The organism is Mesorhizobium sp. MC2-1-1, from assembly GCF_057597255.1.
On the sequence record NZ_CP195205.1, the window covers coordinates 5,415,328 to 5,472,998 of the forward strand.

46 protein-coding genes and 2 pseudogenes (2 of these 48 only partly in view) are annotated in these 57,671 nt (G+C 64.7%); 25 read left to right on the forward strand and 23 right to left on the reverse strand.

Features of this window, described 5'->3' with window-relative positions; translation table 11 throughout:
* Positions 1-824 carry the 3' portion of a gamma-glutamyltransferase gene (gene ggt, locus ACR64R_RS26665; RefSeq protein ID WP_487359217.1) on the forward strand. Its footprint begins 916 nt before the window's first position, so 824 of the gene's 1,740 nt are visible here — the last part of the coding sequence; its start codon lies off the left edge, out of view; its stop codon occupies positions 822-824.
* Positions 825-828: 4 nt separating this feature from the next.
* Here ggt and ACR64R_RS26670 read toward each other — a convergent pair whose 3' ends face one another.
* The 3 genes from ACR64R_RS26670 to ACR64R_RS26680 form a co-directional block, all read right to left on the reverse strand.
* Positions 829-1,176: a hypothetical protein gene (locus ACR64R_RS26670; protein WP_487359218.1), complete on the reverse strand. Its 348-nt coding sequence runs from the start codon at positions 1,174-1,176 to the stop codon at positions 829-831.
* Between the two features lie 224 nt (positions 1,177-1,400).
* Positions 1,401-2,753: a sigma-54-dependent transcriptional regulator gene (locus ACR64R_RS26675; protein WP_487359219.1), complete on the reverse strand. Its 1,353-nt coding sequence runs from the start codon at positions 2,751-2,753 to the stop codon at positions 1,401-1,403.
* Complete coding sequence (locus tag ACR64R_RS26680) at positions 2,750-4,615, reverse strand: ATP-binding protein (protein WP_487359220.1); 1,866 nt, start codon at positions 4,613-4,615, stop codon at positions 2,750-2,752. Before ACR64R_RS26680 ends, ACR64R_RS26675 begins: the two co-directional genes overlap by 4 nt.
* Positions 4,616-4,851: 236 nt before the next feature.
* On the opposite strand from ACR64R_RS26680, the gene ACR64R_RS26685 reads away from it, so the two are divergent.
* Together ACR64R_RS26685 and ACR64R_RS26690 are read left to right on the forward strand one after the other, a co-directional pair.
* The gene (locus ACR64R_RS26685) at positions 4,852-6,186 is read left to right on the forward strand and encodes a dicarboxylate/amino acid:cation symporter (RefSeq protein ID WP_487359221.1); all 1,335 of its coding nucleotides are present in this window, start codon (positions 4,852-4,854) and stop codon (positions 6,184-6,186) included.
* A 122-nt stretch (positions 6,187-6,308) separates the two neighbouring features.
* A complete protein-coding gene (locus ACR64R_RS26690) occupies positions 6,309-6,890 on the forward strand; it encodes a histidine phosphatase family protein (RefSeq protein ID WP_487359222.1) in 582 nt (193 codons plus the stop codon).
* Between the two features lie 13 nt (positions 6,891-6,903).
* Here ACR64R_RS26690 and ACR64R_RS26695 read toward each other — a convergent pair whose 3' ends face one another.
* From ACR64R_RS26695 to ACR64R_RS26705, 3 genes are all read right to left on the reverse strand, one after another.
* Positions 6,904-7,650, reverse strand: a complete 747-nt coding sequence (locus tag ACR64R_RS26695; protein ID WP_487359223.1) for a pseudouridine synthase — start codon at positions 7,648-7,650, stop codon at positions 6,904-6,906.
* Between the two features lie 99 nt (positions 7,651-7,749).
* A complete protein-coding gene (locus tag ACR64R_RS26700; RefSeq protein ID WP_487359224.1) occupies positions 7,750-8,169 on the reverse strand; it encodes a hypothetical protein in 420 nt (139 codons plus the stop codon).
* Positions 8,170-8,352: 183 nt separating this feature from the next.
* Positions 8,353-8,790 (reverse strand): hypothetical protein, encoded by a 438-nt coding sequence (locus ACR64R_RS26705; RefSeq protein WP_487359225.1) that lies wholly within the window; start codon positions 8,788-8,790, stop codon positions 8,353-8,355.
* A gap of 483 nt (positions 8,791-9,273) precedes the next feature.
* Here ACR64R_RS26705 and ACR64R_RS26710 point away from each other — a divergent pair, with 483 nt between their 5' ends.
* Complete coding sequence (locus tag ACR64R_RS26710; protein ID WP_487359226.1) at positions 9,274-10,293, forward strand: NAD-dependent epimerase; 1,020 nt, start codon at positions 9,274-9,276, stop codon at positions 10,291-10,293.
* Positions 10,294-10,350: 57 nt separating this feature from the next.
* Here ACR64R_RS26710 and ACR64R_RS26715 read toward each other — a convergent pair whose 3' ends face one another.
* The gene (locus ACR64R_RS26715; RefSeq protein WP_487359227.1) at positions 10,351-11,658 is read right to left on the reverse strand and encodes an MFS transporter; all 1,308 of its coding nucleotides are present in this window, start codon (positions 11,656-11,658) and stop codon (positions 10,351-10,353) included.
* 213 nt (positions 11,659-11,871) lie between these two features.
* On the opposite strand from ACR64R_RS26715, the gene cyoA reads away from it, so the two are divergent.
* The 15 genes and pseudogenes from cyoA (at position 11,872) to ACR64R_RS26790 (ending at position 27,283) form a co-directional block, all read left to right on the forward strand.
* Entirely contained in the window at positions 11,872-13,053 is a 1,182-nt protein-coding gene (gene cyoA / locus ACR64R_RS26720; RefSeq protein ID WP_487359228.1) for a ubiquinol oxidase subunit II, read from the forward strand.
* Positions 13,054-13,063: 10 nt separating this feature from the next.
* Positions 13,064-15,070 carry a cytochrome o ubiquinol oxidase subunit I gene (cyoB, locus tag ACR64R_RS26725; RefSeq protein ID WP_487359229.1) on the forward strand — a complete coding sequence of 669 codons (2,007 nt, stop codon included), beginning with the start codon at positions 13,064-13,066 and terminating at the stop codon, positions 15,068-15,070.
* 2 nt (positions 15,071-15,072) lie between these two features.
* Complete coding sequence (gene cyoC / locus ACR64R_RS26730; protein ID WP_487362556.1) at positions 15,073-15,699, forward strand: cytochrome o ubiquinol oxidase subunit III; 627 nt, start codon at positions 15,073-15,075, stop codon at positions 15,697-15,699.
* Positions 15,696-16,070: a cytochrome o ubiquinol oxidase subunit IV gene (gene cyoD, locus ACR64R_RS26735; protein ID WP_487359230.1), complete on the forward strand. Its 375-nt coding sequence runs from the start codon at positions 15,696-15,698 to the stop codon at positions 16,068-16,070. The genes cyoC and cyoD overlap by 4 nt, the downstream gene beginning before the upstream one ends.
* Positions 16,067-16,894, forward strand: coding sequence for an SURF1 family protein (locus tag ACR64R_RS26740; RefSeq protein WP_487359231.1), 828 nt, complete (start codon positions 16,067-16,069; stop codon positions 16,892-16,894). Before cyoD ends, ACR64R_RS26740 begins: the two co-directional genes overlap by 4 nt.
* Positions 16,891-18,240 (forward strand): ATP-binding protein, encoded by a 1,350-nt coding sequence (locus ACR64R_RS26745; RefSeq protein WP_487359232.1) that lies wholly within the window; start codon positions 16,891-16,893, stop codon positions 18,238-18,240. Before ACR64R_RS26740 ends, ACR64R_RS26745 begins: the two co-directional genes overlap by 4 nt.
* The gene (locus ACR64R_RS26750) at positions 18,230-18,763 is read left to right on the forward strand and encodes a response regulator transcription factor (protein ID WP_487359233.1); all 534 of its coding nucleotides are present in this window, start codon (positions 18,230-18,232) and stop codon (positions 18,761-18,763) included. The genes ACR64R_RS26745 and ACR64R_RS26750 overlap by 11 nt, the downstream gene beginning before the upstream one ends.
* 42 nt (positions 18,764-18,805) lie before the next feature.
* A pseudogene (locus ACR64R_RS26755) lies at positions 18,806-19,180 on the forward strand (acyl-CoA dehydrogenase family protein); the annotation flags it as partial.
* Positions 19,181-19,299: 119 nt separating this feature from the next.
* Positions 19,300-19,448, forward strand: a pseudogene (locus tag ACR64R_RS26760) (Cro/Cl family transcriptional regulator); the annotation flags it as partial.
* A gap of 140 nt (positions 19,449-19,588) precedes the next feature.
* Positions 19,589-22,018 carry an ATP-binding protein gene (locus ACR64R_RS26765; protein ID WP_487359234.1) on the forward strand — a complete coding sequence of 810 codons (2,430 nt, stop codon included), beginning with the start codon at positions 19,589-19,591 and terminating at the stop codon, positions 22,016-22,018.
* Positions 22,019-22,023: 5 nt separating this feature from the next.
* Positions 22,024-22,416 (forward strand): response regulator, encoded by a 393-nt coding sequence (locus ACR64R_RS26770; protein ID WP_487359235.1) that lies wholly within the window; start codon positions 22,024-22,026, stop codon positions 22,414-22,416.
* A 256-nt stretch (positions 22,417-22,672) separates the two neighbouring features.
* A complete protein-coding gene (locus tag ACR64R_RS26775; RefSeq protein WP_487359236.1) occupies positions 22,673-23,065 on the forward strand; it encodes a response regulator transcription factor in 393 nt (130 codons plus the stop codon).
* On the forward strand, positions 23,065-24,816 hold the full coding sequence (locus ACR64R_RS26780; RefSeq protein ID WP_487359237.1) for a YaiO family outer membrane beta-barrel protein: 1,752 nt from the start codon (positions 23,065-23,067) through the stop codon (positions 24,814-24,816). The genes ACR64R_RS26775 and ACR64R_RS26780 overlap by 1 nt, the downstream gene beginning before the upstream one ends.
* A 2-nt stretch (positions 24,817-24,818) precedes the next feature.
* Positions 24,819-25,856, forward strand: a complete 1,038-nt coding sequence (locus ACR64R_RS26785; protein ID WP_487359238.1) for a HEAT repeat domain-containing protein — start codon at positions 24,819-24,821, stop codon at positions 25,854-25,856.
* Complete coding sequence (locus ACR64R_RS26790) at positions 25,853-27,283, forward strand: glycosyltransferase family 2 protein (RefSeq protein WP_487359239.1); 1,431 nt, start codon at positions 25,853-25,855, stop codon at positions 27,281-27,283. The genes ACR64R_RS26785 and ACR64R_RS26790 overlap by 4 nt, the downstream gene beginning before the upstream one ends.
* Before the next feature lie 15 nt (positions 27,284-27,298).
* On the opposite strand, the gene ACR64R_RS26795 is transcribed toward ACR64R_RS26790, so the two are convergent.
* The 8 genes from ACR64R_RS26795 to ACR64R_RS26830 form a co-directional block, all read right to left on the reverse strand.
* Positions 27,299-27,601 carry an Hpt domain-containing protein gene (locus ACR64R_RS26795; RefSeq protein WP_487359240.1) on the reverse strand — a complete coding sequence of 101 codons (303 nt, stop codon included), beginning with the start codon at positions 27,599-27,601 and terminating at the stop codon, positions 27,299-27,301.
* A 48-nt stretch (positions 27,602-27,649) separates the two neighbouring features.
* Entirely contained in the window at positions 27,650-28,624 is a 975-nt protein-coding gene (locus tag ACR64R_RS26800; RefSeq protein WP_487359241.1) for a branched-chain amino acid ABC transporter permease, read from the reverse strand.
* The gene (locus ACR64R_RS26805) at positions 28,621-29,499 is read right to left on the reverse strand and encodes a branched-chain amino acid ABC transporter permease (protein WP_487359242.1); all 879 of its coding nucleotides are present in this window, start codon (positions 29,497-29,499) and stop codon (positions 28,621-28,623) included. The genes ACR64R_RS26800 and ACR64R_RS26805 overlap by 4 nt, the downstream gene beginning before the upstream one ends.
* Before the next feature lie 3 nt (positions 29,500-29,502).
* The gene (locus ACR64R_RS26810) at positions 29,503-30,213 is read right to left on the reverse strand and encodes an ABC transporter ATP-binding protein (RefSeq protein ID WP_487359243.1); all 711 of its coding nucleotides are present in this window, start codon (positions 30,211-30,213) and stop codon (positions 29,503-29,505) included.
* Complete coding sequence (locus ACR64R_RS26815) at positions 30,206-31,006, reverse strand: ABC transporter ATP-binding protein (protein WP_487359244.1); 801 nt, start codon at positions 31,004-31,006, stop codon at positions 30,206-30,208. Before ACR64R_RS26815 ends, ACR64R_RS26810 begins: the two co-directional genes overlap by 8 nt.
* Before the next feature lie 4 nt (positions 31,007-31,010).
* Positions 31,011-32,360 (reverse strand): ABC transporter substrate-binding protein, encoded by a 1,350-nt coding sequence (locus ACR64R_RS26820; RefSeq protein WP_487359245.1) that lies wholly within the window; start codon positions 32,358-32,360, stop codon positions 31,011-31,013.
* A gap of 25 nt (positions 32,361-32,385) precedes the next feature.
* Positions 32,386-33,486: a class II histone deacetylase gene (locus tag ACR64R_RS26825; protein ID WP_487359246.1), complete on the reverse strand. Its 1,101-nt coding sequence runs from the start codon at positions 33,484-33,486 to the stop codon at positions 32,386-32,388.
* Between the two features lie 107 nt (positions 33,487-33,593).
* On the reverse strand, positions 33,594-36,272 hold the full coding sequence (locus ACR64R_RS26830; protein WP_487359247.1) for a winged helix-turn-helix domain-containing protein: 2,679 nt from the start codon (positions 36,270-36,272) through the stop codon (positions 33,594-33,596).
* Between the two features lie 358 nt (positions 36,273-36,630).
* Here ACR64R_RS26830 and ACR64R_RS26835 point away from each other — a divergent pair, with 358 nt between their 5' ends.
* The 4 genes from ACR64R_RS26835 (at position 36,631) to ACR64R_RS26850 (ending at position 41,960) form a co-directional block, all read left to right on the forward strand.
* Positions 36,631-39,180, forward strand: a complete 2,550-nt coding sequence (locus ACR64R_RS26835) for a caspase family protein (protein WP_487359248.1) — start codon at positions 36,631-36,633, stop codon at positions 39,178-39,180.
* Positions 39,181-39,323: 143 nt separating this feature from the next.
* Complete coding sequence (locus ACR64R_RS26840) at positions 39,324-39,467, forward strand: hypothetical protein (protein WP_487359249.1); 144 nt, start codon at positions 39,324-39,326, stop codon at positions 39,465-39,467.
* Between the two features lie 146 nt (positions 39,468-39,613).
* A complete protein-coding gene (locus ACR64R_RS26845; protein ID WP_487359250.1) occupies positions 39,614-40,714 on the forward strand; it encodes an OmpA family protein in 1,101 nt (366 codons plus the stop codon).
* 85 nt (positions 40,715-40,799) lie between these two features.
* Positions 40,800-41,960, forward strand: a complete 1,161-nt coding sequence (locus tag ACR64R_RS26850) for a caspase family protein (RefSeq protein WP_487362557.1) — start codon at positions 40,800-40,802, stop codon at positions 41,958-41,960.
* Between the two features lie 16 nt (positions 41,961-41,976).
* Here the strand turns inward: ACR64R_RS26850 and ACR64R_RS26855 are convergent, their stop codons facing one another.
* A complete protein-coding gene (locus tag ACR64R_RS26855) occupies positions 41,977-42,468 on the reverse strand; it encodes a DUF6931 family protein (RefSeq protein ID WP_487359251.1) in 492 nt (163 codons plus the stop codon).
* Positions 42,469-42,720: 252 nt separating this feature from the next.
* Here ACR64R_RS26855 and ACR64R_RS26860 point away from each other — a divergent pair, with 252 nt between their 5' ends.
* Positions 42,721-43,254, forward strand: a complete 534-nt coding sequence (locus tag ACR64R_RS26860; RefSeq protein WP_487359252.1) for an OmpA family protein — start codon at positions 42,721-42,723, stop codon at positions 43,252-43,254.
* A gap of 64 nt (positions 43,255-43,318) precedes the next feature.
* Here the strand turns inward: ACR64R_RS26860 and ACR64R_RS26865 are convergent, their stop codons facing one another.
* The 7 genes from ACR64R_RS26865 to tagH all read right to left on the reverse strand — a co-directional run bounded on the left by ACR64R_RS26865 (position 43,319) and on the right by tagH (position 56,125).
* A complete protein-coding gene (locus ACR64R_RS26865) occupies positions 43,319-45,763 on the reverse strand; it encodes a M23 family metallopeptidase (RefSeq protein ID WP_487359253.1) in 2,445 nt (814 codons plus the stop codon).
* Positions 45,760-46,254 carry a DUF1036 domain-containing protein gene (locus ACR64R_RS26870; RefSeq protein ID WP_487359254.1) on the reverse strand — a complete coding sequence of 165 codons (495 nt, stop codon included), beginning with the start codon at positions 46,252-46,254 and terminating at the stop codon, positions 45,760-45,762. The genes ACR64R_RS26865 and ACR64R_RS26870 overlap by 4 nt, the downstream gene beginning before the upstream one ends.
* An 11-nt stretch (positions 46,255-46,265) precedes the next feature.
* A complete protein-coding gene (locus ACR64R_RS26875) occupies positions 46,266-48,794 on the reverse strand; it encodes a serine/threonine-protein kinase (protein ID WP_487359255.1) in 2,529 nt (842 codons plus the stop codon).
* On the reverse strand, positions 48,791-49,570 hold the full coding sequence (locus ACR64R_RS26880) for a PP2C family protein-serine/threonine phosphatase (protein WP_487359256.1): 780 nt from the start codon (positions 49,568-49,570) through the stop codon (positions 48,791-48,793). Before ACR64R_RS26880 ends, ACR64R_RS26875 begins: the two co-directional genes overlap by 4 nt.
* Positions 49,571-49,687: 117 nt before the next feature.
* Positions 49,688-53,215, reverse strand: a complete 3,528-nt coding sequence (gene tssM, locus ACR64R_RS26885; RefSeq protein ID WP_487359257.1) for a type VI secretion system membrane subunit TssM — start codon at positions 53,213-53,215, stop codon at positions 49,688-49,690.
* A complete protein-coding gene (gene tssL / locus ACR64R_RS26890) occupies positions 53,215-54,747 on the reverse strand; it encodes a type VI secretion system protein TssL, long form (RefSeq protein ID WP_487359258.1) in 1,533 nt (510 codons plus the stop codon). The genes tssM and tssL overlap by 1 nt, the downstream gene beginning before the upstream one ends.
* A gap of 298 nt (positions 54,748-55,045) precedes the next feature.
* The gene (gene tagH / locus ACR64R_RS26895; RefSeq protein ID WP_487359259.1) at positions 55,046-56,125 is read right to left on the reverse strand and encodes a type VI secretion system-associated FHA domain protein TagH; all 1,080 of its coding nucleotides are present in this window, start codon (positions 56,123-56,125) and stop codon (positions 55,046-55,048) included.
* A 308-nt stretch (positions 56,126-56,433) separates the two neighbouring features.
* Here tagH and ACR64R_RS26900 point away from each other — a divergent pair, with 308 nt between their 5' ends.
* On the forward strand, positions 56,434-57,671 hold the 5' portion of the coding sequence (locus ACR64R_RS26900) for a type VI secretion system Vgr family protein (protein ID WP_487359260.1). The gene runs 1,087 nt beyond the window's last position; only the first 1,238 of its 2,325 coding nucleotides appear in the window; the start codon lies at positions 56,434-56,436; its stop codon lies off the right edge, out of view.

The following is a 57,671-nucleotide window of genomic DNA, read 5'->3' on the forward strand; positions in this document are numbered from 1 at the left end:
CGGGATCCGCCGATACCGTCCACGTCATGGTCGAGGCGATGCGCCATGCCTATGTCGACCGCAACTCGGCGCTGGGTGACCCGGATTTCGTGGACAACCCGGTCTCGAAACTGCTCGACAAGAATTATGCGAAAGACATCCGCGACAAGATCGACCCGTTCCGCGCGGGCGTCTCGAAGGACATGATGCCGAAAGGCTTCGGCGAGTCGAAGGAAACCACCCACTATTCGATCATCGACAATGACGGCAACGCCGTCGCGGTCACCTACACGCTGAACGGCTCCTTCGGCGCCGGCGTCGTCGCCGAAGGCACCGGCATCCTGCTCAACAACGAGATGGACGATTTCACCCAGAAGCCCGGCGTGCCCAACCTCTACGGGCTGGTCCAGGGCGAAGCGAACGCCATCCAGCCGAGGAAGACTCCGTTATCCTCGATGAGCCCCACGATCGTGACCAGGAATGGCCAGCCATTCATGGTGATCGGCAGTCCGGGCGGATCGCGCATCATCACCATCACGCTTGAGGCGATCGTCAACGTCATCGACCATGGCATGGACATCCAGCAGGCGATCGACGCGCCTCGCATTCATCATCAATGGCTGCCGGATACCGTCTACGTCGAGCCGTTCGGGCTTTCGCCGGACACGGAGAGGCTCCTTGCAGGCATGGGCTATCATCTCGATCTGAGCGACCAGACCTGGGGCCAGGCCGCGGGCATCCTGGTCGGCGGCAAGAGCCTCGGCGAGATCGATAAAGGCGGCGGCGCGCGCTACAACGGCGCCATCGACAGCCGCGCGGCAGCCGGCGAAGCGCTCGGATATTGATGGATTACACGACCAGCGTGATGGTCGAAGCGATCAGCATCACGGCGGCGATGCCGACGAACAGCGCATAGATGCGCGGCCGGTCGAGCAGCAGCGCATTGCCCGAGATCCAGGCCGAGGTGGCGCCGCCCAGCGCGAAAAGGAAGCCGTTGCGGTGGCCGAAGGACATGGAGGCGGCCATCAGGCCACCGATGATCAGCGCGCCGAAGACGATGATGACGGCGACCGCGTATTTCTCAAAATCATTGCCGCCGCCCATCACCGGCCCCATCGCATTGAGATTGGGCAGGTCGTCCGGGTCGAAAGGGTTGGCCGAGCCGTATTCGTCTTGACCGAGGGATTCGCGCATCATTCGTTCTCCGCTGAGCGGCAACAAACCATCAACGCTTGCCAAGCGCAACCGCCAAGGCCGCCGCGATGATGTGTTAGCGGCCCGGCTGGTGCCAACGAGCCACGCTTTTACGGGCAAGACCGAACGATTGGAGCAATTCCAGGAAAAGTGTGAAGGGGTTTTCCGGTCGGAATTGCGTCAAAACAAGGAGATAGAGCCTCGCGTGGTCGGTCCGCTGCGTTGATCTATCTGGAAAAATCGCTGCGCACGATGCCGTGCCGCTGCAGCTTGTCGTAGAAGGTCTTGCGCGGAATGCCGAGCGCCTCGATGGTGCGGCGGACGTCTCCGTCGTTGCGACCAAGTGTCTCGCGGATGATCTCGGCTTCGTAACGATCGATCCGTTCCGGCAAGGGCATCCGGGTCTCGATCTCCGTTGCCAGGGAAGACGCGGCGGCAGCGTCGTCCAGCCCGAGCACGAAGCGTTCGGCGAAATGGGCGAGTTCGCGCACATTGCCCGGCCAGTCATGTTCCCTCAGATGGCGTTGGACCGCGGCCGAGGTCGCCGGCACGGCGCGCCGGAAGCGGGCGGAGGCGCGATCGGCGAAGTAACCAAACAACAGCGGCACGTCGTCTCGCCGCTCGCGCAGCGGCGGGATCGAAAGCGTCACCACATTGAGCCGGTAGTAGAGATCCTCGCGGAAAGCGCCGCGCTGGGCGGAATCACCGAGGTCGACCTTGGCGGCGGCAACCACACGCAAGTCGACCGGCCGGATTTCATTGGTGCCAAGCGGCGTCACCTCGCGCATTTCGAGCACGCGCAGCATCTGCACTTGCGTTGCGGCTGGCATGCTTTCGATCTCGTCGAGGAAAAGGGTCCCGCCGCTCGAATGCTCGATGCGGCCGACGCGTTTCTTCTGCGCGCCGGTGAAGGCGCCGGCTTCGTGGCCGAACAATTCGCTTTCGATGACCGTCTCCGGCAGCGTTCCGCAATTAAGCGCCACGAAATTACCCTTGGCGCGACGGCTCCAGCGGTGCAGCAGGCCAGCCACCACCTCCTTGCCGGAACCGGTCTCGCCGGTCACCAGCACGTCGACGTCGGTGTCGGCGATCTGCCTCAACGTCCGGCGCAGCCGCTCCATGGCCGGCGTCTGGCCGATGAGCGGCAATCCCTCCCGCGCCTGCTCGGCCGCCTCGCGCAAGGCGCGGTTCTCCATCACCAGCCGGCGCTTCTCCGCCGCTCGCGCGACACTCTGCGCCAGCCGCTCAGCGGCGAAAGGCTTGGTGATGAAGTCGTAGGCGCCGTCCTTGATCGCCTTGACGGCCATGGCGATGTCGCCATGCCCGGTGACCAGGATGACGGGGATATCAGGGTCGAGCCGTAGCACGCGATCGAAAAGCTGCAGCCCGTCGATCTCCGGCATGCGGATGTCCGACACGACGACGCCGGCGTAATTCCTGTCGAGCGCGGCCAGCGCTTCCCTTGCCGCCGGGTAGGCTGACACCGTGAAGCCGGCAAGTTCCAGCGTCTGCCTGGTCGCTTTGAGCAGATCGCTGTCGTCGTCGATCAGGATGACCGGCGCTGGATCGTACTTGGTCATGCGGCGCTGGCCTTCAAAAGATGGATGGTGAAGCGTGTTCCCTGGTCGCTGCTTGCCACTTCGATCCGGCCGCCATAGTCGGCGACGATGTCCTTGGAGATGACGAGGCCGAGGCCCAGCCCCTTTTCCTTGGAGGTGTTGAAGGGCGTGAACAGCGACTTCAGGATCGGGGGCGGGATGCCCGGGCCGTTGTCGGAAACGGTCAGCGCCACGCCCTCGCCGGTTTCGGCGGCGCTGACTTCGACCCGCGCGCCGTCTCGGCCTTCAAGCGCCTCCAGCGCGTTCTGGAACAGGTTGATCAGCACCTGCTCCAGCCGCAGCCGGTTGCCCGTCACTTTCAGCGCTGATGGCGGCAGCGTGATCGCCAGGGCATCCAGCCGGCCGGCGAAGCGGCTTCTGAGCAAGACGACGGCGCCCTCGATCACGCTGCGCAATTCGACGGGCTCGGCCGCGGTCCTCCCCTTGCGGGCAAAAGCCTTGAGCTCCTCGGTGATTGCGCCGATGCGCTCGGTCAGCGCGGCGATGGCGCCGAGGTTTTCTTCGGCCGGGGCGCTCTGCTTGCGTTCGAGGAACACGCGCGCATTGTCGGCATAGGCGCGGATCGTGGCTACCGGCTGGTTAATTTCATGGGCGACGCCGGCGGCAACCTGGCCAAGGGTGGCAAGCCGGTTGGCCTGCACCAGCTCCTGCTGCATCACCTGCAGCTTCGCCTCTGTGCTGCGATGGTCGGCGATCTCGGCCTGCAGCCGGTCGCGCGCCAGGCTCAGGTCCCGGGTGCGCTCGACGACCCGCCGCTCGAGCTCTGCACGCGCGGCCTGTTCGGCGGCAATCCGCATCTGCCCGGATTGCCGGCGCCACAACAGATAGGCGGCAAAGGCAATGAGCGGCACGAGGACACCGAGCGCCAGAAGCCGCATTTCGCGCTGCGCCGCCGCGACCGGCGCTTCGGCTGGCACTAGATAGTCGAGCCGCCACGGTGTCGACGGCACGGCGGTCGAAAGCCGCAGATATTCCGCATCGCTGCCGCCGGGCGTGATGGCATGGACAAGCGCGACATCGGGGTTGAGCGGTTGCGGTTTGGTAATCGGCAAGGGCACCAGCGGCGCATTGCCGAATTGCTGGCTGGCGCGGATCTCGGCCGTGACCGGAGCGGCCAGCGGCGCGACCGTCATGAAGCGCCAGGAGGGCACGCTGGTGATCAGCACCACCCCATGCGCGTCGCTGACATAGGCCGGCCGGTTCGCTTCGTGCCAGTCCGCCTCGAGCTGGTCGAACTCCATCTTGACCACGACGACGCCCAGCGGCCCCGAAGCGCCGTCGACGCGGCGCGAGATGTAGAGACCCGGACGTTTGCTGACATTGCCGAGCGCGAAATATTCGGCCGTGCCTGTTTCCATCGCGCCGGAGAAATAGGCGCGAAAACCATAGTCGTTGCCGACGAAGCTCACGGGTTCGCGCCAGTTGCTGGAGGCGATCGCCATGCCGTCCGTGCCGGTAACATAGAGCACCGAGGCCTTGGTGCCGGACACCAGCCCTTCGAGTTTGCGGTTGAGCACGTCGATCGAGGCAGGGCTGCGCTCGCTCAGCGCGTCATGCACCTGTTGGTCTTCCGACAGGAGCAGCGGCAGCGCGCGCGGATTTTCCAGCACCGCGCGCAACAGCGCGACCTTGAGGTTGGCGTCGGTGCGCCCTTGCGCGGCTAAAGCCTCGATCTCGGTCGAACGGCCATAAACGCCGGCGCCGTAAAGCGCTGCCGCGATGATCGCCAGCGCCACCGCCGCGAACAGCAGCCAGGCGCGCCGCGCCTGCCCGGCGAGCAGTTCGGGCGTCGAGGCGAGGGTAGCGGCAGGGCGTTGCAGCATGCCGCATCTGTGCATGATTTCGCACAAAGTGCAATTCGATCTATGCGGATAACCGCACGAAAGCTCTCAAACGCACCTATGTTCGGTTCAAAAAAGCCTGAAAAATCAGCGTTCGGAGAGACCCGACATCATCTGGCACGCGCGTTGCAAATACTTTCGCAGCAGCCGCGAGGCTGTGGAGGTCAATAGCCCCAGGGAGGTCGAGCTCGTTCGATCGGGGCTGAACGGAGGATGTTATGCAGACAGCAATCGCCGCCGCCGAACCGCGCGGCAAGCTTCCCTTTTACCGGCATCTCTATGTGCAGGTCCTGGTGGCGATCGCCGCCGGCATCCTGCTTGGACATTTCTATCCCGACCTGGGCGCCTCGCTGAAGCCGCTGGGCGACGCCTTCATCAAGCTGGTCAAGATGGTCATCGCGCCGGTGATCTTTCTGACGGTGGCGACCGGCATCGCGGGTGTCTCCGACCTGCACAAGGTCGGCCGCGTCGCCGGCAAGGCGATGATCTATTTCCTCGTCTTCTCGACATTGGCTCTCGTCGTCGGCCTTGTCGTGTCCAACGTCATCCAGCCCGGCGCCGGCATGCATATCAACCCGGCCACGCTCGACCCCTCGAAGGTCGCGACCTTCGCCGAGAAGGCGCATGACACTTCGATCGTCGGCTTCCTGATGAACATCATCCCCGACACCATCACCGGCGCTTTCGCGCAGGGCGATATCCTGCAGGTGTTGTTCTTCTCGGTGCTGTTCGGCATCGCGCTGGCGCTGGTCGGCGAGCGTGGTCGCCCCGTGGTCGATTTCCTGCAGGCGCTGACCTCGCCGGTCTTCCGCCTCGTCGCCATCCTGATGAAGGCAGCACCCATCGGCGCCTTCGGCGCCATGGCCTTCACCGTCGGCAAATACGGCATCGGTTCGATCGCGAACCTCGCCATGCTGATCGGGACTTTCTATCTGACATCGCTGCTTTTCGTGCTCGTCGTTCTGGGCACTGTCGCATGGTACAACGGCTTCTCCATCCTCGCGCTGATCCGCTACATCAAGGAAGAGCTGCTCCTGGTGCTCGGTACCTCGTCGTCCGAGGCGGCGCTTCCCGGCCTGATGGCCAAGATGGAGCGCGCCGGCTGCAACCGTTCGGTGGTCGGCCTGGTCATCCCGACCGGCTATTCCTTCAACCTCGACGGCACCAACATCTACATGACGCTGGCGGCTCTGTTCATCGCCCAGGCGACCGACACGCCGCTCACCTTCGGCGACCAGATCCTGCTCTTGCTGGTCGCCATGCTGAGTTCGAAAGGTGCCGCGGGCATCACCGGCGCCGGCTTCATCACCTTGGCCGCCACGCTGTCGGTGGTGCCTTCTGTGCCGGTTGCCGGCATGGCCCTGATCCTCGGCGTCGACCGCTTCATGTCGGAATGCCGCGCGCTCACTAACTTCGTCGGCAACGCGGTCGCAACCATCGTCGTGGCGCGCTGGGAAGGCGAGCTCGACCAGACCAAATTTGCCGCCGCCATGGCCGGCCAGTTGCCGGAAGAGGCGGACCTCGCGCTATCAGGTGGTTTGCAGCCGGCCTGATCCGCGCATCCTCCCGATGCCGAACAGGTCGCGGCTCTGCCGCGGCCTGTTCTTTTTGCCGGTCGCCGCATAGGCTGCGCGAGCCGGATTCTCGGCGAAATATTCAGCCGAGAGGGCGGTCGATGAGCAGTGCATTTCCCGAAATCTACGTGGTCCGCCATGGCGAGACCGAATGGAGCGCGTCGGGCAGGCACACCGGACGTACCGATATCCCTCTGACCGCCAAGGGTGAGGAGGCCGCGCGCGGCGTGGCCGATCGGCTCAAGGGCCTGACGTTCCAGGCGGTCTGGTCGAGCCCCTCGCGGCGTGCCTTCGACACCTGCCGGCTCGCCGGCTTCGGCGAGGGCGCGGTCAAGAGGCCGGAGCTGCAGGAATGGGATTACGGCGCTTACGAAGGCGTGACGACGAAGGAGATCCTGTCGAAGCGCCCTGGCTGGCAGTTGTTTCGCGACGGTTGCCCGAACGGCGAGACGGCGGCCGATGTCGGCGCCCGGGCGGACGCCGTCATAGCCGGGCTGCGCGCGGTTGCCGGCAATGTGCTCATCTTCTCCAGCTCGCATTTCCTGCGTGTCTTCGCGGCGCGCTGGGTCGGTCTGCCGCCGGAAGGCGGCGAGCATTTCGTACTCGATACCGCCAGCCTCAGCATGCTCGGCTACGAGCACGACTTGACGGAGCCGGTCATCCGGCGGTGGAACCAGAAATAGCGATCGCCGGAAGCTAGCCGCCGCCCAACATCGTCAGTTCCTCCGCCGACAGATGCCGCGCCTTGCCTTTGGCAAGCTCGCCAAGCTGAAGACCGCCGATCGCTACCCTGACCAGCCTCAGCACCTCGATGTCGAAAGCGCCGAGCAGCCTGCGGATCTGCCGGTTGCGCCCCTCTTCGAGCATGATCTCCAGCCAGGCGGTCCGCCCGCCGCTGCGCAGCAGCCCGACCGAGCTTGCGGTGAGCAATTCGCCGTCGACGACAGAACCTTGACGAAAGCGCTCCAGCATCGCCTCGTCGGGCGTAGCGTCGATCTGAACGTGATAGGTCTTGGCGACATGCGAGGCCGGATCGAGCAGGCTGTTCGCCCAGCGCGTGTCATTGGTCATCAGCAACAGACCCTCGCTTGCCTTGTCGAGCCGGCCGACCGGCGACACGAAAGGCAGATCGAGCCCTTGCAGGCAATCATAGACCGTGCCGCGGCCTTCGGGGTCCTCCCGCGTGGTGACCAGTCCGCGCGGCTTGTTGAGCATGAGATAAACCCTGCGCTCGGCCGCCACGCGCTCGCCATCGACGGTGATGCGGTCGCGATCGGGATCGATGCGCAGCAAGGCATCGCGCACCGTCCTGCCGCCGACCTGCACTCGCCCCTCGGCGACGAGACGCTCGGCCTGCGTGCGCGAGCAGAAACCGAGCTTGGAGAGCGCTCGGGCAAGGCTGACCTTTGGGGTTGCGGATCGTCGGTCGGGTTGGCGTGCCACGGTCTCTGTCTTCGAACTTGCCCGGAACGCCGCAACCGATGCCACGCTTGGCGAGAGGGGCGCAAGCGGTTCCATTGTTGTGCGGTTCGGGTCGTCAATTCATTCCGGTGGCGCGCTCAATCGCCGGTAGGAGACGCCGTCGAATGTGGCCGTCACGAAGCTCTTGACCGACATCTTGCGCTTTCGCCCGTCGCTGCAGGCATAGATCGGCCAGCCGGCTTCGCTGCACTCGCTGGCCGTGCAGATGCGGGCCACGCAATTTCCCGTGGTCAGTCGAAAGCCACCCTTGCCGGCAAAGCCCTGCAGCAGGCTGCCATCCGCCGCGCGCCAGGTCCGTTGCTGGAATTCGGGTCGCAGCAGCCGAGGCTCGAGCGGCGCCGCCAGGCCGAACCGGGTCGCGTCGCCCGAGTATTGGAGCCGATAGCGCGCCATGCCGCTCGAGTAGGCGGTGATCAGATCGGATTCACCCGAATAGGCCGCGGCCAGGTCGGGTCGGTCGAAAAGATGGGACGCACGCATGTCAGCCTCCGACGGCCTCGTCAGGGCAGCGAGGGCGACAAGCGCAAGGCAGAGGCGCGGCATCTCTTTTTCCAGCCATCCCCATCCGGCGTGCCGGATTGCCCGGCTGCCTGCGCCTACAATCTTTCCAATCGGATTTTCGCGCAAGCCGCTCTATTGGCCGGCGATGGCGGCCTCGCTTGGTCAGCCGTTGGCCGGCGGCAGCTCGAACAAGGTGGCGCCGTTCTTACGCCCCCGGTCGATATAGCCGATCGCGCGGAACCATCTCGCGACGTCAGGCCCCTCGAGCCAGCTGAGCGAATGGATCGGAAGGTTGCCGGCAAGCGCCTGGACATGGCGAATGTGCCGCTTGCAGAAGCGTACCGTGGCTGCGATGAAGAAATCCTCGCGCGCGGCGAACAGCGTGTCGGCGGCATCCGCCTGCTCATGCCAGGCGATGATCGCGACGGTCCTATCGCCCTGCACGAGAGCATGGGCCCGCCCTTCCTTCAGGTTCATCATCAGATTGTCGTAGGCGCTTTTGCTGTCCTTTCCGGCCGCTGCGTATTCGTCCGACACTCGCTTGGACAGGCTGCGGAAAACGTCCTCCAGGTCTCCGACCGTTGCCGTGCGTGCTCTCATTTCTCCTCCTGACAGCCCAAGGGCAGTTTGCCCTAGCACCGGAGGACGACCAAGAAAGGAGAATCTACAATCGACGAGTATGCGGAAACTCATTCCGGGCCAGGCGGCCCGGGCCCTGACAACATTCGCATATGAGCGTTGTCTTGAGATTGCATTTGCGTCGTCGGAGCCTCGTACCTCCGGACCTGTGAGGCCCCGCATCACTCCTGAAGGGGGCCATGATCGATCCTATTGAAACCATGCACGGGCGGCCTCGGTCCCGGAGCGATGAAACGTAGTGCTCCAGAAGGCGAACGGCCCGTAGAAGTCTACTCCTCAGCGACGACGCCTGGTCGCGCGGCGCGACGGTCGATAACCTGCGCTCGCCGCTCGACCAGTTTGTTGGAGTGGCGGCAGGAAGCGCATCGTTGAATTCGTCGCCGGCCTGCCATAAAAGGCACAAGCTCTTTGAAGGGCCTGTTACTGCAGCGTTAGGGGTATGCATTGACGTCGAGCAGGCCGATCCTGGTCACCGGCGCGGCCGGGTTCATAGGTTTTCACGTCTGCCACAGGCTGCTCGCCGAAGGCCGGCAGGTTGTCGGCCTCGACTCCATGAACGAGTATTACGATGTCACGCTGAAGCAGGCGCGGCTCGAGCGATTGAAAGGGTTTCCGAACTTTCGGTTCGAGCATGTCGATCTCACCGAGCGCGACCGTATCTCGGCGCTCTTTGCGGCGGTAGCGCCGGAAACCGTCGTCAATCTGGCCGCGCAGGCGGGCGTCCGCTATTCGCTGGTCAATCCGCATGCCTATGCGGAAAGCAATCTCAACGGCTTCCTCAACGTCCTGGAAGGATGCCGGCAGGCCTCGGTCGGCCATCTCGTCTACGCATCGTCGAGCTCGATCTATGGCGGCAGCACCCGCATGCCGTTCTCGGTGCACGATTCCGCCGACCATCCCCTCAGCCTCTATGCCGCAACCAAGAAGGCAAACGAGCTGATGGCCCACACCTACAGCCATCTGTTCGGGCTGCCGACCACAGGCTTGCGCTTCTTCACTGTCTACGGCCCGTGGGGACGGCCCGACATGGCCTTGTTCATCTTCACCAGGGCCATTCTCGCCGGCCAGCCGATCGACGTTTTCAACCACGGTAAAATGCAACGGGATTTCACCTACGTCGACGACATCGTCGAGGGGGTGGTCCGCGTCATGCAGCATCCCGCGAAACCCAACCCCGATTGGACAAGCGCCGACCCGGATCCCGCGACGAGCAATGCTCCGTTCAGGATACACAACATCGGCGACAGCTCGCCTGTCCAACTGAGCCGGCTTATCGACGTGCTGGAGGACGCCCTTGGGCGCAAGGCAATCCGCAACCTCATGCCACTTCAGCCGGGCGACGTTCTGTCAACCTTCGCCGACGTGACCTCGCTCGAGGAGGTGATAGGCTTCAGGCCCGGGATTTCGATCGAGGTCGGGGTTCCGCGCTTCGTGGAATGGTATCGGGATTTCTACCAGGTCTGATTGAACGCCTCGCGCACGACATGCAAGGGGTACAAACGCGTCGCCTGGCTCCCCGTTTCAGCGAGGCGCGCCTTGCCTGTTGATCCAGAGCGCAATCAGTGTGCAGGCGGCGCCCGAAAGCAGATAGGCGCCGGCGGCCACGAGGCCGAAATTGCCGGCCAGAAGCAGCGCGGCGAGCGGCGCGAACCCGGCGCCGAACATCCAGGCCATATCCGATGTCACGGCCGAGCCGGTGTAGCGATGCCGGCGTGAGAAGCTCGACGCCACGACGCCCGAGGATTGCCCGAAGCTCAGGCCGAGCAGGATGAAGCCCAGCACCATGAACACCGCCTCGCCGACGGTGCCGCCGTTGAGAAGCTGCGGGGCAAAGCCGCTGAAGACGGCGATGGCGATGGCGGATCCGCCGAGCAGGGCGCGGCGCCCGACCCGGTCGGCCAGCGGACCCGATGCCACGATTGCCGCGATGCCGAACAGCGCGCTCACCGCCTCGATCACCAGGAAGCGCTCCGGGCCCTCATTGGTGAACAGGAAAACCCAGGACAACGGGAACACCGTCACCATGTGGAAAAGGGCGAAGCTCGCCAGCGGCGCAAAGGCGCCGACCACGATGTTGCCGCCTTCCGTCCTCACCATGTCCCTGATGCGGGTCGGCTGCAGGTCACCGCTGTCGTAGAGTCTCGAGAATTCGGGCGTCACAACGATGCGCAGTCTAGCGAACAGCGCCACGACGTTGATGGCGAATGCGACGAAGAAGGGGTAGCGCCAGCCCCAGCTGAAAAAGTCGTCGGCCGAGAGGTTGGCGACAAAGAAGGCAAACAGCGAGCTTGCCACGATGAGGCCGATCGGCGCGCCGAGTTGCGGGATCATCGCATAGATGCCGCGCCGGTTGTGGGGCGCGTTCAGCGCAAGAAGCGAAGGCAGTCCGTCCCATGTGCCGCCGAGCGCCAGTCCCTGGAGGAACCGGGTAAGACCCAGCAGCCAGGCGGCGACCACGCCGACATCTTGATAAGAGGGCAGGAACGCCATGGCGACGGTCGAGGTGCCGAGCAGGAACAGCGCTATCGTCAGCTTGACGCCGCGACCATAGGCGCGGTCGATCGCCATGAACAGCACGGTGCCGAAAGGGCGCGCGACAAAGGCCAGGGCGAAGATGGCGAAGGAATAGAGCGTTCCGGCCAGCGGATCGTGCGTCGGAAACACAAGCTTGGGGAACACGATCACGGAAGCGATGGCATAGACGAAGAAATCGAAGAATTCCGACGTCCGGCCGATGATCACGCCGACCGCTATATCGCCGGCGCTGACCTGGCCGTGATGAGAGCCGATCAGCCCGCTGTCAGTTTCGGCAGTCGAAGTTTCAGCCATTGTGTCTCTGTCACCACCGAAAATGTGTGAGGCGTCCGGCGCGCGAGCGTCAGGGCCTTATTGTGCAGCGCACACTTTGCCGAAACGGGCAAAAACTGGGCATTGGACAAATTGTCCAATGTCGCCAGGGGTCCGCCGGGCGTAGCCCTCCAAATTGATACCGCAGTGCAACATGCGCGATGTGTTGCGACGAGTCATCGAGGGCGCCGTTTGATGAAACGATTTGGAGCCTTGCTTCTGCTTCCCCTGGCCGTTCTGCTGACCGGCTGCGACTTCGTCGTGCTGGCGCCAGCAGGCGATGTCGCGGCGCAGCAGCGCGACCTGCTCGTGGTTTCGACCCTGTTGATGCTGCTCATCATCGTGCCCGTCATGGCGCTGACGGTCTTTTTCGCCTGGCGCTACCGTCAGGCCAACACGGCCGCGGCCTATATGCCGGACTGGGACCATTCGACCAAGCTGGAACTGGTGATATGGGCCGCACCCCTCCTCATCATCATCTGTTTGGGAGCGCTGACCTGGCTCGGCACGCATCTTCTCGACCCCTACCGGCGCATCGACCGGATCGAGCCCGGCCAGCCGGTCACGCAGAGCCACAAGCCGCTCAGGGTCGAGGTCGTCGCGCTCGACTGGAAATGGCTCTTCATCTATCCGGACTACGGCATCGCCTCCGTCAACGAACTGGCGGCGCCGGTCAACCAGCCGATCGACTTCCGCATCACCTCGTCCACGGTGATGAATTCCTTCTACATCCCCGCCCTTGCCGGCCAGATCTACGCCATGCCCGGCATGGAGACGAAGCTGCATGCGGTCATTAATCGTCCGGGCACCTATACGGGTTTCTCCGCCAACTACAGCGGCGCCGGTTTCTCCGGCATGCACTTTGCTTTCCACGGCCTCTCCGACCAGGCCTTCGGCGAGTGGGTGGCGCAGGCCAAGGGCGCGCCGGCCACGCTCAGCCGCGACAGCTATCTCCAGCTCGAACGTCCGAGCGAGAACGAACCGGTCCGCCACTATGCCTCCGTCGATCCCGACCTCTACGGCGCCATCCTCAACCTGTGCGTCGAACCCGGCAAGATGTGCATGAACGAGATGATGTCGATCGACGCCAAGGGCGGCCTGGGGCTGGCTGGCGTCCGCAACACCTTGCCGCTGCAATATGACAAGCTTGCCCGGCGCGGCGCCGTGTTCGGCAACGATCCGTCCTACGTCGCAAGCATATGCACGGCCGAGGAAGCGGCCGCCGCCTCGCGCGCGGCGCGTGATGCGGATGCGAAATACTGGCCGCTGCGCGATCTTTCCCCGCTGCGCGGGGCGGGATTGCTCAGCCCCGTGACAGGCAGCCGCAGCGCCGACGCCGGGGCGCCGTCGCCCGGCCTGCCGCGCTTTGAATTGTGAGGGATGGCTGATGCCTGAGACGCTGACCAAATTCATCTTCGGCCGCCTCACTTTGGAGTCGCTGCCGCTGCACGAGCCGATCGTCGTGGGCACCTTCATCGCGGTGGCGCTCGGCGGCCTCGCGCTTTTCGGCGCCATCACCTATTTCCGGCTCTGGGGCTATCTGTGGCGCGAGTGGTTCACCAGCGTCGACCACAAGAAGATCGGCATCATGTACATGGTGCTCGGCCTCGTCATGCTGCTGCGCGGCTTTTCCGACGCCATCATGATGCGTCTGCAGCAGGCCATCGCCTTCAACGGCTCCGAGGGCTATCTCAACGCCCATCATTACGACCAGATCTTCACCGCCCATGGCGTGATCATGATCTTCTTCGTGGCGATGCCCTTCGTCACCGGATTGATGAACTTCGTCGTGCCGCTGCAGATCGGCGCGCGTGACGTGTCGTTTCCCTTCCTCAACAATTTCAGCTTCTGGATGACGGTCGGAGGCGCCGTCCTGGTCATGGCCTCGCTGTTCGTGGGCGAATTCGCCCGCACCGGCTGGCTGGCCTATCCGCCGCTCTCCGGCATCGGCTACAGTCCCGATGTCGGCGTCGATTACTACATCTGGGCGTTGCAGGTGGCCGGCGTCGGCACGACGCTGTCCGGCATCAATCTGATATCCACCATCGTCAAGATGCGCGCTCCAGGCATGACGATGATGCGCATGCCCGTCTTCACCTGGACCTCGCTCTGCACCAACGTGCTGATCGTGGCGTCCTTCCCGGTGCTGACGGCGGTGCTCACGCTGCTCGCGCTCGACCGCTATGTCGGCACCAACTTCTTCACCAACGACTTCGGCGGCAACCCGATGATGTATGTGAACCTCATCTGGATATGGGGCCACCCCGAGGTCTACATCCTCATCCTGCCGCTGTTCGGCGTCTTCTCCGAGGTTACCTCCACCTTCTCCGGCAAGCGACTGTTCGGTTACACCTCGATGGTCTACGCCACGGTCGTCATCACCATCCTGTCCTATCTGGTGTGGCTGCACCACTTCTTCACCATGGGCTCTGGCGCCAGCGTCAATTCCTTCTTCGGTATCACCACGATGATCATCTCGATCCCGACCGGAGCGAAGATGTTCAACTGGCTTTTCACCATGTATCGCGGCCGTATCCGCTTCGAGTTGCCGATGATGTGGACGGTGGCCTTCATGCTCACCTTCGTCGTCGGCGGCATGACCGGCGTGCTGCTTGCCGTGCCGCCGGCCGACTTCGTGCTGCACAACAGCCTGTTCCTGATCGCGCATTTCCACAACGTCATCATCGGGGGCGTGCTGTTCGGCCTGTTCGCCGGCATCGCCTACTGGTGGCCCAAGGCCTTCGGCTTCAAGCTCGATCCCTTCTGGGGCAAGGTCTCGTTCTGGTGCTGGGTGGTCGGCTTCTGGTTCGCCTTCATGCCGCTCTACATCCTCGGCCTGATGGGCGTGACGCGCCGCATGCGCGTCTTCGACGATCCCTCGCTGCAGATATGGTTCGTGATCGCCGCCTTCGGCGCGGTGCTGATCGCCTGCGGCATCGCCGCCTTCCTGGTCCAGATCTTCGTGTCCATCCGCAAGCGCGCGGAACTGGTCGACGTCACCGGCGATCCTTGGGACGGACGCACGCTCGAGTGGTCGACCTCCTCGCCGCCGCCGGCCTACAACTTCGCCTTCACGCCGGTCATCCGCGACAACGATGCCTGGTGGGACATGAAGAAGGCCGGTTACAAGCGCCCGCTCTCCGGCTTCAAGCCGATCCACATGCCGAGCAACACCGGCACCGGCGTCGTCCTTGCGGTGTTCAGCGTCGCGCTCGGCTTCGGGCTGATCTGGTACATGTGGTGGCTGGCGGCTCTGAGCTTCGTCTGCCTGGTCGCTGCCGCGATCGGCCACACCTTCAACTATCAACGCGACTTCGACATTCCGGCGGCCGAGGTCACGCAAACGGAAGAGGCGAGGACGACGCTCCTCGCCGCCCGGGAGGCTAGGGCTTGAGCATGGCATCGACGGCAATTACGGCCGGCGCCGAACCGGTCTTCCACCTTGAAGAGGAGCATGTGCACGCCGAAGGCGGCAGCACTATGCTTGGCTTCTGGCTCTATCTGATGAGCGACTGCCTGATCTTCGCCATGCTGTTCGCGGCCTATGGCGTGCTCGGCGGCAACTACGCGGCCGGTCCGGCGCCGAAGGACCTGTTCGACCTCGGCCTGGTGGCGGTCAACACCACCATGCTGCTCTTGTCCTCGATCACCTACGGCTTTGCCATGCTGACCATGGACAAGGGCCGCGTCGCGGCGACGCAAGCCTGGCTTGCCGTGACGATGCTGTTCGGCCTGGCGTTCCTGTCCATCGAGCTCTACGAATTCGCGCATATGATCCATGAGGGCGCGACGCCGCAGCGCAGCGCCTTCCTGTCGTCCTTCTTCACGCTGGTCGGCACGCACGGCCTGCACGTCACCTTCGGCATCGTGTGGATGGTGACGCTGATGGTGCAGGTAGCCAGGCACGGCCTCATCGAGGCCAATCGCCGCCGGCTGATGTGCCTTTCGATGTTCTGGCACTTCCTCGACGTCGTCTGGATCGGCGTCTTCACCTTCGTCTATCTGATGGGGATGCTCAGATGAGCGCTGATGATCATGCCGGCCACGACCACACGCATGGCGGCGCCGCGCACGGGTCGCTGAAGGGTTACCTGACCGGCTTCGTCCTGTCGGTGATCCTCACCGCGATTCCGTTCTGGATGGTCATGACCGGCGCCCTGGACAACAAGCAGGCCACCGCCATCATCATCATGGCTTTCGCGGTGGTGCAGATCGTGGTGCACATGGTCTTCTTCCTGCACATGAACCCCGCCTCGGAAGGCGGATGGTCGATGCTGGCGCTCATCTTCACGGTGATCCTCGTCGTCATCGTGCTCAGCGGCTCGCTCTGGGTGATGTACCACCTCAACGCCAACATGATGCCTGGCCTCCACGAAATGCGGGAGATGCCATGAGCCCCCTTTCGGGCATGGGCGTGTCGGGCGCGGGGAAGGCCAAATTCCGGACTGAAGAGATGATCGGTGGGGCGAGCGCAGACCTCCGCGCCGCGCAGCCAAGGGGCTCCGTGTCGCGCTTCCTGTTGGCGCTTTTGGGGGTTCTCGGCGTTCTGGTGTTTCTCGGGCTCGGCATCTGGCAACTGGAAAGGCGGGTCTGGAAGCTCGATCTGATCGCCCGCGTCGATCAGCGCATCCATGCTGCCGTCGTCGATGCGCCCGCCCCCAAGGACTGGAGTGGCTTGAACGCCGCTGATTACGAATATCGCCATGTGCGGTTGAACGGGCGCTTTGAAGGCCATGCCAACACGCTGGTGCAGGCGGTGACCGACCTTGGCGGCGGCTATTGGGTGCTGACGCCGATGCGCACCGACAGCGGTTTCGTGGTGCTCGTCAATCGCGGCTTCATCCCGCAGGAGCGCAAGGCGGAGTTCGAGCGGGAAAGCGGCGGTTCCACCGCGTCGGAAACGGTCGAGGGGCTGCTGCGGGTCAGCGAGCCCGGCGGCGGTTTCCTGCGCAGCAACGATCCGGCGGCCAATCGCTGGTATTCGCGGGACGTCGTGGCAATCGCCAAGGCGCGCGGCCTGACCGACGTAGCGCCCTATTTCGTCGATGCCGGAGCCTCGGGCGCGGAAAGCTGGCCGCGCGGCGGACTCACCGTCGTCAACTTCCGCAACAGTCATCTTGTCTATGCCCTGACTTGGTTTGCCCTGGCAGCGATGCTGGCAATCGCCCTTGCCAGGCCGATCTTCGCCAGCCGTCAGGAGCGGGGCGCCGCCAGATGAACGTCCCGCCCTCGCGGCTCCATCAGGGCAAACCGATGCTGGCGGCTTCAATTGGCGGCCGGGGCATTGCCTCGAATTCCGACGTGACAAACAGGAAGAACCTGCTCCTGCTCGTCCAGTTACGCTGGCTGGCGGTGGCGGGGCAGGTGCTGACCATCCTGGTGACGCAATATTGGTTTGCCATCCCGTTACCCATGCCGGAGATGGCCGGCGTTGTGCTTTTCCTGGTTGGGCTGAACGGCTTCAGCCTGCTGGCCCTGCGCGGCAATCGCCGCATCTCCAACGCGCACCTGTTCGTCGCGCTGATCTTCGACATGGCGGCGTTGACCACGCAACTCTACCTGAGCGGCGGCGCCTCGAACCCCTTCGTGTCGCTCTATCTCCTGCAGATCACGCTCGGCGCCGCGCTGCTGGCGCCGTGGTCGACCTGGATCCTGGTGGTGGCGGGCTCGGCCTGCTTCGTCTTCCTCATCTTCGTTTTCCAGCCGATCGCCGTTCCGCACCAAGGCGGCAGCGACCTTCTCGCCCTGCATCTGCGCGGCATGTTCATCTGCTTCGTGCTGGCGGCCGGACTGATCGTGATCTTCATGACGCGCATCAACCGCAACCTGCGCGAGCGCGATGCCTATCTCGCCGCCCTCCGCCAGCGTTCAGCCGAAGAGGACCATATCGTGCGCATGGGCTTGCTGGCCTCGGGCGCCGCGCATGAACTTGGCACACCGCTATCGACCATATCGGTCATCCTGTCCGACTGGCGTCAAATGCGCGGCGTCAAACGCAACCGCGAGCTTTCCGGTGACGTGGCCGAGATGCAGGCGCAGGTCGAGCGCTGCAAAAGCATAGTCACCGGCATCCTGATGTCCTCCGGCCAGGCGCGAGGCGAGGGCACGATCCGCACCACGATCCGCCACTTCCTCGACGATCTCGTCCAGGAGTGGCGTGTCAGCCGTCAGCCCTTCAAGCTGGATTACAGCAACGGTTTCGAGCCGGATGTGCAGATCGTTTCCGACACGGCGCTGAGACAAGTGATCTTCAACGTTCTCGACAATGCGCAGGAAGCATCGCACGATTGGGTGGGTATCACTGCCGAGCGCCAGGATGAGAAGGTGGTGCTGTCCATCAGGGATCGCGGACCGGGTTTCGACGAGGATATTCTGGTTACGCTCGGCCAACCCTATATGTCGAGCAAGGGGCGACCGGGCGGTGGCCTGGGCCTCTTCCTGGTGTTCAATGTGGTGCGCATGCTCGGAGGCGACGTTTTGGCGCGCAACATGGCCGATGGCGCCTGTGTTACCCTTTCGCTGCCGCTGGCGGCGCTGACCGATGGAGGCGATCATGAAGTCTGATCGATCCCTGTTCGTCGTCGAGGACGACGCGACATTCGCGCGAACGCTCAAACGCTCCTTCGAGAAGCGCGAGTATGACGTCGTAGTCTGCCACGACCGCGAGGCGCTGCTCGCGGCGCTGGAAACCGCCGTTCCGGCATATGCCGTCGTCGACCTCAAGCTCGGAGCGGGATCGGGTCTCGAATGCGTCAAGCTTTTGAGCGCCCGCGACTCGTCGATGCGGATCGTCGTGTTGACCGGATTTGCGAGCATCGCCACGGCGGTCGAGGCTATGAAGCTCGGCGCGTGCCACTACCTGGCCAAGCCCGCCAACACCGACGATATCGAAGCCGCCTTCGGTCGCGCCGAGGGCGACGTTTCGGTGCCGCTCACCAGCCGCCCCACCTCGATCAAGAACCTCGAATGGGAGCGCATCCACGAAACGCTGGTCGAGACAGGCTTCAACATCTCCGAAGCCGCGCGGCGGCTAGGCCTGCACAGGCGCACGCTCGCCCGCAAGCTCGAGAAGCGCGTGGTGCAATAGCCGGGGGTCAAGGCAACCGTAGAACCGGAAAGAGCGCGTGGCGCCTCCGCCTATGCCTGCGATCGCAACGTCTTCGGCCGGTCGATCGGCGCCAATCAGGGCGTCCAGTTTCCGATCGCGAGGGCCTATGCCAACATGCGCGCGGCCGAGTTGATGGTCCGGGAGGCGACGCGCCTCTACGAGGCCGGCCTCGACTGCGGCGCCGAAGCCAACATGGCCAAGATGCTGGCCGCCGATGCCTCGAACGAGGCCGCCAACGCGTGCATCCAGACGCATGGCGGTTTCGGCTTCGCCGAGGAATACGATGTCGAGCGCAAGTTCCGCGAAACCCGGCTCTATCAGGTGGCGCCCATCTCGACCAACCTCATCCTGTCCTACCTCTCCGAGCATGTGCTCGGAATGCCACGATCCTATTGATACGCATGGCCAGTGGACGCGGTGTCGCGGCAGACAGCTAGTCCTCGGACCGGGTGGAGAACGGGTGCAAAAGCTATGCACGCGTTTTCTCGAGTAGAAAAATGAGAAATTCCAGATGGCGCAACTATTTCGCCGGGGCGGTGGTGCGTGTGCGCGCTTTCTTGCCGCCGCGAATGAAGTGCGCCACGACATAGAATTGCCGGCGGCGCGCTTCGGTGCCAGTCTCGAACACGTGGCGCACCGGCGCTCAACCTTGCGGCTGCCGGGGTCTGCGCCTGACGAGCAGGACGGGTGATTAACCATATTGGTGACGCCGAGGTCTTCCCATGGAGACTTCAGGCAGGCGCGCAGCGTTTAGACCTCGGATAGGTTTTGCCGGTATTGGTCTGGAAAAGGAGCCGGAAAGTCATGACCGGAATCTGGCATTCACTCCTCGCCAACCTTGCCCTGGTCTCCATCCTGGTCGTGGCCTGGGACCTTGTGGCGGATTTCACCGGGCGCCTGCCGCGACGGATACAGTCGCTGCTTCTCGGCCTGGTGATGTGCATGGGCTCCATCATTTCCATGGCGACTGCGCTCTCCGTCTCCGGCTTCGTCATTGACCTGCGCGCCGCCTTTATTGGCGCGGCCGCGTTCTTCGGCGGATGGCCGGCAATGCTCATCGCCACCACCGGCTCTATCGCCTATCGGCTTTATCTCGGCGGTCAGGGTGCAGCCGTTGGCGTCATGAGCATCCTGATCACCGCGGTCGTCGGCCTGGCCTGGCATCACATCGTTGCGGTCCGGTCGCGCACCATGTTCGACATACTCGGCCTCGGCGTGTCGGTTGCGCTCGCTGGGCTCCTCACGCTTGCGGTCATCCCGCCGCAAGTCGTTGCCGGTCTGGTGCAGCAAAGCACGCTTCCATCACTGGTGTTCCGGTTCATCAGCACTTTCATCATCAGCGTGCTGCTGGACCGGCAGCAGCGGCGGCGCGATCTCGCCGTGTCCAACATGATCTACCGCGCCATGGTTCGCGAGTTGCCGGATTGCCTCAACGTGAAGGATGTCGACGGCCGCTTCGTCGTTGCAAACCCCGCCACCGCCGAAATGATGCGCGCCGCCTCGGCCGAGGACCTTATCGGCAAGACGGATTTCGATTTCTATCCGAAGGATGTGGCCGAGCGCTTCAGGCTGGATGAAGTAGGTCCACTGGAAACGGGGCAGACACTGCGCTTAGATCAGCCCGCGCTTTTCCTGGATGGTAGCAAGGGCTGGCTTTACACGTTGAAGGCTCCCTTCCGCGACGAGACCGGCAAGATCGTCGGCGTCATCACCTACAATCGCGACATCACCGAGCAGAAGAAGAACGCCCAACTCAAGAACGAATTCATCTCCACGGTCAGCCACGAACTGCGCACGCCGTTGACCTCCATCCGCGGATCGCTCGGCCTGATTGCGGCGGGCGTCGCGGGTGAATTGCCGCCCAAGGCCGCCAACCTCGTCAACATCGCCCACAACAACAGCGAGAGGCTGGTCCTTCTCATCAACGACATCCTCGACATGGAGAAGATCGAGTCGGGCGTCATCAGCTTCAAGATCAAGCAGATGCCTGTGCGCCCGGTGCTGGAGCAGGCCATCGCCGCCAGTACCAACTACATGGCCGAGAGCAGGATACGCATCGTCCTGGTCGACGATGCCCCTCGCGCCGAGGCCAACATCGACCCGGACCGGCTGCACCAGGTGATGGCGAATCTTCTGTCGAACGCGATCAAGTTCTCCGATCACGGCGGCACCGTGATGGTGAAGCTGCAGCGCCGCGACGGCGACATGCTGCGCATCTCCGTGATCGACCAGGGTGCAGGCATTCCCGAAGCGTTTCGGGGTCGCATTTTCGGCAAATTCGAGCAGGCCGATGCGTCTAGCACCCGCAAGAAGGGAGGCACCGGTCTGGGCTTGAGCATCGTCAAGGCGATTGTCGAGAAGCTGGGTGGCGCCGTTTCCTTCGAGACCGAGGAAGGCAAGGGAACCTCGTTTCACGTCGACCTTGCCGAAGCGCCCAGGCAGGCCGAGAAGCCTGTCTTGGTCGAGCGCCGGGCGCGCAGGCGCGATGGCCGCCTGCGTGTCTTGATTTGCGAGGACGAGGCCGACATCGCCGCGGTGATCGCCGCGCTTCTCGATGCGGAAGGCTTTTCCAGCGACGTCGCCCCCGACATCGACACCGCAAAGGCGCTTCTGGGCTCCCGAGATTACGTGGCGCTGACGCTAGACATCAAGCTGGCGGGGGAATCAGGCATCAAGCTCTTCCACGACATCAGGGCATCGGTGAATTCCGACATTGCGGTCATCGTCATCTCCGCCGTCGCAGACGAGGCCAAGCGCTCGCTGAACGGCACCGCCGTCGGCATCGTCGATTGGCTGGAGAAACCGGTGGATTCGAAACGGCTTCACGCCGCTCTTGCCAAGATCGTCGGCCGCAGGGTCGAGCCGAAGCCGCGGATCCTGCATGTCGAGGACGACGAAGGTGTGCTTGCGGTGATGTCGGAGGGGTTGGGTTCAGGCGTCTCGATCACCTCGGCGAGAACGCTCAAGGAAGCGCGGCAGGCGATCGCGAACCATCGCTTCGACCTAGTCATCCTGGACATCGCGCTCCCCGACGGATCGGGATTGGACTTGCTCGCTGATCTGCCGCTCGAAACCAGGGTCATCGTATTTTCCGCGGCGGAGCTGGACGACAAGCTGGGCGATCGCGTGCAGGCGATCATGACCAAGACCAAGGCGTCGGAGATCGATGTCGCAAAGCTGGTCAGGAACATGCTGGTTTCGAACCGCGACGCATCCGCGCAAGCCAGGGAGTGAGCCCTATGCCGGCAAGAATCCTTTATGTCGACGACGAGGACGACATTCGTGAAATTGCTCAGATGTCGCTTGAGCTCGAGCCGGAATTCGAAGTGCGGTCCTGCTCTTCGGGCGCGGCGGCGCTGGTCGATGCAGCGGCATGGCAACCAGACCTCATCCTGCTCGACGTGATGATGCCGGACATGGACGGGCCGGAGACCTTGAAGCGCCTGGCTGATTCGCAGCCGACGGCGACCATACCCGTGGTGTTCATCACGGCGCGCACCCAGACGCATGAGGTCGAACGCTATCTCGCCATGGGAGCGGTGGGCGTCATCGCAAAACCCTTCGACCCGCTGGCGCTTGCCGGCGACGTGAAGAGGCTGCTTGCGTCGCGTGCCGGCGACCCGGCGGCCTAGCCGCGAGGACGCCCGCGGCGGCGAAGCCTGTCGGCAAGCCTCGGCCTTGTGTTTACGCCTCCTATACCATGCGCCGATATTCATCTACTGATTGTATCTAAATGCGGCCGTCGCGAATCGGTCTGTCTATGATCGGGCGGCATGGGTCGGCGCGGCGTGGGCTGCGCGGGCCCGGTTTCATGGACCGCGTTGGCGGATGTCGGTTCATGGGCTGGCTACTCCGGGGGGCAACGAGGCGTAAACCGGAGCCGGACTGGTGGATGGAGAGAAGGCGAGAGTTCTGATCTGCGACGACGACCCCTTGTTGCTCGAGCTGATGGAATTCAGGCTGCGGGCGAAGGGATACGAGGTCATCAAGGCCGTCGACGGCGCGGAGGCGCTCGAGAAGGCGCAGCGGGACGCCCCCGACGTCATCGTGCTCGACGCGATGATGCCTAAGATCGACGGCCTGGAGGTGCTGGCGCGCATCAAGGGCGATCCGGCTTTGTCTGACACCCCGGTCGTCATGCTGACTGCCCGCAAGGGCCAGAAGGACATTGTCTCGGCCTTGGACAAGGGGGCCGACGACTATCTGGTGAAGCCATTCATTCCCGAGGAACTGCTGGCCAGGCTCGCGCGGCTGATCGCTCGCAAGGGCGGGAAGCGCTGATGCGGCGTGGCCGGCGCTTGAGCCTTGCCGCATGCCTGATCCTGGCTGTCGCCGCCGCGCCGCACGCGGCGCTGGCGCAGACGGCCGACGAGCTCTACGCCTCGGCCGTGAAGGCGAGGCAGGCCCGACATTTCGACGAGGCTGCCGACCTGCTCAAGCGCGCGCTGGCGCTCAAGCCCGACAATGCCGACGCTCTTGTGCAGCTCGGCTTCGCTGAGCTTGGCCGCAATGATCTGGCGGCGGCGCGCGATGCCTTTTCCAAGGCGCTTTCCGTTGCCCCGACCTACCGGGATGCCTCTTTCGGCATGGCCGAAGTCGAGTTCCGCTCCGGCAATCTTGACGCAGCACTACCGCTTGCCGAAACAGTCGCCAAGGCCGATCCCGGCAATGCCGACGCCGCGGCGCTGATCGAGAACATCCGCAAGGCGCAGCAGGCTGCCGCCAGCAAGCCCAAGCCGGCTGGCGCGGCTCCGGCGGCGGTGAAGAAACCGCATCGCCGGCCCGATCCTGTCCCCGGCCTGATGGAAGAGGGCAGGCGTATGCGCCAGGCGGGCAAGCTGCCCGAGGCGGAGGCGGTCTATCGCCAAGCCCTGAAGCTGTCGCCGGGAAACACCGACATCCTGGTCGCGCTTGGCCTCGTCGTCGGCTCCAGCCAGCGCTTCGACGAAGCCGGGCATCTCTTCGATCGGGCACTGGCCATCAAGCCCGGCCTTATCGATGCCAGGCTGGGCAAGGTGCGCCTGGCGATCTGGCAGGGCGACACACCGCGTGCCCGTGCGCTGATCGACGAGGTGCTGGCCAGCGCGCCGGACAATGTCGAGGTGCTCGACCTCGATGGCAGGATCGCCCTGCTCGAGGGCGACCATGCGCGGGCGGGGCAGTCGTTCCAGCGCGCGTTGGCGCTTGAGCCGAAGAATGCCGAGGCGCTGGTGGGTATCGGCGATGCGCGCCGCGCCGAGGGCGACGACGAGGCCGCACGGCAGGCCTACAGCCAGGCGCTCGCCCTCGAGCCGGGCTCCGCCGACATCGAGCAGAGGCTGGCGGTGCCGCCGCCGCGCAAATGGCGGCTCGATATGGGCAGCGAGGTGAGCGATCTCACCAATGGGCTCGGCGACTGGACCGACAGTTCGGCCGGTCTTGCCTATCGGCTGTCGCCGCGCACGACCATTTCCGGCCACGCTCGGCTGGCGACCCGTTTCGGCTACACAGATGTCCAGATCGAGGGCCGCATCGACCAGGCCTTCACGCCGGCCTTCTCCGCCTATGCGCTCGCCGCGGCGACGCCGGATGCCGACTTCCTGGCGCGCTATTCGATTGGCGCCGGCGCGTCCTGGCAGGTCGTAGCGCCGGCAAAGGCGTTCGGCCCGCTCTCGTTCAACATCGATGCCCGATACGACGATTTCGCCGACACCAGCGTCACCAGTATCCAACCCTGGGTGCAGGGTTATATCCTCGACGGCCGGCTGGGGCTCTCGGCTCGCTGGGTGCATGCGCAGGACGATATCGGCACCCGCGCCGACGGCTATGTGCTTCGCGCCGACCTTGCGGTGACGCCTCGCCTCAACGTCTTCGCCGGCTATGCCGACGCCCCCGAGATCGATGACGGCGCATTGATCCCGACGCGCAGCGTGTTCGGCGGCATTTCCTTCGACGTCAGCGATACGCTGACGCTGCATGCCAGTGCCGCGCACGAACAACGCCCGACCTTCGACCGCAACATATTCGGCCTCGGCCTGACGGCGCGGTTCTGACTATGTGGTATATCTGGGACCTCTCGATACTGCTCAGCGCCCTTTCCCTGGTGATCATGCTATTGCTGACCGCGCGACGCTTGCTGCAGGAGCGCCGGGATAGGGCGACGGCCGAGCAACGGCGCCAGGTTCTGACCGCGCTGATCGCTTTCACCGAGAACCGCGATCGCGAGGCCCTGAAGGCGGTGGTGCTCGCCGTGCCGGCCGGCGTGGCGATCGACGCCGGCTTCGAGTTCATCGCGTTGCTGCGGGGCGAGGAAAGGGACGACGTGCTCGTCGCCTTCAACGAATGCGGCCTACCGGCCCGTGTTGCCAGGCAGTTGCAGAAAGGTAACGTCGCCGCACGCATCCACGCGGCCGAGATGCTGGCGGCGCTGGGTTCGGACGATGCGTCGGCAAGCCTGCTTTTGGCGCTTGCCCAGGACCGTTCGCGCGAAGTCAGGATCGCGGCGGCGATCGCGCTGTGCGATCTGGGCAGCCTTCCCCTGCTCGGCACCGCGCTGGACTTTATCGGCGTGGCGGGGCAGCGCTCGCGGCGCCTGATCGAGCTGTTCAGACGCTTTCCACGCTCGCGCTTCAACGAGCTTGCTGTCCATGCATCGCGAGCGGACGCCCCGCCCTTCATCAGGGCGGCCGCGATCGACGCGCTTGCCCACGCTGGTGGCTTCGGCTTTGCCGATTTCTTCGCCGGTCTCGCCGGCGATGCCTCGCCGGAGGTTGCCGCCGCCGCGTTGCGGGCGCTCGGCCTCACGGGGCACGCCCAGGCGCCGGCCATCCTGACCCGCGCAATGGAGAATGACGACTGGGACGTGCGCGCCGCCTCCGCCGAGTCCGCGGGCCGTCTCGGCCTGCCAGAGCTCGCGGCACCACTGTCCGCGCTGATGGACGACGACGTCTGGATCGTGCGTTACGCCGCAGCCAACGCACTGCGCTCCTTCGGCCAGCCGGGAGAGCGGCTGCTGCGCCAGATCGCCTCCGCGGAGGTTTCGCGCCGCCAGCGCACCGCCTCGCTGATCCTCGCCGAGGGGCCGGCCGCATGATCGCCGACTGGAGCCACGAGGTCGTTCTTGCCGCCACCATCCTGTCCTGGTTCATCATCGGGGCGGGGCTGGCGCAGACGACGATCTACCTCCTGCAGCTCGTCTTTGCCGGCTACGCGCTGTCCAAGCGCCCGCCGGTGGCGCGCTCGGCGCTGCTGTGGCAGCGCTATGGCGACGTTGCGCCGCCGATCGCTTTGCTGGTGCCCGCCTATAACGAGGCGTTGAACGTCGTCGAGAGCGTGCACTCGATGCTGGCGCTCGAATATCCGAATTTCGAGGTAGTCGTCGTCAATGACGGCTCGAAGGACGACACGCTGCAGCGGCTGATCGACGCCTTCAAGCTGGTGAAGTTCCACCGCCCCTATGAGGAGGCGCTGGCGCACCAGCCGATCCGCGGCCTCTATTCCTCACCGATGACCGAACGGCTGTTCGTGGTCGACAAGGAAAATGGCGGCAAGGCCGACGCCCAGAACGCCGGCATCAATGTCTGCCGCGCGCCGCTCTTCTGCGTCATCGACGGAGACTCCATCCTGGAGCCGGACGCGCTGATGCGCGCCGCGCAGCCCTTTATCGACGACCCCGAGCGCACCATCGCCGTGGGCGGCACGATCCGCATCGCCAACGGCTCGCGGATCGAGGCGGGCAGGGTACGCGAGATCCATTTGCCACGCCGCCTGCTGCCCTTGTTCCAGGTGGTGGAATATCTCCGGGCTTTCCTGATGGCGCGGCTCGCCTGGAGCAGCATCAACACGCTGATGCTCGTGTCCGGCGCCTTCGGCATGTTCCGCCGCGCCGAAGCGGTTGCCGTGGGCGGCTTCACCAAGGGCTCGATGGGCGAGGACCTCGACATCGTCATCAAGCTGCACCGCTATATGCGCGACAAGAAGCGCAAATACCGCATCCAGTTCATCCCCGAGCCGGTGTGCTGGACCGAGGCGCCGGAAACGCTGAGCGTGCTCGCTCGCCAGCGCTCGCGCTGGCAGCGCGGCACGCTCGAATGCTTCTTCCGCTACCGCTCGATGCTGTTCAACCCGCGCTACGGCCGCGTCGGCTTCCTCGGCTTCGGCCACATCCTGGTTGTCGATGTGCTGGGGCCGGTAACGGAGGTGCTGGGCTATATCCTGATCCCGGCCTTCTGGCTGCTCGGCATCCTTTCTGCCGAATATCTTTTGGCCTTCACCGCGCTCATCTTCACCTACGGCGTCTGCGTCAGCGTCTGCTCGCTGATCCTCGAGGAGGCCGAGCTGCAGCGCTTCCCTCGCGCCAGGGACCTTGCCGTGCTGGCGGCGGCCGCGGTGATCGAGAATTTCGGCTACCGCCAGCTGAACAATTTCTGGCGCGTCAAGGGCTGGTGGCAATTCTTGCGCGGCAACCAGGGCTGGGGCGAGATGACCAGGACCGGCCTTGGCGGCGCGGGTAAGAAGTGAGCCCGACTGGCGTCGTCACGCCAGCGTGCGCTCGATCTCCTCGATCAAGGCGTCGAGCGCCGCGCGGACAGCTCCGCCATCCGCCTGCTCGACGAACAGCGTCTCCAGCGCTGACGCCCGCGCGCTGATCTCCGCAAAGCCGAACGTCCCCGCCGCTCCAGCGAGCGAATGCGCGATCTTGATCAGGGAATCGCTGTCGGGAAGCGGGCCGCCTTGAGAAGCGATGGTTCTCAATTCATCCAGCTGACCGGCACATCGGATCAGGAAGCGTTGCCGCAACGGGGCGAAGGGATCGTTTACGATGGGGCGCTCCAGCATGGGTGTAGCCGTATTTAAGCAGAAAGCGCCACGGGTTGAAACGGCTGCTCAGCCGCGGCTTGTTCGGCTTCGTTGCAGCCAGCCATTCAGCCCGTTCGGCCATGCGATGACGAAGACCGCGAGCAGCAGCCCGAGGCCGATGTTGCGATAGTCGGACAATTCCCGCATGCCCTCGTCGGCCAGCATCAGCACGGCGGCGCCGAGCAGGGGGCCCCATATCGAGCCGAGGCCGCCGATGACGATCATCGCGATCAGGAAGAGCAGCGTCGAGAAGGAAAACACCGTCGGGCCGACGACACGGAAGTGGACGGCGTAGAAGCCGCCGGCGATGCCGGTGAAGAAGGCTGAGACCGCGAAGATCCAGAGCTGGTATTTGAAACGGCTGATGCCGCGCGACATGGCGTAGCCGGGATTGTCGCGCAACGCCCGGAAGGCAAGTCCGAGCGGTCCCCGGATCACCACGATCGAGATCGTCACCGCGACCGCCAGCAGGGCAAGTCCGACGTAATAGTGGGCGATATACCATTTCGACGGGAACAGCGCGCGCAGGCCGATATCGCCGAACTGGCCGATGCCGCGCACGCCGCCGAACAGCGGCATGCAGCCGCCGGTGGTGGTGAAGCAGTCCGTGTCGTTGACGATGAGCACATACATGACCTGCGCGATCGCCAGCGTCAGCAGTGCCACGTAGGGGCCGCGCAAGCGCAGGCAGGCGAGGCCGATCAGGATGCCCATGGCGACCGTGACGACGCCGGCCATCGGGATGGCGGCGAGCATGGGCACCTTCCAGTAGAAACCCAGCATCGCAGTGGCGTAGGCGCCGGTCGCGAACAGCGCCATCTGCGCCAGCGAGAAGATGCCGCCTATGCCGAGCACGAGGTTCCACTGCACCACCACGATCGCCCAGATGAAGAACAGCGTCGACTGGGTGATGACGTAGCGCCCGGGCATGGCGAGCGGCAGCGCCGCGGCGAGAGCCAGGCAGACAATGCCGATCAGGATGTCACGGCGGATCGATGTCATAGGCGTACCACCTGCTGTTTGCCGAACAGGCCGTAGGGCCGCCAGATGAGCACGAGGATGACGAGAAGCAGCAAGGTGGCGAAGCTCCAGCGCACGCCCAGCACATATTGGGTGGCAGCCTCGAGCAGGCCGAGCGCGATCGCCGCGATCACGGCGCCGTAGACATTGCCGAGCCCCGCGACCACGCAGACGATGAAGGCCTTAAGCATCGGGTCGGCGCCCATCACCGGCGTCAGCGTTGCGATCGAGCTGATCATGATGCCGGAAACCGCGGCGAGCGCGCCGGAGAGCGCCAGCACCTGCGCATAGACCCGACCCACCCTGACGCCCATGAGCTGCGCCGCCTCGCGGTTCATCGATGTGGCGCGGATGGCGCGCCCCGTGCTGGTGCGCTGCAGGAGTATGGCGACCGCCGCCATCAGCACGATGGCGACGCCGAGGATGAAGACGTTCTGCAGCGGTATGTGCACGTTGCCGATAACGACCTGGCCGTCCACCGCGAGCGGCTGCGGGATCGGATAGGGTCCAAAACCCTTCAGCATCAGGTTCTCGATGACGCTGCCGATGCCGATCGTGGCGATGAAGATGTTGGTCTCGAAATTCTCGGCCCTGAGCAGCGGCAGCGCCGCGCTGAAATAGATCAGCAGCCCGACCAGCGCGCAGACGAAGGCTGCGGCGAGAAGCGCCAGCGCCGGATTGAGGCCGGCATGGACGATGGCCGCGTAGCAGATATAACCGCCGAGCGTCAGGATGGCGCCATGCGCCATGTTGAGCATGTTGAGCGAGCCGTAGACCAGCGAGAGGCCGATGGTGGCGACCGCGTACATGGCGCCGAGCGTCAGGCCGGAAGCGACGATCTGGATCAGGACGTCCATCGCTCACACTCCGAGATAGGTTTCGACGATTTCCGGGCGCGCCATAAGTTCAGCGCCCAGGCCCGACCAGGCGATGCGGCCATTGTCGAGCAGGTGGATCATGTCGGCATGCTCGGCGATCCGCTCGGCATTCTCCTCGACGAGAAGGATGGTGCGGCCCTCGCGTCTGAGGTTGAAGATCACCTCGTAGATCTGCTCGATGACGATCGGGGCAAGGCCCAGCGAAGGCTCGTCCAGCATCAGCACCTCGCCGCCCGCCATCAGGCCGCGGCCGATGCCGCACATGCGCCGCTCGCCGCCCGAAAGCGTGCCGGCGGTCTGGTTGCGGCGCTCCTTCAGCTTGGGCAGCAGCGTGAAGACGAAGTCGAGCCGTTCGGCGGCGCCGCCGCTGTTGGCATAGGCGCCCATCAAAAGGTTCTCGTGCACGGTCATCGCCGGAAAGAGCAGGTCGCCCTGCGGAACCTGGATGACGCCGCGTTCGACGATCTGGTCGGGGCGCAGGCGGTCGATGCGCGAGCCGTCGAGGCGGATCTCGCCGGACGTCACCGGGACAAGTCCGGAAATCGCCTTGAGCAGGGTGCTCTTGCCATGGCCGTTGGGGCCGACAATGGCGGTGAGTTCGCCCTTCCTTGCAGACAATCGGATGGCGTCGAGCACGATGCGGCCGGCATAGCCGGCGCTGGCGTCGACAATCTCGAGCGCCGCCTCAGTCATGGGAGTTTTCCATGAAGGAGCGCAGCCGCTCGGAGGCGCCCTGGCCGAGATAGACATCGACGACGGTGCGGTCGTCGAGCAGCTTTGTCGGCAGGCCTTCGAAGATCTTTTCGCCGTGATGCATGATCATGATGCGATCGGACAGGCGCACCAGGAAGCGCATCACATGCTCGATGAGGATGATGGTGACGCCCGCCGCCTTGATGGCGCGCACGGCGTCCATCACGCGGTCGACCTCGCGCGCGGTGAGGCCGCCGACGGGCTCGTCCATCAAAAGCAGTTTCGGCTTCGTCGCCATGGCGCTCGCCATCATCAATAGCTTGCGGTCGAGCACCGGCAGCTTGCCGGTGACCTTCTCGGCGCGGTCGGCTATGCCCAGCATCTCGAGCGCGGCATCGGCGGCCTCATGCGCTGCCCGGCCGGCGCGAATCGTCGGCACGACCCGGTTGCTGCGGCCGAAATAAGCGCCCACCAGTACGTTCTCGCGCGCGGTCATGCTGTCGAAACCGGCGTTGAGCTGGAAGGTGCGGGCAACGCCGGCATGGCAGATCTGCTCGGGTGCATGCCCGGTTATGTCCTGCCCGTCGAGCACGATTGCGCCTTTGGTGGCCGGGTTCAGCCCCGAGATTACCTCGAACAGCGTCGTCTTGCCGGCGCCGTTCGGTCCGCCGATGCCGAGGATTTCTCCGGCCCCGACATCGAAGGACAGGTCGCGCACCGCCGCGAGCGCCCCGAAGGACTTGCCGACATGCCTGCACGACAGCAACGGCGTCGTCGCGGCGTCTTGCGTCATCCGGCTAAGCCTTGATCCACGGCGGCATCATGAACTTGGTCGTGCCGTACGGCGCCGGCGCGATCAGGCCCGGTCCCTTTGTATAGTCCTGGATCTGCAGGAACTGATGCGGCATGCCGAGCGATGAATCGTTGACCTGGGTCGGATAAGTGTAGGCCGCGTTCTCGAGCGGCATGAAACGGGTCGTGCCGGTGACGCCGCGCCATATCATCGCGCTCATGCGGGCTGCAACCTTGCGGTTCTGCTCGTTGTTGCCGGGTTCGCCCGTGCCGCCGGCAAGTGCGGCCGCGGTCGCCCACACATAGGCGCCGTCATAGGGCTGGGCGCCGGAATTGTGGCCGGCGTTCGGGCCGAACTTTTCCTTGTAGCGCTTCTCGAAGGCGGTGCCGATCTCGTCCTGCAGCGCGCCGACGACGGTCGCGTAGATGATGCCGTTGGCCGCCTGCTTGGCGATGTCGCGGAAGGCCGGGATCGACGGGCCGTATTGCATATAGACCAGGCTCGGCGTCGGGTTCGACGCGAACTGCAATGCGAACTGGCCGAGATCGGCGGGCAGGAAGTGGGTGATGCAGATCACCGCCGGCGGATCCTGGCGAATCTTGGCCAGCGTCGGACCCCATTCGGAGGCCGGCACGCTGACGGTCTCGAACAGGCTGATGTCCCAGCCGTAGCTCTTGGCCTGCTCCTTGACGGCGTTGGCGATGTTGGAGGCATAGACGCCGGCCGACAGAATGACCGCCATCTTGTTGTTCTTGCGCTTCCACTCGCCGTTCTCCTCCAGTCCCTGCAGGAATTTCAGGAAGCCGGGGCCGTACCAGTACTCTGCGGGGTCACCCTGGAAGGAGCCCCAGTAGCGGTCCGGGTTGGATTTCACCAGATTGTTGTGGCCGATCGTGGTGTCGTAGTGGACGTAGATGATGCCGTTGTCCGCGGCGACCTCCTGGATCGCGGCGCCTGAGCCGATGTTGTAGCCGTTGAGGATCGAGTGAACGGCGTGCCGGTCGACCAGGCGCTGCGCCGCCTGCACGTTGGTGGCGTCGCCCATCTGGGCGGTGTCTTCGAAATATGGCTCAACCGGCCGGCCGAGGATGCCGCCCAGCGCGTTGATCTCCTCGCAGGCAAGCGTCAGGCCGTTCTTGAATTCGATGCCATCGGGCGCGGCGAAGTCGGTGGTAGGGCCGCACTGGCCGACCGGGATCGGATCGCCTTCGGCGCGAGCCTCGTTGTTCATCGAAAGCAGCATGGCCGGCATGCCGGTCAGCGTCGCCGCGGTGGCGAGGCCGCCCTTGATCAGGAAGTTGCGGCGCGAGCCGGCAATGACGTTCGGCGTGGTGAGTTTCGAACTGCGCTTCATCTCGATTCCCCTTTTAAGTTTTTTGTCAGTTTATGTTTTTGACCAGTTCGGCCGCCTGGTCGATGATCGCCGTCTGATGCGGCTGCGCCGACATTCCACCCCATTGTCCCATCAACTGGTCCCACGGGTCCTCGACGCCCGTACGGTGTCCGCAAAGCTCCTCGATCACGGCAAGGCCGCAATAGGGCACGTACATTTCGGAGTAGCCGCCCTCATGCGTCATCACCAGGCGGCCGCCGCAAAGCTCGCGCGCCGCGTCGAGCAGCATGCGCGCCAGCCTGCGGTAGCCGCTGGAATTCATCAGCATGCGTCCCATCGGATCGACGCCGGAAGCGTCGAAGCCCGAGGGCACGACGATCAGCTCCGGCTTGAAACGCATCAGCGCCGGGATCACCACGCGCTCGAACGCCGCGGCATAGGCGCCAGGGCCTGATCCCGGCGGCAACGGGACGTTGATGTTGAAGCCCTTGCCCTTGCCCTCGCCATTCTCGGCGATCGCGCCGGAATTGGCGGGGAACAGGTTGTCCTGGTGCAGCGAGATCGAAAGCACGCTCGGATCGTCGTAGAAGATCGACTGCGTGCCGTTGCCGTGATGCACGTCCCAGTCGACGGTGGCGATGCGGGTGAGGCCATGCAATTTCTGCGCATGCCGGATGGCGATCGCGGCGTTCGAGAACAGGCAGAAGCCCATGCCGATATCGGCGGTAGCGTGATGGCCTGGCGGGCGGATCAGCGCGTAGGCGTTGTCCACCTGGCCCGTGATGACGGCTTCCATTGCCTTGATGGCGCCGCCCGCCGCCAGGAGGGCGATCTCGTAGCTGCCGGCGCCGAGCGGCGTCAGCGTGCTGGCGTCGCCATAGCCGCGGTCGCTGATCTCCCTGATCCTGGCGATATGTGCCGGTGTGTGAACCCTGGACAGTTCCTCGACGCTGGCGCGTCGCGGCTTGATGGTGACCAGATGGTCGAGGATGCCGCTCACTTCCAGGAGGTTGCGCAGGCGGCGCTTGGTCTCGGGATTCTCGGCATGGGTGCCGGGCTGAACCGTCAGGCTCGGTGGGAAGACCTGGTTCCAGTTCCAGGTGTTGTGCCAAAGATAAAGTTCGTGGAAAACGAAACCCGTCGCCATGCGGCTCCCACCCAGCATATTTCGGCCGGATGATGGCCCGCTACATTAGCGCTGTCCCGACACCTTCGGGTAACGGGTGGTTTTTTTGAACCCACCCGTTCGGGTGGTCATCCTGCCAACTGGCGCTCCGTGGCGGCGTCGAGCCCGATTTCCTTCAGCTTGAGGACTGCTTCCGTCCGGCTTGAGACGCCGAGTTTACCGAAGATGTTCTTCAAGTGCCACTTCACCGTGTCGGGCGCCATCGACAGCGTCTCGGCCAGCTGGCGGTTGGTGTAGGCGCGCAGAAGCAGGGCGGCAACATCGGTTTCCTTGCTGCTCAGCATTTGCTTGCGCGATGTCGCGGCGATTGCAATCGGGCGCGTCCGTTCGGGTGCGGTCTTGCCCAGCTCGCGCAAAAGCGTGTCGACAAAGGTGGCCGTGCTGGAATTGCGCGACCAGGCCGGAATTCGCGCCCGGGCGAATTCGAGGACCTCGCGCATCGGCAGTCCCTCGTCGATCAGCGAGCGCATGGCGTTCTGCGGCAGCGCAAGGGTGACGACATCCACCGCCGCGGCCAGGGCCAGCAGCGTTTCGCCCGCGCTGTGCGCGGCGATCGCGACAAGGGCCCGCACCTGCATGAAGCCGCGCAGGCGACCGTCGCGACGCATGCGTTCTGCGATCCGGTCTAGCACCGCGATGGCCCTTGCCGGATGACCCTCGGCGATCAGCACGCGCGCGGCGCCGATGTGAGCATATTCGTCGAGCGGATGGATCGGCGCGGGCCGGCTTTCGGCCGAAGGCTCGATGCCGCGCGAGCGCAGCGCCAGCCGGGCGGCACGGACATCGCCGCGCGACAGAAGCAGCCGCACACGCTCGTTCAGCGCCGCGGCAGTCAGCCGGCGGTAGCGCTTCTCGATGCCCAGCCGTTCGGCGCGCTCGAGGAAGACGATCGCCTCGTCGTGCCGCCCATGCGCGGCGGAGAGCCGCGCCAGATGCAGCTTGCAGGCCATCTCGTGCACGACGAGCCCGCACTCCTCGATGATCTGCCGGTGCTGGTGCAGGATGCGCTCGGCGCCTTGCAGGTCGTTCCATTCATAGGCGAGCTCGACATGGAAGATCGCCGTCATCGCTTCCGTGTAGGAACCGGAGCCCAGGCGCTCGCGGGCCAATCGGCAGGCGCGGTCGAGCAATTGGTGCGCCTCGGCGAGGTTGCCGGCGGAGATCTCGACCAGCCCCAGCAGGAGGTCGCAATAGACGATGCCGAACACGGAATTGGCGGCGGCATGGTGATCGCGCGCCGCGAGGCTGCGCAGGCGCGCGGCGTCCAGTTCGCCAAGCGAATAGTGGCTGAAGGCGCAGATGTTGGCGAGCGTGCCGCGTGCGAAAGGCTCGCTCTCTGGAAACTCCGCCAGCCAGCGCGAGGCGACGCGCGTCGCGGTGCGGGAACGGTCGGTGGCGCTGATGACGCCGGCCGTCAGCGTCTGCAATTCGGCCTTGAGCGAACGGGTGGTCGCGCGGTCGATCTCGTCCCGCTCGGAAAGCTGCCCGATAAGGGTCTTGGCCTGTTTTAGGATACGAACCGCCTGGCGCGGCCGGCTCATATGGAACTGCGCCCAGACGCGCGCCAGCAGCAGGCGAGGGCGAGCGGCGATCAGCTCGGGGGGAAGCTGGTTCAGCCACTCCGTAAGCCTCGGGATGTGGCCCTGCATGATGAGCGGCATCGCGCATTCCTCGACCAGGCGCGCGGCGTGGTCGGCATCGCCGCTGGCAAGCGCGTGGTCGACGGCGTCCGAGATATGGCCTCGAGCCGCAAGCCAGGCGGCGGCCGAGCGGTGCAGGTCCCTGCGTGCTTCCGGCTCCCAGGCATCAAGCCTGTTGCGGAGGAATTCGGAGAACAGGTGGTGGTAGCGGAACCATTGGCCGGAGGAATCGAGCGCGATCAGGAAGAGGTTCGAGTGCTCGATGGTCGCCAGCGCGGCGGCGCAGTCCTGTCCCGGACAAACGGCCTCGACGAGGCCCAGGCAGAAGCGGTCGAGGATGGAGGTCCTCAGCAGGAAATCCTGGATATGGGGCGCCTGCCGGGCCAGCACGTCGTGGGTCAGGAACATCGCCACGTCGCGCTGGCTGCCGGAAAATTCGGCGATGAAGGCTTCTCTCGACCCCTCATGCGCCAATGCCAGCGCGGCAAGCTGCAGGCCGGCCGGCCAGCCTTCGGTCTTGTGGTGAAGCGCCACGACGGCCGAGACTGCGAGGTCGAGGCCGCAGACATTGGCAAGGTAGTCCTCGGTCTCCTCGAGCGAGAAGCGCAAGTCGCTGTCGCCGAGACTGACGACATGCCCCTTCATCTTCATATGGGCGAGCTCGAGCGGCAGCTCGCCTCGGGTCGCGAGCACGATGCGCAAGGCCGGCGGCGCATAGGCGACCAGCATGTTGATGCAGGCGGCGACCTCGCTGGAGACGATCAGATGGGCATCGTCGAGGACGAGGTAGATCGGCGCGGCGCGCCGCGACAGCTGGTTGATGATGGCGGTAAGGATGGAATCGACCGGCGTCACCGGGCTCGAGTCGATCAGCGATTCCGCGTTGCCGGCAATGTCGGGGTCGACGCGGTGGAAGGCGCCGGCGAGGTATCTGAGGAAGCGGGCGAGATCATTGTCGAGCCGGTCGATCGACAGCCACGCGACCTGGGCGATGCCGGCGGAGATGCCGGCCGCCCATTGCGAGAGCAGGGTCGATTTGCCGAAGCCGGCGGGCGACGTCACCACCGTCAGCTTGCCCGCGGTCGCGGCATCCAGGGTGCGCAGCAACCGTGCCCTCCGGACCAGGGCATCGCGCAGGTGGGGCGGCTGGAGCTTCGTCTCTATCAGCATCTGGTTCTCGACTGCTGCGGCGGCGCATTAGTAAACGCGCAGTGGAGCTCGGAGGCAATGGTCGGGCTGGGAGCAGGCCGATGATCGCGAGCCGGTCCGTCGCGGCGAATCCGTTCCATCGTTGCGATGCCGATGCCCTTGCGGTAGTCTGAAGCGGATTGGACGATACGCATGCCTCCTGTCGTTAGTGCAAGGGTTCGATCCTGCCTGGGCGGATTGTGAACTCTTTAACAGACCTCCGCGCCGCAAGCTGCGTTCTTGTGGCCGACTGGTCATAGCGGTTAGGGATTTTGCCATGCTGCGACGCTGCGCGCTGATTGCAGCCTTGATCCTCGTGGGCCTCACGACGGTGCAGGCGCTCGCCGATCGACGGGTTGCGCTTGTCATCGGCAATTCCGAATACCGCGAGATTCCCGCCCTCAAGAATCCTGACAAGGATGCGGAGGACGTTTCGAACACGTTGCGGCTGGCCGGGTTCGACGTGTTCGTCGCCAAGGATCTAACCAAGCTCCAGTTCGAGAAGGAGTTCCGCAATTATCTCGCGGCGGCGGACGGCGCCGACCTGGCGGTGGTCTACTATTCCGGCCACGGCTTTCAGATCGGCGGCGAGAATTTCCTGATCCCGGTCGACGCCTCGCTCAAGGATGCAGCAGACATCGAGGTCCAGGCGGTCAAGCTCGACGACGTCCTGCAGCAGTTGCGCGCCAAATCGAAGATCCAGGTGGTCATCCTCGACGCCTGTCGCAACAACCCGTTCCCGCGCAAGGATTACTGGTTGCGCGACCAGTTGATCGCGGCCGGCGGCACCGGCCTTGCCCAGGTGAAAAGTTCGCTGAACACGCTGATCGCCTTCGCCACCGAGCCGGGCGCGGTCGCCTATGACGGCTCGGGCGATCTCAGCCCGTTTTCATCAGCCTTCTCCCGCCGCGCGCTGGCGCCGAACCAGGAGATACGCTCGGTCATGGCGGCCGTGCGCCGCGACGTGGTCGAGGCCACCAAAGGCGCGCAGGTTCCTTGGGAGAATTCCTCGCTGATCGACGAGGTGGTGCTGATGCGCCGCGCCAGCCGGCCGGCTTTGCCGCCGGTACTGGAAAAGACCGTTCCATCGGGCGTCGGACCGGTCGCGCTCGACCTGCCGGTGCCGGTCGATGTCGACGGTGGCGCCGTAACCATCAGCATCGAGAGACCGCCGGCGCTCGGGCGCCTGATCCTCGACGGCAAGCCGGTCGCGACGGGCGAGCCGATAGAGGGCAAGGATCTGCCGCGACTTCAGATGGATGTGCCGAAGGGCGCTGACGCCGGGGACCAGGTCGATATGCTGGCCTATGCCACGCATGACGAATGGGGCGGCGGATCACAGGGCATACTGGTTTTCAGGGTCAAGAACGGCGAGGCCGCTGCGGGCAAGCAACTCGTGGCATCGCTCGAGACCGAGCAGAAGCAGGAGGTGGTGGAGCGCGGCATCCACATCGCCGGCGCCGCAGAGGCGATCGAGAACCGCGACGTCCAGATTCCCGTCGGTGTCGGCCCCGTGCCGCTCAAGCTGGATTTCCCGACCAACGATCCGGCCGTAAGTGTGAAGCTTGCGAGCTATCCGACAACCGGGACGCTGTCCCTGCCGGATCGGACCCTGTCACCGCAATCGAGCCTGATGGCCGATGAAGTCGATAAACTGCGCTACGAACCTCAGATAGGCGCGGTCAAGCCGTTGATCGTCGGCGTCGAAATCAGAGCCGACAACACACCATCAAAGCCGGCGACGATGAAGCTGTCGCCCAGCGTCGATCCGTGCGACGAGAAGGCAGGCGAACCTCTGGACCTGCAGGGCGTCGTTCCCGGCCTGTTGCCGAACGAGATTGGCGCCGACGCGGTGGAGGCCTGCCAGGCGGCGGTGAAGGCCTATCCCGATGTCGCCCGCTTCCAATACGAGCTCGGGCGCGCTCTGCTTGCTGCCGGCAAGGTCGACGAGGCCAAGAAGGCTATCCAGAAGGCTGCCGATCAGGGACATGTCCGCGCTGTGTTCGAGCTGGGCTACATCGCTTCGTCCGGTATAGGAGCAGCCGTGGACCCCGCGAGGGCGAATGGCTTCTATGCGAAGGCATCCGACAAGGGTGATCCCTATGGAATGACCGCCTGGGGACGCGCCCTGTTCAACGGTCTGGGCGTTCAGCGCGATACCGGCAAGGGCTTGGATCTGCTGCTCAAGGCAGCAGCCATGGGCCATACTTATGCCATGAACGATCTCGCCGCGATCTTTACCGAGGGCCGCAATGGCGTGCCTGCCGACCCCGCTCGTGCCGTCGCTTTTCTCAAGGCGGGCGTAGAGCGCCAGGACATGTATTCGATGAACATTCTCGGCCGCAATTATCTAAGCGGACGCGGCGTCGGGAAGGATCCGAAGCAGGCGCAGGAGTTGTTCCAGAAGGCGATGGATCTCGGCCAGCCTTATGCGCCCGGCAGCCTGGCGCGCATGTACAGGGATGGCGACGGCGTGGACCGGAACCTTGCTGAGGCGCAGAGGCTGTTCGAACTGGCTACGGACCGCGGCGACTATTCGGCGGCATACGATCGTGCAGCCATCGAAATGCAGAAGGGCGACAAATCCGATCAGGCCATCGCCGTTCGCTTTCTGGCGTTTGCCGCTGGGCTTGACCTCCGCAACGAGTTGCCGGCCGCGCGCACCGCGCTGGCGCAGTTCGGCGCGAAGCCGAAGTCGGCTGCTTTGAAGCAACTGCGCTCCGAACTCAAATCGAAAATCCCGACGGGCGGCTCTGTCGACGACCAATTGGTCAAGACCGCCAGAGCCGTCTGGGAGCAAGCCAATCCGCGTCGGGACCTTTTCTGATCAACAAGGAGGCAATGGTGGGCAGGGCAATGAAGCAGGCGTTGATCGCAGCATTTCTATCCATCGCGGTTGCTGGATGTACGACCATCGCGCCTGGGATTGGGCCAGCGCCGACAACGAAACATCGTACCAAGCACGTTCGCGTGACGACGAAGCCGCAGGTGGTCAAGCAGAAGAAGGTGACTGCCAAGAAGGTGATCAAGCCGGTCGCCGACCAAGCCAAGCCCGTGATCACGCCGCTGGGTGGCGGCGGCGGCGCTGGCGGCGGCGGTGGCGGCGGGTGGTGACAAGGCCTCGAGGGGCAGTAGTTTTCCGGTTTGCGGTTAACCCTCTTTTCCAACGGGTTGCAACTGCTCGCCAAGCAGGGGCGGGTGCTCTATGCTCCCGCCACGTGCCGGAATCGAAATCGGGTTGTCCTTGTGGGGGGCGTTCCATGTTCGAAGTCGTTGCATTCTGGCAAAAGCTGCGCGCCAAGGCCATGGCTCTTGGCGTTATCCTTGCCGCGCTGCTTGGCCTACTGGTCTTCGGATCGCAGACTGCTGGCGCAGCGCCCAACTGGACGCTCGATCCGTCCGCCTCGGTGCTCACCTACCAGTCGGTCAAGAAGAACACGATCGTCGAGACCAACAAGATCAGGAACATCACCGGCACCCTGAGTTCGGCAGGTGACGCCAAGATCAGCTTCGACCTCAATTCCGTCGACACCGGCGTCGACTTGCGCAATGTGCGCATGCGCTTCCTGTTCTTCGAGACGTTCACCTATCCGACCGCGGAGGTGACGGCGAAGGTGGACCCGGCGGCGTTCGCCGACCTGCCGACCAAGCGCCGGGTAAAGACGACATTGCCGTTCCACCTCAGCCTGCATGGCGTCAGCAAGGATTTGGAGGCGAGCGTCGTCGTCACCATGATCAGCGACACCCAGGTCTCCGTCGCCTCGGAAGCGCCTGTCGCGGTCCATGTCGAGGATTTCGGGCTCTTGCCCAACATCGACAAACTGCAGCAGGCCGCCAACGTGACCAACATCGTGCCGACCGCCTCGGTTTCCTTTGATTTCGTTTTCAACGCCGATGGCGGCAAGCCGGCCGCCGTGCAGACGGTTGCCGCTTCGACCACCGAGTTGGGTCCTGTCACCACCGATGCGGCGAAGGCCAATTTCAGCGATGAGGAGTGCCTCAACAGGTTTGCGGTGTTGTCGCGTACCGGCGCCATATATTTCAGATCGGCGAGCGCGAAGCTGGATGCCAAAAGCAGACCGTTGCTGGCGGAGGTCGAAGGGGTCGTAGGCAAATGCCCGAGCCTGAAGATCGAGGTTGCCGGCTATACCGATTCGGACGGTTCGCCCGACGCAAACAAGCAATTGTCGGAACGGCGCGCCAAGGCGGTGGCCGATGCTTTGGTCGCCGACGGCGTCCCGCTCAAGCAGATCAGTTCCGCCGGCTATGGCGAGGACAAGCCGGTCGCCGCCAACGATACACCCAAGAACAAGGCGCTCAACCGGCGGATCGAATTCTCCGCAACCAAGCTTGCCAACTGAGGTGGCGGTGAGGTCCGCTCCGATAGCCTTTTGCGGTGGCTTGCTTCGCGCCGCGGGGCTGGCCGCGTTGGCTATGCTCTTGACGATGGCTGCCGCCAGCGCCGAGCGGCGGGTCGCGTTGGTGCTCGGTAACTCGCAATATCAGCATGCGGCTCCCCTCGCCAATCCGGCCCGCGATGGGCAGGCCATGGCCGAGCGGCTCAAGGACCTCGGCTTCGAGGTGGTCTCCGGCTTCGACCTCACCAAGCAGCAGACGCAGGCCACGGTCGCGCAGTTCGCCAAGCAGGTTCGCGGCGCCGACATCGCGCTCTTCTTCTATGCCGGTCACGGCCTGCAGGTCTCCGGCAAGAACTATCTGCTGCCCGTCGATGCCGCGCTCGAGGACGAGACCTCGCTCGATTTCGAGGCCGTCTCTGTCGATTTCGTCCTGCGCCAGATGTCGCGCGAGACCAGCATAAGGCTGGTGTTCCTCGATGCATGCCGTGACAATCCGCTTGCCGACGTGTTGGCGAAGAGTGCGGGCATAAAAGGCGCAAGCAGCGGTCTTGCCGAAATCCCGATCGAGAATGGCGGCGCCGGCACGCTGGTCGCTTTTGCCGCCAGCCCGAACCACCTTGCCTATGACGGATCCGGCGACCACTCGCCTTTCACCACGGCGCTGCTCCAGCACATCGGCGAATCCAACGTCTCCGTCACCGAAGCCATGAACAGGGTGACCAGCGACGTCTTCAAGGCGACCGCCGGCAAGCAGCGTCCTTGGATCAATGTCTCGCTGACCACCGAGGTCGTGCTGCACAAGGTCGATCTCAACGCGCCGCTGATCGTCGGCGAAGCAAGCGCGCCGCAGGCCGAAGCAGCCTCTGAGACGCGCAACACCGGCGCGGCGTCCAGCCAGAGCGACGACCAGCTTGCGCTCAATGCGCTGCGCCAGAAGATCCCGAAGCTGGCGACGGACGGGCCGATCTTCTTCGATCGTCCGGTCAAGTTCGGCGACCCGGCGATCGACGGCAAGAGCATAGCCCAATTGATCAAGGAGGAACCGCTTTTCAGTCCGGTCGAAGGCCTCGACAAGTCGGTTTGGCAAGGCAAGCACTGCGACGGCTGCCATGAATGGAACGAGACCCGCCTCTGCGACCAGGCGAAGAACTTCGCCGCCAACGACGTCTCTGTCCTGCGCCTGCAGCATCCGCTCGGCACCCGCTTCAAGGTCGCTTTGGCCAGATGGGCGCAAGGCGGCTGCAAATGATTGTCAGGGGGAAGCTCTAATACGCGTCTACCGATTGCCGCTGCGCCTCCATCTCCACCATCTGGATGCCCATTTCGACGAAGGCGGAAAGCACGCCGAAGCGGTCCGCGGTCGAGACGCGGGCCAGCCCCGCCAGGATTCCGGCGTTGACGGCGTGAGCGGCGGGAAATCCGGTCGATAGCATGTCGAAGGCGGGGTCGCGCCATGCCGCGGACAGGGCGATCCACCCGGCCGGCGTCGCCGGAGATGGATCGACGGTGTCTCTCAGGGCCGCCCGATGATGCGGGTTGCCGGGCTCGCCCACCCAGTCGTTGACGAGCGCCAGCAATTCCAGATCCCTTTCCGCAAGGAGTTCGGCGAGATTGCTCAGGCATTCATGTCCCCACCAGACCGCGGCGCGCTCGGGCAAGAGATAGGCGCAGAACGTGACCGCCTCCTCGGGCACACGCCCGGCGAGCAGGGCGCGGCAGAATTCCAGCGGCGGCTGGAAGGCGGCCGGCGATTTCATGTCCCGGGCGATCGCGGGACAGGCAAGAAACAAATCCCTTGCCGTTCTGTATCCGAGTTCATTGGCCATGGCCGCCACACCCCGAGCACCGGCAGAACAACACTCAAGCCCTCGGCTGAATGCCGGTCAAGCTCCAACCTTTAACAGGCGGCGTCCATCGCCGACGTGCGCTTGTTCACAGACAATCGTTTCGAGATTTGATATAGTTCACCCAGCGAAAACCCGCTCGAACATCGAACAGGAGTGACGGTCATGCGGTGGGGCAGCTCAGCCTTAGTATTGGCGGCCGTGCTTTTTTCAACGCACGCTTACGCCGATCCGCTTCAGAAATCGGAAGACATTGTGAAGTTCTTCGCCGCGCAGGGGAATCTTGGCGCCTCACGAGGCATCTGCGTCGGCACCGAGGAAGAGTGCAAGAGCAAGGCCGACAAAAGCGGCTCGTCTCAGAAAACCGGCCTCGACATGATGATTAATTTTGGGCTGGATTCCGCGCAGCTCGACCAGACCGCGCGCGCGGAGCTGGGCGAGTTCGCCAAGGCGCTGAAGGACAACCGGTTGAGCACGTTCAGCTTCGTCGTCGAGGGCCACACCGACGCGACCGGCACGGATAGCTACAATCAGGACCTGTCGCAGCGGAGGGCGCAGTCGGTGGCCGCCTTCCTGGAGGCGAACGGCGTTGAATCGGCGCGGCTCGAGGCGATCGGCCTGGGCAAGTCGCACCCGCGCGTCGCCAATCCCTACGATCCGGTCAACCGCCGGGTGGAAATGCGGATCAGAACCGAATAGGTCGCCAACGGGTCCGAAACCAACCGGCCCGCCAAGGAACTCGAACCTTTGGTGAAGCGCGGTTCTAGCCGGGCTCGAGCGTATCCTGGATCGAACCTATCAGCGCGGTGATCGCCTGCTTGTACTTTTCGAACTCCGGCGAGGTCTGCCGGACATCGGTCATGGTTGTCGTCGGCTGGCCCTGATCGGTTGCCGCGCGGGGCGCTTTCTGCCCCATCTTCCGCTCGGCCCAGTCTACGACATAACTGGCGGTCTTGCCGGTGAGGAACGGGTTGGCCTGGATGACAGCCGACCCGAGCACGTCGCTCAGTTGCATCGAGCCAGGCGCCGCCAGAACCTGCGCCGCGCCTTCCATGCCGAGGAAATGGCAAAGATAGAGCCGCCCGGCGGTGATCTGGTGGCCGCGCGCGCGCAGATAAGCCTCGCCCTCGCGCGCCAGGTTGCGCACCATTTCGCGCGACAGTGTCGCGTCGTAGCGAAGTGCAAGCAGGTCGGCGGTCGACAGCGAGCGCGCGAGGTCGGGCCGATAGGTATTCATCATCCGGATCCAGGTCTTGGTGATGAACTGGCCGGCGCCCGTCGCCGAGGACAGCGGATTCTTGGCGCTGGCGCTGCCGCCGCTTTCGACATGGACGATCCGGTCGGTCAGCGTCTCGACCGCGGTGTCGCCAGAGCCGCCGGAAGTGACGGAAACGGCGGTGGCGACCGTGGTGACTGTGCCGAGTGGATCGATCGCCTCGCCGTTCTGGTAAAGCTCGAAATGCAGATGCGGGCCGGTCGAAAGCCCCGTGGTGCCGATATAGCCGATGACGTCGCCGGCCTTCACCTTCGTGCCGACGCCGCTGGCCATGGCGAATCTTTGCATGTGCGCATAACGGGTTTCGCGGCCATTGGCATGTGTGATCTTCACCAGGTTGCCGTAGCTGCCGCCATCGCCCTGGAACGAGATTTCGCCGTCGAAGGCCGCCATGATCGGCGTGCCGACCGGAGCCGCCCAGTCGACGCCCTTGTGGATGCGGACCGTGCCGAGAATCGGATGCATGCGCGGGCCGAAGGTCGACGTCATCACCCCGGCTACCGGCGTGACCATGCCGTTGGTGACGGCCAGCGAGCGGACCTGATCGTCGCCGGTCACACAGGCATACTGTCCGTCGCTCTGCTGGAAGACAAAACAGTCGAGACTCTTGGCCGTACCCTGGACGCCGACATAAAGCACCCGCCCGGAGATCTGGCCCTGGCCGCGCGGCGTCTGCGAATAGATCAGCACCAGGCGCTGGTCCTCGCTTGCGAAAGCGTCGAGGTCCTGCCCTCGGGACAGGTACATGATCGCCTCGCCGATGACGCTGGTCGGCACCTTGTTGCGCGCCGCCGTCGAATAGATCGCGTCGAGCAGGCGGTACTGGCGCTTCGGCCCGCCCTGGTCCGAGGCGCCGGAATAATTGAACAGGTCCTCGCGGACCCAGGGATCGACGCCGGACACGAAAGCGCCGGCCGAATTGCGTGTCAGCGTGCCGACATAGACGTTCCTCGCGTAGATCGAGACCTGCATCAGCGACATGGTCGTCGTCTCGCGGTTCGGGCGGAACCCACGCATGGCCACCACGAAGCCGGACTCCAGCCCGTCGCGGTTGAACAGCGCCTTCAGTGCCTCGCCGGCAAGCTTGGCGTCGTCGGCCGAGAAATGCGCGTCGAGCGCCACGCTGTCCAGGCTGCGGTCGTTGAGGATCTTTACGAAGGTGTCCTCGGTCGCCTCGAAGCGCTGATATTCGCTGGTGACGGTCGCGACGGTCGTGTTGTTCTCGATCGCTGTCTTCTTGAAGGCGGGTAGTGCCGCCTCCCCCTGGTCGATGGTCTCGCCCCAGCCCGCCTCTGGGTTGTCCGCGTCGACAGCCTTCGGCGGTGTACCGGCGCTGCTCTCGTCCGGCGTCGCCTGCAGTTCGTTCTCCAGGTCGCCATGCGGATCGACCTGCTGATCGCCCTGCGCCGCGGTCGGAGCGGGCGGGACAGGTTGCTGGTCGTCGGGCGCCACTGCCGAAGGTTTCGGAGCCGCCTGCCGCTGCGCCTGGAAGAAGGCGAAATCCTCCTGCGTCGACGGGATCGTCGTCATGAACTTCTCGCTGGCGCTCAGCATCACGTCCGAGAGGATTTCGATCTGCGGCGAAGCCCCCGAACTGTCGAGCTCGGCAGGACGCGCGACGGTCTTGCCCTTCGTCGCGGTGTCGGCATCGGGCGCCAGCGTGATCCACATCGGGTCGCCAGCGAGATCGATGATCGCCGGCACATAGACCGAGGCGTCCAGCGGCACGTCTTGCATGCCCTCGACCGGATGCAACTCTTCGTCCTCGTCGCCGAACGACCAATAGTCCTTGGTGAGGTAGAAGCCGGTTGCCAAAGCGACGACGGCGAGCGTGGCAAGGCCGGCAAGAGCCCGGCGCCACAGCTTGCGCCGGCGCTCGGCCAGGCGCGCCTGCTTCTTCTTCCTGAAGCTCGTGTCGATCGAGTGCGTCACGGGTTGTTTCCGGTCAGGAAATAGGTCCAGCGCACCTGCTCCTGCGTATCGACCTCGACGAACCGCGCCGCGATGTGGCCGCGCTGCCAGCACTCGTCGATGCCGCGGATCGAGAAGCGCTTCCGGTCGATGCACATCTCGGTCGATCCGTTGAGGATCGCATGGCCGAAGACATCGGTCGCGTAGAGGTAGATGTAGCGGTTGGTCAGTTCCTCGCGGATGACGTTGACGCACTGGTTGGCGCCGATCGTCCACCAGCCGTCCGTCTGGTCGGCATTGTCGACCTTCTGTCCGACCGCGAGATTGACGACGTCGAGCGTCTGGTTGCAGACGGTGAACTCGGCATGCGCCTTGCCAGGCGACAGGATCGAGAGCAGCGCCGCGCCGAGCAAAGCGCCAAGCGTCAGGCGGCCCGGCAACAGGACACGAAACCGGCTACGCTGCTTGCGTGGCGAGGACTGATGCTGGGAACGCGAGCGGCGAAGATCCATCGGCGTTCATGCTATCCGCCAAGCCGGAAATAGGTGGCCGTCGCGGAGAACTGCGATCCGTCAGCCCCGATCTCCTCCAGGATCCTGGGCAGAAGCTCGGATGCCGGCGTCGGCCTGGAGAACATCGCGGCCTGGAGGTCCTTGGGCCCGGTGATCACCAGCATGATCTGCGGCACCGCCTTGCCGGCCGCCTTGTCCGCCGCGGCAAGCCCGATCGGAATGTTGAAGGTCACCTTGTCGGGTCGCGGCACCATGCGGTCGTCGAGGTTGAAGGCGACGCCCTTGTGATCGATCAGCATGATGTTCGACACGAGCCCACCGCCCGTATACAGCGCGCCGCTGACAGGCGAGCCGTCCGGGACCGATGTCCGGTCCAGCACAAGCTGCGGTTTCGCCGCCGAACTCCGGTCGAGGAAGCGAAGGAAAGTGGGCACTCCGCACTGCGACAGGGTGATGAGGCGCACGCTGATGTCCGGCTCGATATGAAATCTGGCCTGGAAATCGTTGAGCAATTGCTCGAAGGGCTGCACCGTCGTTGCGTATCCCTCGATTGCCGGGGAAGCGCCGGGTCTCGATGTCACGTTCGCGTAAAAACAGCTCCCGCCGCTGAAGTCGCGTACCCAGGAGCGCTGCTGGTTCCACTTGGCCGTATCGTCTTCCGGTGATGGAAGCGCAGGCTTCGGCACGTTGATGGCGACATCTGTGTCGGGCTGCTTGGGCGCCGGCACCTGCTGCGCCGGCTGGGTTGGCGCGGTCGGCGTTTCCGGAAGACTGGCTTTCGGGGTCTGTATCTTTGGCTCGGCCGGCGGCGTGGTCGGTTGCGCCGCTGCCTGGCTTTCAGAAGCCGGTGGTGGCGGAGCCTTCGGCTTGGGCAGCTTGGAAAGCATGTCCACGAGGTCTTTTGCGCTGGGCGCGGCCGGCGGAGGATTAGCATCCTGCGCCGGCTGGTTCTTGGCCGTCTGGGTCGGCTCCGGCGTCTTGACCGCCGGCCCGGTTGCGGGCTGTGCCGGCTTCTGGCTTTCCACGACCGTTGGCGCGGGAGCAGGCGTGGGCGTCGGCGATGGCTGCGCCGGCGGTTGCGCGGGTTTGGTCTCGACCGGGGGGATAGGCGCCGGGCTGTTGGCCTCGCTCTGTGGCTGGGTGGTAGCCGGGACTGGCTTGCCGGCAGGCGTCTCGACCTTCGCACCGGGTTGCGCGGGGGGCTTCGCCGTCTCGATCGTGGCGGCGCTGTCAGGCTTTGGTGATTCCGATCGGGCGGGCGGCGTCTGCGGCTGGGGTTTCGATGCCTCCGGTTGCGATGCCTCGGTCGCCGGCTTGGATGCTTCCGCGACCGGCTTCGGCGTCAATGGCTTGGATGTTTCCGGCACGGGGGGAGGTGCCAGCACACCACTGAAATAAAGGCCCGCGGCCGCCAGGACCGCGAGGGCCCCGACACCCCCGGCCATGGCGGGCATGCGTGAGGCTTTCTTTGGCGCAGCCGGCGCGGGTGCGCTGGCCGGAGCCGCGGACCGCGCGGGCCGCGGCTCCGACAGATATGCGGGGCGCACATGCTCGACGAAGCGCGGTTCGTTGGCAGGCCCCGGCGGCTGGGGCTTCGAGCCCGGCGGCGCCGTCCAGCCGGCGCGCGGCAGGCTGGGGCGTTCGTGCGCGCCGAACCGGATCGGCGGCGGCAATGTCGCCTCGAGGTCCTCGCCGCGCGTCGCCCGAGCGATCTCGGCCATGCTGGCCGGCCGGTCACGCGGATCCGGCTGCAGCATGGCCGAGAGCAGTTCCTGGAAATCGGGATCGATACCCGACAGGTCCGGCACGGTCCGGCGCTTCTCGATAACTTCATATTGAGAGCCGCTCATGTCGAGCGGCTTTCCGCGCAGCGCCGCGGCCAGCACCAGGCCGAGGCTGTAGATATCGGATTGCTCGCTGACTTCGCCGCCATAGAGGCCGAGCTGCTCCGGCGACACGTAATTGTATTTGCCGGCGAATTTGCCACCGATCAGCGTCTCGCCGCCGGTCGCCGAGCGCGCGATGCCGAAATCGATGATCTTGGCGCGTTCGACCCGACCTCCGGGCAGAATGATGTTGTCCGGCGAGAGGTCGCGGTGCACCGCGCCCGCCTGGTGCACGGCGCTCAATCCGGAGGTGAGGCGATGGCAAAGCCGGCGCACATCTTCCCCCGGCATCGGCCCGCGCCGCATGATGTCGAAAAGCGACTCGCCGTCCACGAACTCCATCGCAAGATAGGGCCGGCCGATCACGGGATCGATTGTGAAGACGTGGTAGCGCACCACCGCGTCATGCGACAGGTGGTTGAGGATCGACGCCTCCTTGCGGAAGAGCGACAGAATCGTCTGGTCGCGGGCGAATTCGGGCAGCACGATCTTGATCGCCACGTGGTCGCCGGTTTGGATGTTGTGGCCGCGGTAGACTTCGCCCATGCCGCCGGAGGCGATCCTCTCGTCGAGCTCGTAGATGCCGCTGAGCTGCGTGCCGACACCTGCATAGGTGACGTCCGTTGACAGCCGTGTCTTGTCGTCGTCGCTCACCTAGCCAGGCCCTCCACCGCGGACCGATCCGGTTGGAGCGCGCCGCTGCGCCCGCCGCCGATCTTCACGAGTACGATGGTCACATTATCGGTTCCGCCACGCGCCAGCACCGTGTCCAGAAGGGTCTGGCATGCCGCCCGCGGCGTGGCGGATCCGGCCGCGGCCTCGATCTCGGCGTCGCTGACATGCGCCGTCAGTCCGTCGGTGCCCAGGACGAAAACATCGCCCGGCATCAACTCGCCCTGCTGGAAATCGATCTCGAGCTCGTCGCTGACGCCGACCGCATGCGTGATCACATTGCGGCGCGGCCAGGTGCGTGCTTCCTCAGCGCTGATCATGCCGCGGTCGAGCAGTTCCTGCACCTCGGTGTGGTCCTTGGAAACCTGGAAGATCGAGCCGTTGCGCACGAGGTAGATGCGGCTGTCGCCGGCCCACAGGCAGGCGAACCGCCCATCCATGGCAAGCAGGGCCGCGAAAGTGGACCCGATGGTGATGCCGCGCGAGCGCGATATGTCGCGGATCTCGGCATTGGCGCGGCTCAGCCGGTCCTCGAAGCGGGCGCGCAGGTCCGGCGCGGAGCTCGCGATGCCGATCGTCGCCAGGTGATCGACGATGCTGGCCGAGGCGACCTCACCGGCTTCGTGCCCGCCCATCCCGTCGGCCACCACCCAGAGCCCGGTTTGCGGCTCGATGAGGTAGTTGTCTTCGTTGTGGTCGCGCACGCAGCCCTTGTGGCTTACGCCAAAGCTCTCGATGGGAAGGGCGACAGTGCTCAATTTGCCACCAAGCGCTTCTGGAGCGTCCTCTGTGACCAGCCTTGGGCCGCGTGCCCAGGCCACTTTGCCATAAGCGTGTACATTAGAGTACCGAAATGAAGGCTGGAGCCGGCCATCTCAAAACGCCTTCGGACAGCTGAAGCCCGATAAGGCTGGCAGGATAAGTGGGTTGGCCCCTGAGCCGGCTTGGATCGTGTAGGCGACATCGCGTCCGCCGATCACGAAGCGGGCTTGGGTGTTGGCGCCGTCGCCGGTGATGGTCGCCTTGTCGAACAGCCGCTTCAACGCCCACGGTCCTTCGAATTTGAGCGCGGACTCGCGACCGGGCATTTCCGGCACGAGGCTGAGGCTGGCCGATCCGGAAGCGGCACCGCTTGGCCATGTCACCGTGCTCGGCGCGTTGCCGGCCTGCGCGCTCTGGACTGTCTGCCCGTCCACGTTGAGCACCGCGCTGTCGGCTTCGCTGTTGAGCGAAGTGGGCGTGAAGGTGATCGACACCAAGGGCGTCGATCCGCCCGACGGGAAGAAGGCGGCCCGGATTTCGGCCGCCGCCTGGAATGCCTTCAAGGTCGATTTTGCAAGGTCCTTGCTGGAACGCGCATTCTGCTTCCAGGTCCATTCCTGGCCGGTCATGTCGATCAGCGGCGCAAGGTTCTGCGCGAAGAAGCGGTCCATAAGGCCGCCCGGCGCGAACAATTTGGCGAAATCAGCCATCGAGATGTCATCGGCGCTGTCGCCGGTGAAGGGATAGCGGCCGTTGACCGCCTCCTCGCAGGCGCGCGTCACCGTCTGGTCGAGGGTCTGGTTGAGATTGGCGACCGAAGTCTCGGCGACATTGCCTTCGAACTCGTCCGCCGCCGCGTTGACCATTCGCGCCAGCGGCTTGGGCAGGCGCGAGACATTGGCACGCAGGGTCGCGATCTGCAGCCGCAGATTGGCGTTGACGCGCTCCGTCTGCGAAGGGACATCGGCCGCGAGCTTCAAGCTCTGGAAAATGTCGTGGAAATTCTGCGTCAGCGCATCGAGCGGCCGGCGGCCGGCGGCGCCGCTGGCCAGCGCCTGGAACGAGCGGAACTGTGCCTCGACGCTCGCGCCGGCATTCTGCGCCGCGGCCGATTTTGCGCCAGCGCGGCTTTGCGACTTGCCCCCGGCGATCTGCAGGCCGATGCGTGCGAGGCCCTTGGCCATGCTGGCGGGGTCCTGCTGCGCCGTGCCGGCATCGCCCTCGGCGGCGCTGTCCCTCGTCAACGCGGTTTCTTCGGCGATCGCGGTGAAGAGCTGGTCGAGAGGCGAGTCCGGCGCGGCGACGGCGGACAGCGCCAGATATTGCGGCTTGTCCTTCAGCATTGCCTTGAACTTCAGCTGGTCGAGCACGCCGTTCCAGGCGGCGGCGAACTCCTTGCCGTAGCGGTCGATCAGCTCGGGACCGAGCTTGGGCAGGTCCTGGTCGATGCCGCCCTGTTCGCCGCCGCCGCCGAGCACCCATTGGTCGTCGACGAGCATCTGCGCGATGCGCGAGAGCTGCGGCAGAAAGAAGCGATTGAATCCGGCGCGCGTGTAAAGGCCGGGCACGTGAAGATCGGCAAGTTCACTGCCGTCCACCCGTTCGAACAGCAGCTGCGCTTCCGGGCCGGCCTTCGCGGCGACGGAGAAATCCTGCAGCCTTGCAGCGTAAACCGCCGACCTTATCTGCGCCGAGGCGCGGTCGGCGAGGCTCATACGGCCGAGCGAGCGCTGCGCGGCCTCGACCAGCGGCTGGTTCAGCTCGAAGGTTGGATCATAGGCGTCGTCGAGCGCAAGCATGGCGCGCAGATGCCTTTCAAGCTGTGCCCGGCCCTCGCGGTTGTTCTCGCCGGGGTAGCGGTTCTCCTCCCAGTCCTGCCTCATCCAGGAGACGATCAGCTCGTCGTCGACCTTCGGCGCCTTGCCGCCCAGCATCAGGTAGATCTTGAGCGGTTCGTAGAGCGCAATCGGATCCGCCATCCTGGCCTGGATCGTCCGCTCGGCCTGCACCAGCAGCCGGGAGCGGAAGGTCCGCTCCAGCGCCTGCCGGTAGGTGGCCTTGGAGGCAGACAACAGCCTTTCCCGCTGGCTGAGGCCGAAGGTTTCCTCGATCGGCTTTCCCTGATCGCCATTTTCGAACCCGGCCGGCAGGTTACGCAACTGGTCGAGCGGGCCGATGACGTTTTCGAGGTCGACATCGGCCACCGTCGTGCTTTTGAGCAGCGTGTCTGCGCTGTCGCGATAATGCGCCATGGCTTGTCTTGTGGAGGCGATCAGCGCCTTGTTGGCGAAGAAGCTGAGCCCAAGCGCGCCGAGCGCCGCAAATGCCGCCAGCGCGATCGCGGCGAGGCTCCCGAATCTGGCAAGCCTGGAGCGCCGTTCGACCGCCCTGTCGAAAGACACCCAGCCCGATTCCGGAAAGATCACATACGTCAGCAGATCGTGCAGGAAGAAGCTCTTGCCGGCGCCGGAAAGATGCGGCTGTGAAGTGTTGCCGAAACTGCGGCCGATCGCGCCCAGCAGCTGGTCGAAGGGCGTGCCTTCCTGTGTGCCCGACGAGAAATACAGCCCGCGCAGGCTGACATTGACCTGTGACCGCGAGGTATCGAACAGGCCCCCGATGAACTGCGTTATACGGTTCTTCAGCGCGCCGAACTGCGCCGGGAAGCCGAACAGCGCGATCCGCGCCACCGGATCGGTCTCTTCCTGCAGGCGGTCGGCGACTTCTTCGGCGAGCCGCTTTGCCAGTTCTTCGAAGGCTCCGGGCGCCTCTCCGGCCATGTTCCTGCTGCGGTCGGCGGTCTGGAATGTCGCGCCCCACACCTTGCGCCGGCGCGCCTCGTCGAAATTGCCGAAATAGTCCATGAAACCGGAGATGAGATCGGCCTTGGTGAACAGCAGATAGACCGGGAACTGGATCTTCAGCGTCTCGTGCAATTCGCGCAGACGGCTCCTGATTTCGCTGACATGCGCGTCGAGCTGCCGGTCGTCGAAGCCGATCAGGTCGGCAAGGCTGATGGCGAGGATCACGCCGTTGATCGGCTGCCTGGTGCGGTGTTTCTTGAGCAATCCCAGGAAGGCGAGCCAACTGGCCTTGTCGCGCTCGCGGTCCGATTCCTGCGTCGTGTAACGGCCGGCCGTATCGATCAGCACCGCCTCGTCTGTGAACCACCAGTCGCAGGACCTTGTGCCGCCGACACCGGCCACCGGCTGTGCGCTGCCGGAGCCGGCAAGCGGAAATTTCAGTCCGGAATTGACCAGCGCCGTGGTCTTGCCGGCGCCCGGCGGTCCGATGATGATGTACCAGGGGATGTCATAGAGGAAATTGCGCTTGCCGCTCGTCCGCTTCAGCGTCGCGATCGCCTCTCCCATGCGGGCTTCGAGCACTTGTGAATCGTCGTTGCGTTCATCGCTGCGCATGATGGCCGTTTCGAGCGCCTTTTGCGCCTTGCGCCTTTGCCACAAGCGGACGCCGTAGAAGAGGGCAAGCGCCGCAATGCTGAGCCCGATGATCGTGGCCCTCAGCCACACGGGCGCCAGCGGGCGCGTATCGGCGAAGCGGATCAGCGGTCCCGCGTACCAGACCGCCGCCGAGAAACCGGCCAGCGCAGCCAAGCTGAAGATCCGCAGCGTCCAGCGCATCAGTCGCCGTTCTCCGCCGCGTTGCTTTTCAAGGTTTCCTGTTTCGGGATCATGACGTCGACGCGGCGGTTCTTGGCGCGGCCGTCCGCCGTGCCATTGTCGGCGATGGGCTCGTCCTCGCCCTTGCCGTCGGCACTGAGCCGCGACGGGTCCTTCAATTGCTTGGCCACCATCGCCTGGACGGCTTTGGCGCGGGCGACGGAAAGATCGAAATTCGATTTGAACTGGCTCGACTTCTTCGGCTTCACATTGTCGGTGTGGCCGACGATCCGGATCGGTCCGGGTTCGGCATCGAGCGCCGATGCGATGTCGGCCGCGATCGGCTCGAATTGCGGCTTCAGCTCCGCTTGGCCGGACGCGAACAGAAGCTGGTTGCTGATCTCGACGACGATGAATTCGCCCCTCTCACCGACGCTCAATCCGCCGCCGGTGATCTCATTGGCCAGTTTGGCGCGGATCCGGTCGATCTGAGCGGTGTCCGGGACGACGAGCGGCGGCGGGCTGGCCTGCGCCGGTTCGGCCGGCGCCGCCACGCTGGCGCGCTCGATGGTGACGGGCGTCGACGGGTTGAGCGCCAGCAACTCGCCGGCGGTCGCGTCGCCTTCGTCGGTGATGAGCACCCGCAGTCCGAAGAAGGCAGCTGTCACCAGCGTCGCCGCGGCGGCCGCGACCGCCCACAGCGGCAGCCGCGCCCTTGGCCTCGGCAACGCTGCCGCCATGCCTTGCCAGCGCGGCGAGATGTCGTCGCCGGCGCGCGGCTTGAAGTAGCGCAGCGTGTCGTAGACGTCGCGCCGGACGCGTTCGAGCGTGTTTCTTTCCTTGGCCAGCCCCCGATACTGGCCCTCGAAACCCAGCGACAGGCAGGCATGCATCATTTCGAGCAGGTCGTAATGCGCTTCCGGCCTGGTGAGGACGTTGTTCAACGCTTCGTAGAAACCGGCGCCCGTCGGTTGGGTCTTGAAGAACCGCGCCAGCAGGCTGTGCTGAAGCCAGCTGTCCTTGCTCGGCCACGGCAGATTGCCGACGAGGTCATCGGCGGTTTCGCAAAGGGCGAACTTGGCGATCCGCGCGTCTTCCTCGCCAATGCCGGCTTTCGCGAGTGCACGGTCGAAGGCCTCTATCGTTTCGGCCATATGCTCCGCCAGGGGCGCCGCCTGACGCTCCACCGGCATCAGCCGCAATTGGCCGAGAAGCAGCAGCAGCGGCGCCGCGGCGGAAAGGATCGGATTGGCCGCGGCGTATCTCACGCCGCCGACGGCGTCGAGGAGGGCATCCTGCTGCAGCCCCGGCGCGGCATTCGCGGCCGCTCCCGGAGTTGGCCCTTGGAAGAGCATGGTTCCGGACGACCAGCCGGTGGGCATGTTCCGGCCGCCGGCCGGGTCGAACACTGTCGCTTCGCGGGGAGGCGATGGAGCAGGCTGGATGCCCTCCGGATCGGGCCTCTCAGGAGGCGAAGGCGGTTTCTGCTTCGGCCGCGGCGCGCGGATGACGGTCTTGTCCGCCGCCCGTGGGGGATCGTCCTTCGAGCTCATCGGCGCCGACCCGCTGTCGCGGCTCGACGATCATGCGCTTGCCCTGGGAAATGCCTTTCAGGCTGAGCCTCGGCGGCGGGCCGCATGGAAAGGCTCATCTCGCCGAAACATGACATTGCTGCACACGCCCCAAGCCTCGCCGCCTTGCCCGCCGGGCTAGCGTCCTTGTGCATTCTAGTCGCCCGCATACCCAATTGAAACGGGGCCACCGATTGAATTTGGCAAGCAAGATGCTCGAAGAGGCGGCTTCTTCTATGAGACCCGTCACATACGGCGGACGTGGTCCGTGCCCCTGCGGCTATTTCTGCTTGTCGGCCTTGGCATAGGCTTCGGCGAAATAGGCGAGGAAGACATCCAGCATGCCATTCTCGTGCTTGTCCTCCATCGTCCGCCATGTCGCGACGAGCGCATCCCAGGCCTGGCTCTTCCTGGACGAGAAGGACGCCGGCGGGATTTTCCTGGCGATGGCTTCTGGCGACAAATCGTCGAGCAGACGCGACAGCGCTGCCTGCATGGCGGCGTAAGTCGCGATCTCATGCGCCTTCAGGTCGCGGAACGCATCCTCGACGCTGCGCCTAGCATCGAGATAGCCGGCCCGGCGCCTGGCGAACATGATCTCCAAGATGTCCTCGGTACCCGGCACGAATTTCAGCGGGTTGTTGTCCTGGGCGCCGATCATCGTGCGGTGCGCGGTCTTGGCGAGCACCTTGGCCGCCGCGCGCGCCTTGAGCAGCAGGGACAACTGTTCGACGGTGGTCCTGAGCACCGCGCCGATCTCGGCCGCGACCTCGTGCGGGTCGCGCGCCCGCAGCAAGTCGGGCGCGATGCCCGCCGCCTTGGCGATTTCTCGCAGCATCGCGTCCGCTTCGGCGGGCCGATTAGCCGGAGTTGCCGGGCCGGGCTGCAAGGCCGAGGAGGTCGAGGCGGGCACTGCACCGATCTGGCGCCGCTCCGGCGGATTGAAGAATGAGCCGTGGCCGGGGTCCAGGGGGCGGCCAGTCGAGGGCGGCAGCTCGCGCTGCGTCGACCCGGTCCAGGTCTGCGGATGTCCGGTGGCGGCCCGTTCGTCTTCGATCGATACGCCGACGACATAACGGCCGATCAGCAGCCGGTCGCCCTGGGCCAACCGATGCGGTCCGGCCATGCGCTGGTTGGAACCGTTTACGAAAGTACCGTTGCGCGAGACGTCGTAGAGCCAGAACGAACCGGCCTGGTAGCGGACCTCGCAATGCCGACCCGAGATGAACTTGTCCGGATCGGACAGCGTCCAGTCGCAATTCTCGCGGCCGATCTCGAAGCTGCGGTCGCGGGCGGCAAAGCTGTCGGTGGTGCCGGCCGGCAGCTTGTCGACATTGCTGATCTGGAGAGAGATGAACATCCGGAAGTGTCGCCGACCTTGGTCAACAAATGCTTGTCTTTCGCGCAATTCCGGGCGGAGAGCCGCGAGGCGCTTTCCCGGAATTGCTTCGGTATTGTAGCAGCTTGCCGGCTGAGCGGGAGAGGAGCGTTTCACACCGGCGAGCCGGCGCGCTTTAGCCATGGCTGTTATTTGGCCTCACTCAAACATGTGCTAGGCTACCCCCGGTACGGCGCGGTGAATTCGAAAGCTCCCGAACGTGATCTAGTTAATAGAGCGGGGGTTTCAAACCATCAAACTGGCGGCCGCGTCGAGGAGGGGCACGACCCATGCCGAACGAACGGGCCACGGTTGTACAGACGCCGGCTGGCGCCGACCTGACCTTTACCCATCTCATCGGTCGCGATGAGATCAGCCGTTGCTTCGCCTATACGGTCGGTTTCGTGTCGAAGAGCCGTGACGTCGACCCACTGAAGATGCTGGGCGGCGCCGTTTCGGTCGAGGGCGAATCCGATCCGAAGCGCTGGTTCAGCGGGCTCGTGTCGGATTTCAAGCTCACCCGCATCGAGGACCGGCTGGCTTTCTACGAGGCGACCGTCAGGCCATGGCTCTGGTTCCTGGGCAACACCACCGATTGCCGTATCTTCCAGAACATGACGGCGGTGGAGATTGTCGAAAAGATCTTTTCGAAATACGGCATCGCAAAATTCGAGAAGCGGCTGCAGGGGTCCTACCCCCAGCGCGAATATTGCGTCCAGTACGACGAGAGCGATCTCGATTTCGTGCAGCGGCTGCTCGAGCACGAGGGCATCTTTTATTTCTTCGAGCATGACGAGGGCAAGCACACGCTCATACTCTGCGACGCGATGAGCAAGCTGAAGCCCGCCCCCGGTTACGAGAAGGTGCTCTACAATTTCGAGGGCCACGCCTCGCGGCGCGATGTCGAGTACATCACCGAATGGATCCCCGGCAGCGCGGTGCGGCCGGGCGCCTATGCCCACACCGACTATGATTTCGAAAAGCCCGGCGCCGACCTGATGGCGAAGTCCTCGCAACCCTTCGGCCACAAGGAGGCTTCGGGCGAAAACTATCGCCAGCCCGGCGCGCATCTCGATGTCGGGCGGGGCGACAAGATCGCGGGCATCCGCCGCGAGGAACTCCAGGCCGTGCACCAGCACAGCACGGCGGTGGGCACGGTGCGCGGCCTTTTCTCCGGCTGCAAGTTCACGCTGGAGAGCTTTCCGCGCGACGACCAGAACCAGGACTATCTGGTCGTCAGCGCCGAATACCGGCTGTTCGATCCGGGCTACCGGACCCAGAACGAGGCCCATAGCGAGAATTTCAAGGTAGTGCTTGGCGTCGCGCCCACCAAATTGCCCTACCGCCCGCCGCGCATCACGCCGCGGCCGATCATGCGCGGCCCGCAGACGGCGACCGTCGTCGGCCCTTCCGGCGAGGAGATATTCACCGACAAATATGCGCGCGTGAAGGTACAGTTCCATTGGGACCGGCTCGGCAAGAAGGACCAGAACTCCTCCTGCTTCGTGCGCGTCTCGCAGACCTGGGC

Coding starts and splice junctions, on each gene's coding strand:
- ACR64R_RS26670 (WP_487359218.1), bottom strand. CDS start 1,176: ATGATGCGCGAATCCCTCGGTCAAGACGAATACGGCTCGGCCAACCCT.
- ACR64R_RS26845 (WP_487359250.1), top strand. CDS start 39,614: ATGTTCGAAGTCGTTGCATTCTGGCAAAAGCTGCGCGCCAAGGCCATG.
- ACR64R_RS26790 (WP_487359239.1), top strand. CDS start 25,853: ATGATCGCCGACTGGAGCCACGAGGTCGTTCTTGCCGCCACCATCCTG.
- ACR64R_RS26700 (WP_487359224.1), bottom strand. CDS start 8,169: ATGCGTGCGTCCCATCTTTTCGACCGACCCGACCTGGCCGCGGCCTAT.
- ACR64R_RS26860 (WP_487359252.1), top strand. CDS start 42,721: ATGCGGTGGGGCAGCTCAGCCTTAGTATTGGCGGCCGTGCTTTTTTCA.
- ACR64R_RS26745 (WP_487359232.1), top strand. CDS start 16,891: ATGAACGTCCCGCCCTCGCGGCTCCATCAGGGCAAACCGATGCTGGCG.
- ACR64R_RS26805 (WP_487359242.1), bottom strand. CDS start 29,499: ATGGACGTCCTGATCCAGATCGTCGCTTCCGGCCTGACGCTCGGCGCC.
- ACR64R_RS26835 (WP_487359248.1), top strand. CDS start 36,631: ATGCTGCGACGCTGCGCGCTGATTGCAGCCTTGATCCTCGTGGGCCTC.
- ACR64R_RS26765 (WP_487359234.1), top strand. CDS start 19,589: ATGACCGGAATCTGGCATTCACTCCTCGCCAACCTTGCCCTGGTCTCC.
- ACR64R_RS26685 (WP_487359221.1), top strand. CDS start 4,852: ATGCAGACAGCAATCGCCGCCGCCGAACCGCGCGGCAAGCTTCCCTTT.
- ACR64R_RS26855 (WP_487359251.1), bottom strand. CDS start 42,468: ATGAAATCGCCGGCCGCCTTCCAGCCGCCGCTGGAATTCTGCCGCGCC.
- tagH (WP_487359259.1), bottom strand. CDS start 56,125: ATGTTCATCTCTCTCCAGATCAGCAATGTCGACAAGCTGCCGGCCGGC.
- tssM (WP_487359257.1), bottom strand. CDS start 53,215: ATGCGCTGGACGCTGCGGATCTTCAGCTTGGCTGCGCTGGCCGGTTTC.
- ACR64R_RS26800 (WP_487359241.1), bottom strand. CDS start 28,624: ATGACATCGATCCGCCGTGACATCCTGATCGGCATTGTCTGCCTGGCT.
- ACR64R_RS26870 (WP_487359254.1), bottom strand. CDS start 46,254: ATGGATCTTCGCCGCTCGCGTTCCCAGCATCAGTCCTCGCCACGCAAG.
- ACR64R_RS26780 (WP_487359237.1), top strand. CDS start 23,065: ATGCGGCGTGGCCGGCGCTTGAGCCTTGCCGCATGCCTGATCCTGGCT.
- ACR64R_RS26675 (WP_487359219.1), bottom strand. CDS start 2,753: ATGACCAAGTACGATCCAGCGCCGGTCATCCTGATCGACGACGACAGC.
- ACR64R_RS26810 (WP_487359243.1), bottom strand. CDS start 30,213: ATGACTGAGGCGGCGCTCGAGATTGTCGACGCCAGCGCCGGCTATGCC.
- ACR64R_RS26680 (WP_487359220.1), bottom strand. CDS start 4,615: ATGCTGCAACGCCCTGCCGCTACCCTCGCCTCGACGCCCGAACTGCTC.
- cyoD (WP_487359230.1), top strand. CDS start 15,696: ATGAGCGCTGATGATCATGCCGGCCACGACCACACGCATGGCGGCGCC.
- ACR64R_RS26750 (WP_487359233.1), top strand. CDS start 18,230: ATGAAGTCTGATCGATCCCTGTTCGTCGTCGAGGACGACGCGACATTC.
- ACR64R_RS26740 (WP_487359231.1), top strand. CDS start 16,067: ATGAGCCCCCTTTCGGGCATGGGCGTGTCGGGCGCGGGGAAGGCCAAA.
- tssL (WP_487359258.1), bottom strand. CDS start 54,747: ATGAGCTCGAAGGACGATCCCCCACGGGCGGCGGACAAGACCGTCATC.
- ACR64R_RS26785 (WP_487359238.1), top strand. CDS start 24,819: ATGTGGTATATCTGGGACCTCTCGATACTGCTCAGCGCCCTTTCCCTG.
- ACR64R_RS26795 (WP_487359240.1), bottom strand. CDS start 27,601: ATGCTGGAGCGCCCCATCGTAAACGATCCCTTCGCCCCGTTGCGGCAA.
- cyoC (WP_487362556.1), top strand. CDS start 15,073: ATGGCATCGACGGCAATTACGGCCGGCGCCGAACCGGTCTTCCACCTT.
- ACR64R_RS26705 (WP_487359225.1), bottom strand. CDS start 8,790: ATGAGAGCACGCACGGCAACGGTCGGAGACCTGGAGGACGTTTTCCGC.
- ACR64R_RS26825 (WP_487359246.1), bottom strand. CDS start 33,486: ATGGCGACGGGTTTCGTTTTCCACGAACTTTATCTTTGGCACAACACC.
- ACR64R_RS26690 (WP_487359222.1), top strand. CDS start 6,309: ATGAGCAGTGCATTTCCCGAAATCTACGTGGTCCGCCATGGCGAGACC.
- ACR64R_RS26850 (WP_487362557.1), top strand. CDS start 40,800: ATGGCTGCCGCCAGCGCCGAGCGGCGGGTCGCGTTGGTGCTCGGTAAC.
- ACR64R_RS26815 (WP_487359244.1), bottom strand. CDS start 31,006: ATGACGCAAGACGCCGCGACGACGCCGTTGCTGTCGTGCAGGCATGTC.
- ACR64R_RS26770 (WP_487359235.1), top strand. CDS start 22,024: ATGCCGGCAAGAATCCTTTATGTCGACGACGAGGACGACATTCGTGAA.
- ACR64R_RS26715 (WP_487359227.1), bottom strand. CDS start 11,658: ATGGCTGAAACTTCGACTGCCGAAACTGACAGCGGGCTGATCGGCTCT.
- cyoA (WP_487359228.1), top strand. CDS start 11,872: ATGAAACGATTTGGAGCCTTGCTTCTGCTTCCCCTGGCCGTTCTGCTG.
- cyoB (WP_487359229.1), top strand. CDS start 13,064: ATGCCTGAGACGCTGACCAAATTCATCTTCGGCCGCCTCACTTTGGAG.
- ACR64R_RS26820 (WP_487359245.1), bottom strand. CDS start 32,360: ATGAAGCGCAGTTCGAAACTCACCACGCCGAACGTCATTGCCGGCTCG.